General features: G+C 67.0%; 52 protein-coding genes (1 of these 52 only partly in view). 14 read left to right on the top strand and 38 right to left on the bottom strand.

Annotation, left to right across the window (positions count from 1 at the left end; all coding sequences use genetic code 11):
• The 6 genes from rpoC to rplK form a co-directional block, all read right to left on the bottom strand.
• On the bottom strand, nt 1-2928 hold the 5' portion of the coding sequence (rpoC, locus tag ACIDOCELLA78_RS000000105870; RefSeq protein WP_201728797.1) for a DNA-directed RNA polymerase subunit beta'. It extends 1224 nt beyond the left edge of the window; the window shows 2928 of its 4152 coding nt (coding positions 1-2928); its start codon is at nt 2926-2928; its stop codon lies off the left edge, out of view.
• Nucleotides 2929-2998: 70 nt separating this feature from the next.
• Nucleotides 2999-7201: a DNA-directed RNA polymerase subunit beta gene (gene rpoB / locus ACIDOCELLA78_RS000000105865; protein WP_201728796.1), complete on the bottom strand. Its 4203-nt coding sequence runs from the start codon at nt 7199-7201 to the stop codon at nt 2999-3001.
• A 221-nt stretch (nt 7202-7422) separates the two neighbouring features.
• Complete coding sequence (rplL, locus tag ACIDOCELLA78_RS000000105860; protein ID WP_201728795.1) at nt 7423-7806, bottom strand: 50S ribosomal protein L7/L12; 384 nt, start codon at nt 7804-7806, stop codon at nt 7423-7425.
• A gap of 72 nt (nt 7807-7878) precedes the next feature.
• Entirely contained in the window at nt 7879-8403 is a 525-nt protein-coding gene (gene rplJ / locus ACIDOCELLA78_RS000000105855) for a 50S ribosomal protein L10 (RefSeq protein ID WP_201728829.1), read from the bottom strand.
• 257 nt (nt 8404-8660) lie between these two features.
• Entirely contained in the window at nt 8661-9353 is a 693-nt protein-coding gene (rplA, locus tag ACIDOCELLA78_RS000000105850) for a 50S ribosomal protein L1 (RefSeq protein ID WP_201728794.1), read from the bottom strand.
• A 2-nt stretch (nt 9354-9355) separates the two neighbouring features.
• The gene (rplK, locus tag ACIDOCELLA78_RS000000105845; protein WP_201728793.1) at nt 9356-9790 is read right to left on the bottom strand and encodes a 50S ribosomal protein L11; all 435 of its coding nucleotides are present in this window, start codon (nt 9788-9790) and stop codon (nt 9356-9358) included.
• 253 nt (nt 9791-10043) lie between these two features.
• Here rplK and ACIDOCELLA78_RS000000105840 point away from each other — a divergent pair, with 253 nt between their 5' ends.
• Complete coding sequence (locus tag ACIDOCELLA78_RS000000105840) at nt 10044-11024, top strand: aldo/keto reductase (RefSeq protein ID WP_201728792.1); 981 nt, start codon at nt 10044-10046, stop codon at nt 11022-11024.
• Nucleotides 11025-11103: 79 nt separating this feature from the next.
• On the opposite strand, the gene gltX is transcribed toward ACIDOCELLA78_RS000000105840, so the two are convergent.
• The 5 genes from gltX to ACIDOCELLA78_RS000000105815 all read right to left on the bottom strand — a co-directional run bounded on the left by gltX (nt 11104) and on the right by ACIDOCELLA78_RS000000105815 (nt 15901).
• Nucleotides 11104-12504: a glutamate--tRNA ligase gene (gltX, locus tag ACIDOCELLA78_RS000000105835; RefSeq protein WP_201728791.1), complete on the bottom strand. Its 1401-nt coding sequence runs from the start codon at nt 12502-12504 to the stop codon at nt 11104-11106.
• 39 nt (nt 12505-12543) lie between these two features.
• The gene (locus ACIDOCELLA78_RS000000105830; protein ID WP_374223257.1) at nt 12544-13371 is read right to left on the bottom strand and encodes a TIGR01459 family HAD-type hydrolase; all 828 of its coding nucleotides are present in this window, start codon (nt 13369-13371) and stop codon (nt 12544-12546) included.
• Between the two features lie 11 nt (nt 13372-13382).
• The gene (locus ACIDOCELLA78_RS000000105825; RefSeq protein WP_201728789.1) at nt 13383-14447 is read right to left on the bottom strand and encodes a quinone-dependent dihydroorotate dehydrogenase; all 1065 of its coding nucleotides are present in this window, start codon (nt 14445-14447) and stop codon (nt 13383-13385) included.
• Nucleotides 14447-14890, bottom strand: coding sequence for a hypothetical protein (locus ACIDOCELLA78_RS000000105820; RefSeq protein WP_201728788.1), 444 nt, complete (start codon nt 14888-14890; stop codon nt 14447-14449). The genes ACIDOCELLA78_RS000000105825 and ACIDOCELLA78_RS000000105820 overlap by 1 nt, the downstream gene beginning before the upstream one ends.
• Nucleotides 14891-15055: 165 nt before the next feature.
• A complete protein-coding gene (locus tag ACIDOCELLA78_RS000000105815; protein WP_201728787.1) occupies nt 15056-15901 on the bottom strand; it encodes a fumarylacetoacetate hydrolase family protein in 846 nt (281 codons plus the stop codon).
• 195 nt (nt 15902-16096) lie between these two features.
• Between ACIDOCELLA78_RS000000105815 and ACIDOCELLA78_RS000000105810 the strand changes: the two genes are divergently transcribed.
• Together ACIDOCELLA78_RS000000105810 and ACIDOCELLA78_RS000000105805 are read left to right on the top strand one after the other, a co-directional pair.
• Nucleotides 16097-17422 (top strand): aspartate aminotransferase family protein, encoded by a 1326-nt coding sequence (locus ACIDOCELLA78_RS000000105810; protein ID WP_201728786.1) that lies wholly within the window; start codon nt 16097-16099, stop codon nt 17420-17422.
• A gap of 37 nt (nt 17423-17459) precedes the next feature.
• The gene (locus ACIDOCELLA78_RS000000105805) at nt 17460-18890 is read left to right on the top strand and encodes an NAD-dependent succinate-semialdehyde dehydrogenase (RefSeq protein WP_201728785.1); all 1431 of its coding nucleotides are present in this window, start codon (nt 17460-17462) and stop codon (nt 18888-18890) included.
• 46 nt (nt 18891-18936) lie between these two features.
• Here ACIDOCELLA78_RS000000105805 and ACIDOCELLA78_RS000000105800 read toward each other — a convergent pair whose 3' ends face one another.
• The 3 genes from ACIDOCELLA78_RS000000105800 to ACIDOCELLA78_RS000000105790 are packed head-to-tail and all read right to left on the bottom strand — an operon-like array spanning nt 18937 to nt 22465.
• Entirely contained in the window at nt 18937-19734 is a 798-nt protein-coding gene (locus tag ACIDOCELLA78_RS000000105800) for a S49 family peptidase (protein ID WP_201728784.1), read from the bottom strand.
• Nucleotides 19731-20156, bottom strand: coding sequence for a DUF1489 family protein (locus ACIDOCELLA78_RS000000105795; protein ID WP_201728783.1), 426 nt, complete (start codon nt 20154-20156; stop codon nt 19731-19733). The genes ACIDOCELLA78_RS000000105800 and ACIDOCELLA78_RS000000105795 overlap by 4 nt, the downstream gene beginning before the upstream one ends.
• Nucleotides 20153-22465 carry a xanthine dehydrogenase family protein molybdopterin-binding subunit gene (locus tag ACIDOCELLA78_RS000000105790; RefSeq protein ID WP_201728782.1) on the bottom strand — a complete coding sequence of 771 codons (2313 nt, stop codon included), beginning with the start codon at nt 22463-22465 and terminating at the stop codon, nt 20153-20155. The genes ACIDOCELLA78_RS000000105795 and ACIDOCELLA78_RS000000105790 overlap by 4 nt, the downstream gene beginning before the upstream one ends.
• A 187-nt stretch (nt 22466-22652) precedes the next feature.
• Between ACIDOCELLA78_RS000000105790 and ACIDOCELLA78_RS000000105785 the strand changes: the two genes are divergently transcribed.
• Both ACIDOCELLA78_RS000000105785 and ACIDOCELLA78_RS000000105780 read left to right on the top strand, forming a co-directional pair.
• Nucleotides 22653-23315, top strand: coding sequence for a cupin domain-containing protein (locus tag ACIDOCELLA78_RS000000105785; RefSeq protein ID WP_201728781.1), 663 nt, complete (start codon nt 22653-22655; stop codon nt 23313-23315).
• Between the two features lie 5 nt (nt 23316-23320).
• Nucleotides 23321-24418 carry an FAD-dependent oxidoreductase gene (locus ACIDOCELLA78_RS000000105780; protein WP_201728780.1) on the top strand — a complete coding sequence of 366 codons (1098 nt, stop codon included), beginning with the start codon at nt 23321-23323 and terminating at the stop codon, nt 24416-24418.
• Here the strand turns inward: ACIDOCELLA78_RS000000105780 and ACIDOCELLA78_RS000000105775 are convergent.
• The 5 genes from ACIDOCELLA78_RS000000105775 to ACIDOCELLA78_RS000000105755 all read right to left on the bottom strand — a co-directional run bounded on the left by ACIDOCELLA78_RS000000105775 (nt 24415) and on the right by ACIDOCELLA78_RS000000105755 (nt 29922).
• On the bottom strand, nt 24415-25623 hold the full coding sequence (locus ACIDOCELLA78_RS000000105775; RefSeq protein ID WP_201728779.1) for a sugar ABC transporter permease: 1209 nt from the start codon (nt 25621-25623) through the stop codon (nt 24415-24417). The two genes, ACIDOCELLA78_RS000000105780 and ACIDOCELLA78_RS000000105775, sit on opposite strands and share 4 nt — an antisense overlap.
• On the bottom strand, nt 25620-26429 hold the full coding sequence (locus ACIDOCELLA78_RS000000105770; RefSeq protein WP_201728778.1) for an ATP-binding cassette domain-containing protein: 810 nt from the start codon (nt 26427-26429) through the stop codon (nt 25620-25622). Before ACIDOCELLA78_RS000000105770 ends, ACIDOCELLA78_RS000000105775 begins: the two co-directional genes overlap by 4 nt.
• Before the next feature lie 64 nt (nt 26430-26493).
• Nucleotides 26494-27603: a sugar ABC transporter substrate-binding protein gene (locus ACIDOCELLA78_RS000000105765; RefSeq protein WP_201728777.1), complete on the bottom strand. Its 1110-nt coding sequence runs from the start codon at nt 27601-27603 to the stop codon at nt 26494-26496.
• 161 nt (nt 27604-27764) lie between these two features.
• Nucleotides 27765-28004, bottom strand: a complete 240-nt coding sequence (locus tag ACIDOCELLA78_RS000000105760) for a hypothetical protein (RefSeq protein WP_201728776.1) — start codon at nt 28002-28004, stop codon at nt 27765-27767.
• A gap of 46 nt (nt 28005-28050) precedes the next feature.
• On the bottom strand, nt 28051-29922 hold the full coding sequence (locus ACIDOCELLA78_RS000000105755; protein WP_201728775.1) for an ABC transporter ATP-binding protein/permease: 1872 nt from the start codon (nt 29920-29922) through the stop codon (nt 28051-28053).
• Nucleotides 29923-29956: 34 nt separating this feature from the next.
• Here ACIDOCELLA78_RS000000105755 and ACIDOCELLA78_RS000000105750 point away from each other — a divergent pair, with 34 nt between their 5' ends.
• Nucleotides 29957-30814 (top strand): NUDIX hydrolase family protein, encoded by an 858-nt coding sequence (locus ACIDOCELLA78_RS000000105750; RefSeq protein ID WP_201728774.1) that lies wholly within the window; start codon nt 29957-29959, stop codon nt 30812-30814.
• A gap of 20 nt (nt 30815-30834) precedes the next feature.
• On the opposite strand, the gene ACIDOCELLA78_RS000000105745 is transcribed toward ACIDOCELLA78_RS000000105750, so the two are convergent.
• Nucleotides 30835-31503 (bottom strand): glutathione S-transferase family protein, encoded by a 669-nt coding sequence (locus ACIDOCELLA78_RS000000105745; protein WP_201728773.1) that lies wholly within the window; start codon nt 31501-31503, stop codon nt 30835-30837.
• Nucleotides 31504-31628: 125 nt separating this feature from the next.
• Here ACIDOCELLA78_RS000000105745 and ACIDOCELLA78_RS000000105740 point away from each other — a divergent pair, with 125 nt between their 5' ends.
• Nucleotides 31629-32885 (top strand): molybdopterin-dependent oxidoreductase, encoded by a 1257-nt coding sequence (locus ACIDOCELLA78_RS000000105740; RefSeq protein WP_201728772.1) that lies wholly within the window; start codon nt 31629-31631, stop codon nt 32883-32885.
• A gap of 116 nt (nt 32886-33001) precedes the next feature.
• Nucleotides 33002-33349 (top strand): sulfite--cytochrome C oxidoreductase subunit B, encoded by a 348-nt coding sequence (locus ACIDOCELLA78_RS000000105735; RefSeq protein WP_201728771.1) that lies wholly within the window; start codon nt 33002-33004, stop codon nt 33347-33349.
• Between the two features lie 6 nt (nt 33350-33355).
• Here the strand turns inward: ACIDOCELLA78_RS000000105735 and ACIDOCELLA78_RS000000105730 are convergent, their stop codons facing one another.
• Nucleotides 33356-35167, bottom strand: a complete 1812-nt coding sequence (locus ACIDOCELLA78_RS000000105730) for a cation:proton antiporter (protein WP_201728770.1) — start codon at nt 35165-35167, stop codon at nt 33356-33358.
• Between the two features lie 181 nt (nt 35168-35348).
• On the opposite strand from ACIDOCELLA78_RS000000105730, the gene gorA reads away from it, so the two are divergent.
• From gorA to ACIDOCELLA78_RS000000105715, 3 genes are read left to right on the top strand one after another with little or no spacing between them, the layout of a single operon-like run.
• The gene (gorA, locus tag ACIDOCELLA78_RS000000105725; protein ID WP_201728769.1) at nt 35349-36734 is read left to right on the top strand and encodes a glutathione-disulfide reductase; all 1386 of its coding nucleotides are present in this window, start codon (nt 35349-35351) and stop codon (nt 36732-36734) included.
• A 50-nt stretch (nt 36735-36784) separates the two neighbouring features.
• On the top strand, nt 36785-38191 hold the full coding sequence (locus ACIDOCELLA78_RS000000105720) for a class II 3-deoxy-7-phosphoheptulonate synthase (RefSeq protein ID WP_201728768.1): 1407 nt from the start codon (nt 36785-36787) through the stop codon (nt 38189-38191).
• Nucleotides 38192-39343, top strand: a complete 1152-nt coding sequence (locus tag ACIDOCELLA78_RS000000105715) for a nicotinate phosphoribosyltransferase (RefSeq protein ID WP_201728767.1) — start codon at nt 38192-38194, stop codon at nt 39341-39343. It begins immediately after the preceding gene.
• A 9-nt stretch (nt 39344-39352) separates the two neighbouring features.
• Here the strand turns inward: ACIDOCELLA78_RS000000105715 and ACIDOCELLA78_RS000000105710 are convergent, their stop codons facing one another.
• The gene (locus tag ACIDOCELLA78_RS000000105710; RefSeq protein WP_374223256.1) at nt 39353-39748 is read right to left on the bottom strand and encodes a YidB family protein; all 396 of its coding nucleotides are present in this window, start codon (nt 39746-39748) and stop codon (nt 39353-39355) included.
• 53 nt (nt 39749-39801) lie between these two features.
• Entirely contained in the window at nt 39802-40119 is a 318-nt protein-coding gene (locus tag ACIDOCELLA78_RS000000105705) for a hypothetical protein (protein WP_201728765.1), read from the bottom strand.
• 190 nt (nt 40120-40309) lie between these two features.
• Between ACIDOCELLA78_RS000000105705 and ACIDOCELLA78_RS000000105700 the strand changes: the two genes are divergently transcribed.
• On the top strand, nt 40310-41974 hold the full coding sequence (locus ACIDOCELLA78_RS000000105700; protein ID WP_201728764.1) for an NAD+ synthase: 1665 nt from the start codon (nt 40310-40312) through the stop codon (nt 41972-41974).
• Here ACIDOCELLA78_RS000000105700 and ACIDOCELLA78_RS000000105695 read toward each other — a convergent pair whose 3' ends face one another.
• Nucleotides 41975-42301: a hypothetical protein gene (locus tag ACIDOCELLA78_RS000000105695; protein ID WP_249675880.1), complete on the bottom strand. Its 327-nt coding sequence runs from the start codon at nt 42299-42301 to the stop codon at nt 41975-41977.
• Nucleotides 42302-42315: 14 nt separating this feature from the next.
• On the bottom strand, nt 42316-43011 hold the full coding sequence (locus ACIDOCELLA78_RS000000105690; protein WP_249675878.1) for a Hint domain-containing protein: 696 nt from the start codon (nt 43009-43011) through the stop codon (nt 42316-42318).
• 141 nt (nt 43012-43152) lie between these two features.
• On the opposite strand from ACIDOCELLA78_RS000000105690, the gene ACIDOCELLA78_RS000000105685 reads away from it, so the two are divergent.
• Nucleotides 43153-43365, top strand: a complete 213-nt coding sequence (locus ACIDOCELLA78_RS000000105685; protein ID WP_249675875.1) for a hypothetical protein — start codon at nt 43153-43155, stop codon at nt 43363-43365.
• A 536-nt stretch (nt 43366-43901) separates the two neighbouring features.
• Here the strand turns inward: ACIDOCELLA78_RS000000105685 and ACIDOCELLA78_RS000000105680 are convergent.
• The 11 genes from ACIDOCELLA78_RS000000105680 to ACIDOCELLA78_RS000000105630 all read right to left on the bottom strand — a co-directional run bounded on the left by ACIDOCELLA78_RS000000105680 (nt 43902) and on the right by ACIDOCELLA78_RS000000105630 (nt 53849).
• Nucleotides 43902-44171, bottom strand: a complete 270-nt coding sequence (locus ACIDOCELLA78_RS000000105680) for an HU family DNA-binding protein (protein ID WP_174503198.1) — start codon at nt 44169-44171, stop codon at nt 43902-43904.
• Nucleotides 44172-44456: 285 nt separating this feature from the next.
• On the bottom strand, nt 44457-45284 hold the full coding sequence (locus ACIDOCELLA78_RS000000105675) for an IS5 family transposase (protein ID WP_201727504.1): 828 nt from the start codon (nt 45282-45284) through the stop codon (nt 44457-44459).
• 206 nt (nt 45285-45490) lie between these two features.
• On the bottom strand, nt 45491-45985 hold the full coding sequence (locus tag ACIDOCELLA78_RS000000105670; protein WP_249675859.1) for a DUF4337 family protein: 495 nt from the start codon (nt 45983-45985) through the stop codon (nt 45491-45493).
• A 197-nt stretch (nt 45986-46182) separates the two neighbouring features.
• Complete coding sequence (locus ACIDOCELLA78_RS000000105665; RefSeq protein WP_201728762.1) at nt 46183-46671, bottom strand: type II toxin-antitoxin system RatA family toxin; 489 nt, start codon at nt 46669-46671, stop codon at nt 46183-46185.
• Nucleotides 46672-46673: 2 nt separating this feature from the next.
• Nucleotides 46674-47636 carry a lipoyl synthase gene (lipA, locus tag ACIDOCELLA78_RS000000105660; protein ID WP_201728761.1) on the bottom strand — a complete coding sequence of 321 codons (963 nt, stop codon included), beginning with the start codon at nt 47634-47636 and terminating at the stop codon, nt 46674-46676.
• Nucleotides 47637-47642: 6 nt separating this feature from the next.
• A complete protein-coding gene (lpdA, locus tag ACIDOCELLA78_RS000000105655; RefSeq protein ID WP_201728760.1) occupies nt 47643-49040 on the bottom strand; it encodes a dihydrolipoyl dehydrogenase in 1398 nt (465 codons plus the stop codon).
• A gap of 10 nt (nt 49041-49050) precedes the next feature.
• Nucleotides 49051-49557 carry a GNAT family N-acetyltransferase gene (locus ACIDOCELLA78_RS000000105650; protein ID WP_201728759.1) on the bottom strand — a complete coding sequence of 169 codons (507 nt, stop codon included), beginning with the start codon at nt 49555-49557 and terminating at the stop codon, nt 49051-49053.
• Nucleotides 49554-50843: a pyruvate dehydrogenase complex dihydrolipoamide acetyltransferase gene (locus tag ACIDOCELLA78_RS000000105645; RefSeq protein ID WP_201728758.1), complete on the bottom strand. Its 1290-nt coding sequence runs from the start codon at nt 50841-50843 to the stop codon at nt 49554-49556. Before ACIDOCELLA78_RS000000105645 ends, ACIDOCELLA78_RS000000105650 begins: the two co-directional genes overlap by 4 nt.
• A 13-nt stretch (nt 50844-50856) precedes the next feature.
• On the bottom strand, nt 50857-52209 hold the full coding sequence (locus ACIDOCELLA78_RS000000105640; protein ID WP_201728757.1) for a pyruvate dehydrogenase complex E1 component subunit beta: 1353 nt from the start codon (nt 52207-52209) through the stop codon (nt 50857-50859).
• A gap of 2 nt (nt 52210-52211) precedes the next feature.
• Nucleotides 52212-53171, bottom strand: coding sequence for a pyruvate dehydrogenase (acetyl-transferring) E1 component subunit alpha (gene pdhA / locus ACIDOCELLA78_RS000000105635; RefSeq protein ID WP_201728756.1), 960 nt, complete (start codon nt 53169-53171; stop codon nt 52212-52214).
• Nucleotides 53172-53459: 288 nt separating this feature from the next.
• Complete coding sequence (locus ACIDOCELLA78_RS000000105630) at nt 53460-53849, bottom strand: septum formation initiator family protein (protein ID WP_201728755.1); 390 nt, start codon at nt 53847-53849, stop codon at nt 53460-53462.
• 202 nt (nt 53850-54051) lie between these two features.
• Here ACIDOCELLA78_RS000000105630 and ACIDOCELLA78_RS000000105625 point away from each other — a divergent pair, with 202 nt between their 5' ends.
• Nucleotides 54052-54384, top strand: coding sequence for a hypothetical protein (locus tag ACIDOCELLA78_RS000000105625; protein ID WP_249675855.1), 333 nt, complete (start codon nt 54052-54054; stop codon nt 54382-54384).
• On the opposite strand, the gene ACIDOCELLA78_RS000000105620 is transcribed toward ACIDOCELLA78_RS000000105625, so the two are convergent.
• Together ACIDOCELLA78_RS000000105620 and ribA are read right to left on the bottom strand one after the other, a co-directional pair.
• Nucleotides 54378-54890: a L,D-transpeptidase gene (locus ACIDOCELLA78_RS000000105620; RefSeq protein WP_201728754.1), complete on the bottom strand. Its 513-nt coding sequence runs from the start codon at nt 54888-54890 to the stop codon at nt 54378-54380. The genes ACIDOCELLA78_RS000000105625 and ACIDOCELLA78_RS000000105620 overlap by 7 nt on opposite strands.
• A gap of 6 nt (nt 54891-54896) precedes the next feature.
• The coding region (gene ribA / locus ACIDOCELLA78_RS000000105615) for a GTP cyclohydrolase II (protein WP_249675851.1) at nt 54897-55647 on the bottom strand (751 nt) is incomplete at its 5' end.

Raw genomic sequence — 55647 nt, 5'->3', positions numbered from 1 at the left:
GATCTCGCAGTTGCGGCTCATCACGATCGGGGCGCCGGCCGAGTTCGACACCACGTTGCGGTTACGGATCGTCACCGTGCCGTCGTGGCTGGCCTCGACGCTCGACTGCTCGGCGCCACGCTGCGCGGCGCCGCCAATGTGGAAGGTGCGCATGGTCAGCTGCGTACCCGGCTCGCCGATCGACTGGGCGGCAATCACGCCGACCGCCTCGCCGATATTCACCGGCGTGCCGCGCGCGAGGTCGCGCCCATAGCACTTGGCGCAAACGCCCACCTTGGCCTCGCAGGTCAGCACCGAGCGGATCTTCACGCTCTCGACGCCGAGCTTCTCGATATGCATCGAGTCGACTTCGCCGATCAGCTCGTTCGCCCGGACGATGACGGTCTCGTCGGTCGGGTCGAGCACGTCCTCCGCCGCGGTCCGGCCGAGTATCCGCTCCGAAATCGAGGAGACGACCTCGCCGCCGTCCATCACCGCCCGAACCGTCAGGCCACGCTCGGTGCCGCAATCGGTGCTGACGATGATGCAATCCTGCGCCACGTCGACCAGACGGCGGGTGAGGTAACCGGAGTTCGCCGTCTTCAGCGCGGTGTCCGCGAGACCCTTGCGGGCGCCGTGGGTCGAGTTGAAGTATTCGGCGACGGTCAGGCCTTCCTTGAAGTTCGACAGGATCGGCTGCTCGATGATCTCGCCCGACGGCTTGGCCATCAGGCCGCGCATGCCGGCGAGCTGGCGCATCTGCGTTGGCGACCCACGGGCGCCGGAATGGCTCATCATCCAGACCGAGTTGGTCGGCTTGCCGGGATCCTGGCGCGAAATCTCGCGCATCATCGCCGCGGCAACCTCGTCGTTACAGCGCGACCACGCGTCGATCACCTTGTTGTAGCGCTCGCCGGCGGTGATGAGACCGTCGTGATACTGCGCCTCGTATTCCTTGACCTCGGCCTGTGTCTTTTCCAGCAGGCCGTATTTCTCGGCCGGGATGACCATGTCGTCCTTGCCGAAGGAGATGCCGGCCTTGGCCGCCTGGCGGAACCCGAGCCCCATCAGACGGTCGCAGAAAATCACCGACTCCTTCTGCCCGCAATGGCGATAGACGGCGTCGATCACGTCCGACACCTTCTTCTTGGTCAGCAGCTGGTTGACCAGGGCGAAGGGAACGTCGTGATGCTTGGGCAGAAGCTGGCCGATCATCATGCGGCCCGGCGTGGTCGCGACCACCTCGGTCGTGCGCGTGCCGTCCGGATGCGTGCGAACGACGCGGGCGCGGATCTTGTCGTGCAGCTTCAGATGCCCGGAATCGAGCGCATGCTCGATCTCGCCCATCGTGCCGAACAACGGCGCCTCCTTGTCCTCGACCGCGCTGAAGGCCGGGGTTTCAAGCGAGAGATAATAGAGCCCGAGCACGATGTCCTGGCTCGGCACGATGATCGGCTTGCCGTTGGCCGGGTTAAGAATGTTGTTCGTGCTCATCATGAGCACACGCGCCTCGAGCTGCGCCTCAATCGAAAGCGGCACGTGAACCGCCATCTGGTCGCCGTCGAAGTCGGCGTTGAAGGCGGTGCAGACCAGCGGATGCAGCTGGATCGCCTTGCCCTCGATCAGGATCGGCTCGAACGCCTGAATGCCGAGGCGGTGCAGCGTCGGCGCGCGGTTGAGCAGCACCGGATGCTCGCGGATCACCTCCTCAAGGATGTCCCACACCTCGGGGCGTTCCTTCTCGACCATACGCTTCGCCGCCTTGATCGTGGTGGCGAGGCCGTATTTCTCGAGCTTGGCGTAGATGAAGGGCTTGAACAGCTCCAGCGCCATCTTCTTCGGCAGGCCGCACTGGTGCAGCTTCAGCTCCGGCCCGACGACGATGACCGAACGGCCGGAATAGTCGACGCGCTTGCCCAGCAGGTTCTGGCGGAAGCGGCCCTGCTTGCCCTTCAGCATGTCGGATAGCGATTTCAGCGGCCGCTTGTTGGTGCCGGTGATGGCGCGGCCGCGACGGCCGTTATCGAACAGCGCGTCGACCGATTCCTGGAGCATGCGCTTCTCGTTGCGCACGATGATGTCCGGCGCGCGCAGCTCGATCAGCCGCTTGAGGCGGTTGTTGCGGTTGATCACGCGGCGATAGAGATCGTTCAGGTCCGACGTGGCGAAACGGCCACCATCGAGCGGCACGAGCGGGCGCAGCTCGGGCGGAATGACCGGAACAACATCCATGATCATCCATTCCGGGCGGGTGCCTGATTCGATGAACGCCTCGACCAGCTTCAGCCGCTTGACCAGCTTCTTGCGCTTGGCCTCGGAGGTCGCCTCCTTGAGGTCGGCGCGCATGATCGCCCGTTCGGCCTCGAGATCGACTCCCGCAAGGATCGACTTCACCGCCTCGGCGCCGATGCCCGCCTTGAACCCGTCCTCGCCGAACTCGTCCTGCTTCGCGTACAGCTCATCCTCGGAAAGGAGCTGGTAGCGCTTGAGGTCGGTCGTGTAGGGATCGAGAACGATATAATTCTCGAAATAGAGAACCTTCTCCAGATCCTTCAGCGTCATCTCGACCATGGTCGCGATGCGACTCGGCAGCGACTTCAGGAACCAGATATGCGCGACCGGCGAGGCCAGCTCGATATGGCCCATGCGCTCGCGGCGCACCTTGGCCAGCGTCACCTCGACGCCGCATTTCTCGCAGATGATCCCGCGGAACTTCATCCGCTTGTACTTGCCGCACAGGCACTCATAGTCCTTGATCGGCCCGAAGATGCGGGCACAGAACAGGCCGTCGCGCTCCGGCTTGAAGGTGCGGTAGTTGATGGTCTCCGGCTTCTTGATCTCGCCATACGACCAGGAGCGGATCTGCTCCGGCGAGGCGATCTGGATACGGATCTGGTCGAACGTGGCGGCCTGACCGGTCTGGCCGAGAATCTTCATCAAATCGTTCATGCGATAGTCCCTTTCATCAGCGCGGAACGGGCTTGCCGCCCCGCGCCATGACAAATCCGAACGGTCCTGGTCAGTCCACGGACTGGTTGAGATCGACGTTGAGGCCGAGCGACTTCAGTTCCTTGGTCAGAACGTTGAAGCTCTCGGGCACGCCGGCCTCGAAATTGTCCTGCTCGCGCACGATCGCCTCATAGACCTTGGTGCGGCCCGAAACGTCGTCCGACTTCACGGTCAGCATCTCCTGCAGCGTGTAGGCCGCGCCATAGGCCTCGAGCGCCCAGACCTCCATCTCGCCGAAGCGCTGGCCGCCGAACTGCGCCTTGCCGCCCAGCGGCTGCTGGGTGACGAGGCTGTAGGGGCCGATCGAGCGGGCATGGATCTTGTCGTCAACCATGTGACCGAGCTTGAGCATGTACATGTAGCCCACCGTCACCTTGCGCTCGAACTGCTCGCCAGTCCGGCCGTCGAACACGGTCATCTGGCCGGAGACGTCGAGGCCGGCCTTGGCCAGCATGTCCTCGATATCGGTGATGCGCGCGCCATCGAACACGGGGGTGGCGATCGGCACGCCCTTGCGGATGTTGCCGCACAGCTCCTGCACCTCGGCTTCCGACATCGAGGCGATCTGCTCGTTGTAGATCGCCTCGCCATAGGCGCTCTTCAGCATCCCGTGCAGCCGCTCCCGCTCGGCAGCGTCGCGACGATACGCCTCGACCGCCTCGCCGATCTGCTTGCCAAGGTTGGCGCAGGCCCAGCCAAGATGCGTCTCGAGAATCTGCCCGACATTCATGCGCGAGGGCACGCCGAGCGGATTGAGCACGACATCGACGGCCGTACCGTCTTCCAGGAACGGCATGTCCTCGATCGGGACAACGCGGGAGACGACACCCTTGTTGCCGTGCCGGCCGGCCATCTTGTCGCCCGGCTGCAGCTTGCGCTTCACCGCGATGAACACCTTGACCATCTTCATCACGCCAGGCGGCATTTCATCGCCGCGCTGGAGCTTCTCGACCTTGCTCTCGAAACGCTGCTGCAGCTTGTGCACGGCGGCATCGAACTCGCGCTTCAGCGTCTCGATCTCCGCCATCACCCGGTCGTCCTGCACCGTCAGGTTGCGCCAGGCGCCACGCGGCACCTCGGCCAGCAACGCTGTGGTGATCTCGGTGCCCGACCGCACGCCCTTGTAGCCGGACCCGGCAACCTGGCCGAGCAGCTTCTCGCGCAGCCGGTTGAGGAAGGCGCGTTCCTGAATGGCGCGCTCGTCGTCCCGGTCCTTGGCAAGGCGTTCGATCTCGGCGCGCTCGATCGCCAGGGCGCGCTCATCCTTGTCGACGCCCCGGCGGTTGAACACCCGCACATCCACGACCGTGCCGTTCACCCCCGGCGGCAGCTTCAGCGAGGTGTCGCGCACATCCGACGCCTTTTCGCCGAAGATCGCGCGCAGCAGTTTTTCCTCCGGCGTCATCGGGCTCTCGCCCTTCGGCGTGACCTTGCCGACCAGGATGTCGCCCGGATTCACCTCTGCCCCGACATAGACGATGCCGGCCTCATCCAGGTTGCGCAGCGCTTCCTCGCCGACATTCGGAATGTCGCGGGTGATTTCCTCCTGCCCCAGCTTGGTATCGCGGGCCATCACCTCGAATTCCTCGATATGGATCGAGGTGAACATGTCCTCGCGGGCAACGCGCTCCGAGATGAGGATGGAGTCCTCGAAGTTATACCCGTTCCACGGCATGAACGCGCAAAGCACGTTGCGGCCAAGCGCGAGTTCGCCCAGCTCGGTCGACGGACCATCGGCGATGATGTCGCCGGCGCCGACGCGGTCGCCCACCCGCACCAGCGGACGCTGGTTGATGCAGGTTGACTGGTTCGAGCGCATGTATTTGCGCAGGCGATAGATATCCACGCCCTGGGTCGTGCCATCCTCGCCGGTGGCGCGCACCACGATGCGCGCGCCGTCGATCTGGTCGATCACGCCGGCGCGGCGGGCCACGATTGTCGCGCCCGAGTCGCGGGCAACCGGCGCTTCCATGCCGGTGCCGACCAGCGGCGCATCGGAACGGATCAGCGGCACCGCCTGGCGCTGCATGTTCGAGCCCATCAGCGCGCGGTTGGCGTCGTCGTTCTCAAGGAAGGGGATCAGCGCCGCGGCGACGGAGACGAGCTGGCGCGGCGAGACGTCGATCGCGGTAACCTCGTCGGGCTTGACCAGACGGAAATCACCATTGCGGCGCACCGAAACCAGATCCTCGGTCAGCGTGCCGTCGGCGAGCTTCGGCGCATCGGCCTGGGCAACGGTGAGGCGCTCCTCCTCCATCGCCGAGAGATACTTGTAGTCATCGAGCACCTTGCCATCCTTCACCAGGCGATAGGGCGTCTCGATGAAGCCATACTTGTTCACCTTGGCGAAGGTGGCCAGCGAGTTGATCAGGCCGATATTCGGGCCTTCCGGCGTTTCGATCGGGCAGATACGGCCGTAATGCGTCGGGTGCACGTCGCGAACCTCGAACCCGGCCCGCTCGCGGGTCAGACCACCCGGCCCAAGGGCCGAGAGACGGCGCTTGTGGGTGACTTCCGAAAGCGGATTGGTCTGGTCCATGAACTGCGAGAGCTGCGACGAACCGAAGAATTCCCGCACCGCCGCCGCCGCCGGCTTGGCGTTGATCAGGTCGTGCGGCATTACCCCGTCGATATCGACCGAGCCCATCCGCTCGCGAATGGCGCGCTCCATGCGGAGCAGGCCGACGCGATACTGGTTTTCCATCAGCTCGCCGACCGAGCGGACACGACGATTGCCGAGATTGTCGATGTCGTCGATCTGGCCGCGGCCGTCCTTCAGCTCGCACATGATCTGGATGGTGCGCAGGATGTCTTCCTTGCGCAGCACCCGCACCGTGTCCTCGCATTCAACGCCGAGCCGCATGTTCATCTTGACGCGGCCGACCGCCGAGAGGTCGTAGCGCTCGGAGTCGAAGAACAGGCCCCGGAACAGCGCCTCGGCGGTTTCCGAGGTCGGCGGCTCGCCAGGGCGGATCACCCGGTAGATGTCGATCAGCGCGTCCTCGCGGCTGGCATTCTTGTCGGTCGCGAGCGTGTTGCGGATCCACGGCCCCTTGGCCTGATCGATCGCAAGCGTCGGAATCTCGTCGAGCCCGGCATCCTCCAGCACCTTCAGCTTGGCGTCGGAGATTTCCTCGCCCGCGTCGGCGAAAATCTCACCGGTATTCGGATCGAACAGATCTTCCGCCACGAAACGGCCGACCAGGTCGGCGCGGCTGACGAGCACGGAGCGGGTCTTGGCCGCGATCTGCCGCGCGGTGCGCGCGGTGAGCTTGTCATCGGCCTTGGCGACAACCTCGCCGGTCTCGGCGTCCACCAGGTCCTCGACCAGCTTGGCGCCGCGGAAGGTTTCCGGCTCGAACGGACGCGCCCAGGCCCCCTCCCCTCCGGCGGTGCGGGTGCGGGTGAACGGCACCTTGCCATAGAAGAAACCAAGGATCTCCTCGGCATCCATGCCGCGAATCTCGCCGATCTCCAGCGTCTCGCCCTTGGCCTCGCGCGCGGCGCGCAGCGCCTCGGTCGCGCGCCCCTCAAGCGCGTAGAGCAGCGTCGTGACCGGCAGCTTCCGCTTGCGGTCGATGCGGACATAGATAAGGTCCTTGGCGTCGAATTCGAAATCGAGCCAGGAGCCGCGATAGGGAATGACGCGAGCGGCAAAGAGATACTTGCCGGAGCTGTGGGTCTTGCCCTTGTCATGGTCGAAGAACACGCCGGGGCTGCGGTGCATCTGGCTGACGATGACGCGCTCGGTGCCGTTCACGACGAAGGTGCCGTTGTCGGTCATCAGCGGCATGTCGCCCATGTACACGGGCTGCTCCTTGATGTCGCGGATCGAGCGAGCGCCGGTATCTTCATCGACATCCCAGACGATCAGACGCAGCACCACCTTGAGCGGCGCGGCATAGGTCATGCCGCGCTGGATGCATTCCTCGACGTCGTATTTCGGCTCCTCGAGCTCGTAATAGACGAATTCGAGACGGCCGCGGCCGGCAAAATCGTCGATCGGGAAGACCGACTTGAAGACTTCCTGCAGCCCGGAATTGGTGCGGGAGTCGGGTGAGACGTGCATCTGCAGGAACGCGTCATAGCTCGCGCGCTGCACGTCGATCAGATTCGGCATCGGCGTGGTTTCAGGGATACGCCCGAAGCTCTTGCGGATGCGCTTGCGATTGGTGAAGGAAACTTTGTTCAGGCCACCCGAAATCGCATTCATGCTCAGACCCCGATCTTCATTCCAGTGACCGCGCCGCGGCCCGGGGCTACCATCAGCCCGGGCGTCGCCGCGTCAGCGGCGGGAAACCCCGCCAGTCATCAACCGCCGCCACGCCCTCGCCCGAGGCACGCAACGGCAAACGGGCGGAGCGCCATGGGGCGCCCCGCCAGTTTCAGTCCTGTCGCGCCGACGGCCCGAAGGCCGCGCGGCGCGGGGTAACATCACTCGATGCCGACAGATGCGCCCTGCTCTTCCAGAACCTTCTTGATCTTCTCGGCCTCGTCCTTGTTCACGCCTTCCTTCACGGTCTTCGGCGCGCCCTCGACGAGATCCTTGGCCTCCTTGAGGCCGAGGCCGGTGATCGTGCGGATTTCCTTGATCACGTTGATCTTCTTGTCGCCAGCGACCTTGAGGATCACGTTGAATTCGGTCTTCTCCTCGGCCGGCGCGGCGGCAGCACCGCCACCGGCAGGCATCGCCGCCGCAACCGCGACCGGAGCCGCAGCCGAAACGCCCCACTTGTCCTCGAGCAGCTTGGAAAGCTCCGCCGCTTCGAGAACAGTCAGGCTCGAAAGCTGTTCAACCAGATTTGCCAGATCAGCCATTGTTCAATTCCTTAGAATAGTCGTTCAGTTGGTTCCATGCAAGCCGACCCTGCCGGCTCGCCTCATCTCGTCTCAGGCCGCGTCGGCCTCATCCGCCTTGGCATAGGCCGCAAAGACCCGCGCGAGCTGGCCGGCCGGAGCCTGCAGCACGCCCGCCACCTTCGTCGCCGGCGCCTGGATGAGACCCAGGAGCCTGGCGCGGAGCTGATCGAGCGACGGCAGTTCGGCGAGCGCCTTGACGCCGGATGCATCGAGCATCTGCGTCCCAAGCGCGCCGCCGACCAGCACGAACTTCTCGTTGGTCTTGGCGAACTCGACGGCCACCTTCGCCACCGCCACAGGGTCCTGCGACCACGCAATCGCGGTCGGCCCCTTCAGCATCGGCTTCAGCCCGTCGAATCGGGTCCCTTCCAAGGCGAGGTGAGCCAGACGGTTCTTCGCCACCTTGTACTGCGCGCCCGCTTCCCGCATCTTCACGCGCAGTGCCGTGACATCGGCCACGGTCAGACCATCATTGCGGCTGACCACGACCATCGACGTCTCGGCGAACACCGCGGCGAGCTGGTCCACGAATTCACGCTTCTGTGCGCGATCCACGTCGATCTCCACTCGTCAGGCGAAATACGTTTGGACCGTATCCCGCCGGGTTGCCCAGGCAGCCGGGACCATCCCGGCCGCCGTTCGCCTGTCCTCAGACCGGAACCATCGGAACAAAACGCCCCGATCCCCGTCTCCGGCGTGCGGGAGACTTCCCTTCAAGGCTTGCGCCACATGCCGTCTTGGACAGGTCCGGAACCGCCGGCGCGAACCGGCCGATCCCGTCATGGCCGGAGCCGAGGCTCCGGCGCATCTCATCAGGCAGAAAGACTGCCCACATCCACACGCACGCCCGGCCCCATGGTGGAGGAGAGCGCCGCCTTCTGCAGATAGGTGCCCTTGGCGCCCGCCGGCTTGGCCTTCTGGATCGCGTCGACCAGGGCCTTCGCGTTCTCCACCAGCTTCTCGACCTCGAAGCTCGCCTTGCCGATGCCGGCGTGAATGATCCCCGCCTTCTCGGCGCGGAACTCGATCTGGCCCGACTTGGCGGCGGTGATCGCGCCCTTGACGTCCATCGTCACGGTGCCGAGCTTCGGATTCGGCATCAGGCCACGCGGGCCGAGAATCTTGCCGAGACGGCCGACCAGGGCCATCATGTCCGGCGTCGCGATGCAGCGGTCGAATTCGATCGTGCCATTCTGGACCAGCTCGGCGAGGTCCTCGGCGCCGACCACATCCGCACCGGCCGCCTTCGCCTCCTCGGCCTTCGGGCCGCGCGCGAACACGCCGACGCGCAGCGTCTTGCCGGTGCCGTTCGGCAGGCTGAGCAGGCCGCGCACCATCTGGTCGGCATGGCGCGGATCGATGCCGAGGTTGAGCGACAGCTCGACCGTCTCGTCGAACTTTGCCGTGGCGTTGGATTTCACCAGCGCCATCGCCTCCACCACCGGATAGAGCTTCGCCTGATCGACGGTGGATTGCGCTTTCACCAGCCGCTTGTTCTTCGCCATGATCAGCCCTCCACCACCGAAAGGCCCATCGAGCGGGCCGAACCGATCAGCATGCGCACCGCGCCATCGACATCGTTCGCATTCATGTGAACCATCTTGGTCTGCGCGATTTCGCGCAGCTGGCTCATCGTCACCTTGCCGACCGTGGCACCCTTGCCGGTCGCGGTCGAGCCTTTCGGGATACCCGCGGCCTTCTTGAGGAAGTAGGTGTTCGGCGGCGTCTTGGTGATGAAGCTGAAAGTGCGGTCCGCATAGGCGGTGATCACCACCGGGACCGGCATGCCCACTTCCATTCCCTGGGTCGCCGCGTTGAAATCCTTGCAGAACTGCATGATGTTGAGACCGCGCTGACCGAGCGCGGGGCCGACGGGCGGCGACGGATTGGCCTTGCCCGCAGGAATCTGCAGCTTGATATAGCCGACTACTTTTTTCGCCATGAGGCGCGCTCCTGATCCGAAGGCGTGCAGGCGGGCGAACCCGAAACACGCCAATGGACCGCGGTTCCACCGGCCCGGCCACCCGTGGCCGAACCTCCCGCGTTCCGATTGAGCGATGGGCTATACAGCCCCGCGGCCCCGCTGTCGAGTCGCGCGAGACACATCCCGCCTGGACCCTGAGAATACGGCAACAGGGCTGCATCACCGCAACGAACGCCCCATATGGGCGGCGACCCAACAGATGGAGACACGCATGAAGACAAGGAAACTCGGCACGCTTACGGTTTCCGCCCTCGGCCTCGGCTGCATGGGCATGTCCGATTTCTATGCCGGACGCGACGAGGCGGAGGCGCGCGCGACGCTCGAACGCGCGCTGGAACGCGGCATCACCTTCTTCGACTCGGCCGACATGTACGGCTTCGGCGACAATGAGCGCCTGCTGTCCGATTTCGTGAAGGCGAACCGGAGCAGGATCGTCCTCGCCACCAAATTCGGCAACGAATTCAGCGAAGACCGCCAGCGCCTCGGCATCAACGGCCGGCCGGACTATGTGCGCCGCGCCTGCGACGCCTCGCTGCAGCGGCTCGGGATCGACACGATCGACCTTTATTACCAGCACCGCGTCGATCCGAACGTGCCGATCGAGGAGACCGTCGGCGCAATGGCGGAGCTGGTGAAGGCCGGCAAGGTGCGGCATCTCGGCCTGTCCGAGGCGGCGCCGGCCACCATCCGCCGGGCGCACAAGATCCATCCGATCACCGCGCTGCAAACCGAATATTCGCTCTGGTCGCGCGAGCCGGAGGGCGACATCCTCGCCACCGTGCGCGAACTCGGGATCGGCTTCGTGCCCTACTCACCGCTCGGCCGCGGCTTCCTGACCGGCGCGATCCGCACGCCGGACGATCTCGCCGCCGATGACTGGCGCCGCCACGCCCCGCGCTTCCAGGGCGAGAATTTCACGAAGAATCTCGAACTTGTCGGCAAGGTGAAGGCGCTCGCGGCGGAAAAGGGCTGCACGGCGGGCCAACTGGCACTGGCCTGGGTGCTCGCCCAGGGCGAGGATATCGTGCCAATCCCGGGCACCAAGCGCCGGACCTATCTCGACGAGAATATCGGCGCGCTCGACGTGACGCTGACGCCGGAAGACCTCGCCGCGATCGAGCGGATCATGCCTGCCGGCACCGTCGCCGGCACGCGCTATCCGGAAGCGGGGCTGAAGGCGGTCAATCGCTGATCGCCCGCGCCTCCTCCGCTGAAACGCGAATGGCGGGCGGCTTGCGGCGCCCGCCGTTTTTCAGCCGTGAACAGCGGCGCTATTCGCCGAGAACGGCGAAAATCCGCTTGCGGACCTCGATCGGGCCGAGGGCTTCCATCACCGCGTCGATCGGCGGGCTGACCGTGCTGCCGGTCAGCGCCGCGCGCAGCGGCTGGGCGATGGCGCCGAGCTTCTTCTCCTCGCGTTCGGCATAGGCCTTCATCGCCTCGTGCAGCGCCGCCTTCGAGAAATCGGTGTTGTCGAAGTCGAGTAGCAGCGCCGCGAGGTCGTCGCGCGCCGCCTCGGTGAGCAGGGCGGCGGCCTTTTCGGTCATCGGCAGCGGCGCCTCGCGAACGATGAACAGGGCGGATTCCGCCAGTTCGGCGAGGGTGCGGGCGCGCTCCTTCAGCCCCGGCATCAGCATCCCGATGCGGCCGGCCGCCTCGGTGCCCACCGTAAAGCCGTGGTCGCGCGCAAGCCGGGCAACAATATCGGCGGCAAGCCGCTCATCCTCGGCGGCGCGAAGGAAGACGGCGTTGACATGGACAAGCTTGGCATAGTCCATCCGGCTCGCGGCGCGGCCGACGCCATCGAGGTCGAACAGCGCGACCTGCTGGTCGCGGGGCAGGATCTCGGCATCGCCATGGCCCCAGCCGAGGCGGAGCAGGTAGTTGCAGAGCGCCTCGGGCAGATAGCCCTCGTCGCGAAACTGCAGCACCGAGACGGCGCCGTGGCGCTTCGACAGCTTTGCCCCATCGGCGCCGTGGATCAGCGGAATATGGGCGAAATTCGGCCGCGCCCAGCCCATCGCGTCATAGATCTGGGCCTGGCGGAACGTGTTGGTCAGATGGTCGTCGCCACGGATGACATGGGAGATGGCCATGTCGTGATCATCCACCACGACGGCGTGCAGATAGGTCGGCGTGCCGTCTGACCGGAGCAGGATCATGTCGTCGAGTTCGGCGTTCCTCACCCGCACCTCGCCCTGGACGAGGTCATGGATCACGGTCTCGCCCTCGCGCGGGGCGCGCAGGCGGATCACCGGATCGACGCCGGGCGGCGCCTCGGCCGGGTCGCGGTCGCGCCAGCGCCCGTCATAGCGGAACGGCTTCTTGCTCCGCTCGGCCTCGGCGCGCAATTCGGCAAGCTCCTCGCGGCTGCAATAGCAGCGATAGGCCGTGCCGGCCGCAAGCATCTGCTCGACCACCTCGCGATGGCGGGCGTAGCGGGTCGACTGATAGACCGGCGGTTCGTCCGATTTGAGGTCGAGCCAGTCCAGCGCGTCGAGGATCACCTGCGTCGCCTCGGGCGTGCTGCGCTCGCGGTCGGTATCCTCGATGCGGAGCAGGAACTGGCCGCCGTGATGGCGGGCGAAGAGATAGTTGAACAGTGCGGTGCGGGCGCCGCCGATATGGAGCATGCCGGTGGGCGACGGGGCGAAACGGACGCGTATTGTCATGCCGCCGGCGCTATCACGAAACGGCGCGGGGATGAACCCTTACCAGCGGAACCCGCCGATGATGGCGCGCGGGTCGAGCCCGGCGGCAGCGCAATCGGCCCAAGCCTCCTCGGGCGTCGCGACGTGGACGCCTGAGAGCACGAGCACCGAGGCGATGCCGGCGGCCTTCGCGCCGGCGATATCGGTTCGCAGCGAGTCGCCGAACGCGATCGTCCGCGCCGGTTCGGTGCCGAGCAGATCCAGGGTCGGACGATAGACGGCCGGATCGGGCTTGCCGCGCCAGATCACCCGCCCGCCCCAGGCGGCGTAGCGCTGGGCGAGCGCCCCTGCGCAAATGATACGGCGCCCGTCGCGGATCACCTCCAGGTCGGGATTGGCGCAGATCATCGGCAGCCCCGCGCCGAGCGCCTCGCGCAGCAGCGGATCGAAGGCGGCGGGATCGTCGGGCGGCGCGAGATCGTCGGGTCCGGTATTCAGCAGGAAATCCGCCGCATCCGGCCGGTCGGCCTCGGCGAGCCCGAGATCGTCGAACAGGTTGCGGTCACGCGGCGGACCGAGATGAAACAGCCGCTCGCCAAGCCCCGCGAAATCGGGCTCGCTGCGCGAAACCAGGGCGGTGCGCACGGCCTCGCCGCTGGTCATGATCCCGTCGTAAAGCTCGGGGCCGATGCCCATCGCGGCCAAAGCGGCCGCGACCGGCGCGGTGCGGCGCGGCGCGTTGGAGAGAAAAACGACGCGCTTGCCGGCCTCGCGCAGATGGCGCAGGCAGGCGGCAACGCCGGGATAGGGGCGCACCCCGTCATGCACCACGCCCCAGAGATCGACGATGAAGCCATCGCGATCGCGGGCAAGAGTTTCGACGCTCATCGGGGCTTCGCTCACGGCGCGATCTCCGCGAGCCGGTCGGCATCCCGGCCGACAAGTTCTGCCAGCGTCGCCGCGCCATACTGGTCGAGCAGGGCGGACAGTCCGGCGGCGATGCGCGGCAGCACCGACGGCCCCTGATAGACGAAAGCGGTATAGACCTGCACGAGGCTCGCACCGGCGCGGAATTTGGCGAGCGCCTGCTCCGGCGTCGCCACGCCGCCGACGCCGATCAGCAAAAGCCGGTCGCCGGCGAGCAGGCGAACCCGCGCCAGCATGCGCGTCGCCCGGTTGAACAGCGGCGCGCCGGACAGGCCGCCCGCCTCGCCGCGTGCCGCGCCGCGCAGGGCATCGGGCCGGGCGAGCGTGGTGTTGCTGACGATCAGCCCGGCGACACCGCGGCCAATCACCATCTCGACCAGTTCCGGCAGAACCCCTTCATCGAGGTCGGGGGCGAGCTTGACGAAAAGCGGCGGGGCGCCTGGCACGGCGGCACGGATCGCATCGAGGATCGCGGCCAGCCGGTCGGTCGCCTGCAGGTCGCGCAGGCCGGGCGTGTTGGGCGAGGAGACGTTGATGGCGATGTAGTCGGCATGCGGCGCGACCGCATGGACCAGGGCGGGGTAATCGGCCAGCGGGTCCGCCCCTTCCTTGTTGATGCCGAGATTGGCGCCAATGGCCGCCCGCGTGCGGTCGGCGCCGGCGAGGCGGGCGGCGAACCCCTCGATGCCGCCATTGTTGAACCCCATCCGGTTGATCAGCGCCCGATCCTGGGCCAGCCGGAACAGGCGCGGCTTCGGATTGCCCGGTTGCGGCCGCCTCGTCACCGTGCCGGCCTCGATGAATCCGAACCCAAGGCGGGACAGCCCGGCAAGGGCGGCGGCATCCTTGTCGAACCCCGCGGCAAGCCCGATCGGCAGGGTTATCGTTCGTCCGAAGGCGGACATCGCAAGGCGCGGATCGGCCGGAACCTCGCGCCGCCCCGCGAGCCCGAGACGCAACCCGGCCAATGCGATGTCGTGCGCCGTCTCGGGTTCCAGCAGGCGCAGCGCGGCCGCGGCGATATCCGCGACAGGCATTACTTCGCGAAGACCACGATCTCGGGGGTCGAAGAGGCGGGAATCCCGGCAAGCGGCGCGGCGGCGCCGAGCGAGACGTGTTCCGCCGCCACCCCATCGGCCACGATCGCATCCGCAACCTGCGCGGCGCGCGGCGCGAGGCGGGCCATCGCCCGTTCGGCCGCCGCCGGCCCACCCGCGGCCGGCGCGGTGACAACCACCCGGAATTCCGCCTTGGGATTGATTTTCAACGCCGCGTCCACGGCATATTTCACCGAGGGGGACCATGTTTCGACCGCCTCGGGAATCGTCACCAGCGGAAGCCGCCCGTTGAAAGCGGTAAGCGCCGCGACATCCACCAGCGACGGCGCGCCGGCATAGGGGCCCGGCACATGGCGGCCGGGCACCGCGCACCCGGCAAGGATGGCTGGAAGCACGAAAATCATGAGGATCGAGCGACGCATGAACGGCCTTTACTGGAGCTTGCCCGTGGCCTCAATGGCAGGGGAATTAACGAAAGTCTAGATTGCGCGGCGCGATCGCCGAATTGCCGGACCGATCGCCGGCGGGTGTTCTGAACCCGCCGGCGACGCCGGGCAATCCGGCCTTTTCGGGCATCCCTCCGGCGGTCAGCCGCCGGTGGTTTTCTGCGTCTGTTCGCCGAGACCGGCAATGCCGAGGCGCACGGTCTGACCCGGCCGCAGGAAAACCGGCTCCGGCTTGATCCCCATGCCGACGCCGGGCGGCGTGCCGGTGGCGATGATGTCGCCGGGTTCGAGACGGATGAACCGGCTGACATAGGATACCAGCGTCTTCACGCCGAAGATCATCGTCCGCGTGTTGCCGTTCTGCATCCGCTTGCCATCGACCTCGCACCACAGATCGAGCGCCTGCGGGTCCGGCACCTCGTCGCGGGTCACGAGGAACGGACCCGTCGGGCCAAAGCTCGGGCAGCCCTTGCCCTTGTCCCAGGTGCCGCCGCGGCGGATCTGGTATTCGCGCTCGCTGACATCATTGACGATGCAATAGCCGGCGACATGCTCAAGCGCCGCGTCCTCGGCGATGTGCGAGCCGCCCGTGCCGATGATCACGCCGAGTTCGACTTCCCAGTCGGTTTCCTTCGAGCCGGGCGGGATCACGATATCGTCGTTCGGGCCCGAATAGGCGCTGCCGGCCTTGAGGAAGATGATCGGCTCCTCCGGCACCTTGAGCCCGGACTCGGCCGCATGGTCGGCATAGTTGAGGCCGATGCAGATGAAATTCACCGGCCGGGGAACCGGCGCGCCGATCCGCGTGCCGGCGGGCACCAGCGGCAGCGTCGCGGCGTCGAGCGCGGCGAGGCGCGCAAGCCCGGCATCGCCAAGGACGGCGGCGTCGATTTCGGAAACAACACCGGAGAGATCGCGCAGCGCGCCGGATGCATCGACGATTCCTGGACGTTCGGCGCCGGCGGCGCCATGCCTGAACAGTTTCATATATTTAAACTCCCGTTATACTCGTGGTCTGCTTGTAGTCCGCGCGACGCCGCCGGCCAAGAGGATCGACGGGCGCCGCATCATGTTCAGGATAATCGACAGCCCCTGTTGAACTTGCGCTGTTTCCGCCCGACTTGCTCCTGCTGTGCTTAAAATAATAGTCTAGCGAGACCTGCTTCATTCAAGGACCGATCCATGACCCAGCCCGCGCCGCGCTCGAACGAGCCGCTGATCCATCACTGGATGCCGTTCACCGCCAACCGCCAGTTCCATGACGCGCCGCGAATCATCGCCCGCGCCGAGGGTGTGCATTACTGGAACACCGCGGGGGAAAAACTGCTCGATGCGGTCTCCGGCCTTTACACCACGCCGGCCGGGCATGGCCGGCGCGAAATCCGCGATGCGGTGGCGCGGCAGCTTGAAGAACTTGACTACGCGCCGGCCTTCCAGTTCGGCGTCCCCGGCTCGTTCCGTCTGGCCAACGAGCTGGCGCAGATGCTGCCCGCCGGGCTGAACCGGGTCTTCTTCGCCGGCTCGGGGTCGGAAGCGGTCGAATCCGCCCTCAAGGTCGCGATCCAGTATCATCGCGTGCGCGGCCAGGGGCAGCGTCAGCGCTTCGTCGGCCGGGCGCGCGGCTATCATGGGGTCAATTTCGCCGGCTGGTCGGTCGGCGGCATGGTCAAGAACCGCGAGGCATTCGGTCTCGGCCTCCCGGGTGTCGCCCACATGCGCCACACGCATATCCCCGAAAACCGCTTCCAGATGGGCCAGGGCGAGCATGGCGGCGTCGATCTGGCCGACGACCTGCAGCGCATGATCGACCTGCATGGCGCGGACACCATCGCCGCCTGCATCGTCGAGCCGATCGCGGGATCGACGGGCGTTCTGGTGCCGCCGAAGGGCTATCTGGAGCGGCTGCGCGAGATCTGCACCAGGCACGGCATCCTGCTGATCTTCGATGAGGTGATCTGCGGCTTCGGGCGCACCGGCGCGCCCTTCGCGGCGGATGCGTTCGGCGTGGTGCCGGACATGCTGACCATGGCCAAGGCGATCACCAACGGCAACATCCCGATGGCCGCCGTCGCCGTGCGGGAAGACGTCCAGCAGGCGATTCTCGACGCCGCCGGGCCGGACGCGGTGGAGTTCTTCCACGGTTACACCTATTCGGCGCATCCGGTGGCCTGCGCCGCCGCGCTGGCGACGCTGCGGATCTACCGCGAGGACGACCTGTTCGCCCGCGCCGCGGCACTGGCGCCGAAATTCCTCGAACGCATCGCCTCGCTCCGCGACCTGCCGATCGTCACCGACACCCGCGGTTTCGGCCTGCTCGGCGCGGTCGATCTCGCGCCCGAGGGCGGGCCGGGCAAGCGCGGCTTCGCCGTGCTGCGCCGCGCCTTCGAACAGGGTCTGGTGCTGCGGGTCGCCAGCGATACGGCGATCTTCGCCCCGCTCTTCATCACCACCGACGACCAGCTCGACGAGATGTTCGACAAGCTGCGCAAGGTGCTGGCCACGGTCTGACCCGGCGGCCAGCCAGGACACGGAGACAGGATCAGAGATGTACAAGGACGTTTTGCTGCATATCGGCGGGGAATGGACGAAATCCGCCTCGGGCCGCACGCTCGACGTGATCAACCCGGCCACCGAGGAGGTCATCGGCACCGCCGCCCATGCCGGGCGCGCGGATCTCGACGCCGCGATCGAGGCGGCCGAGACCGGCTACGCGACCTGGCGGGCGACGCCGGCATTCCAGCGCGCGGCACTGCTGCGCAAGGCCGCCGAGCTGATCCGCGCGCGGATCCCCGAAATCGCAACGATCATGACGATGGAACAGGGCAAGCCGCTCGCCGAGGCGAAGGGCGAGACCACCGTCGCCGCCGACGTGATCGACTGGTTCGCCGAAGAGGCGAAGCGCACCTATGGCCGGGTGATCCCGGCGCGCGCGGCGGGCGTCTACCAGCTCGTGGTCAAGGAGCCGGTCGGCATCGTCGCCGCCTTCACGCCGTGGAACTTCCCGATCAACCAGGCGGTGCGCAAGGTCTCCGCCGCGCTGGCCGCCGGCTGCGCGGTGATCCTGAAGGGGCCGGAGGAAACGCCGGGCGCCTGCGCCGAGCTGGTGCGCGCCTTCGCCGATGCCGGGCTGCCGCCGGGCGTGCTCAACCTCGTCTACGGCGTGCCGGCGGAGATTTCCGAATACCTGATCCCGCACCGCGCCGTCCGGAAGATCTCCTTCACCGGTTCGACCGCGGTGGGCAAGCACCTCGCCGCCCTTGCCGGGGCGCACATGAAGCGGGCGACGATGGAACTCGGCGGCCACGCGCCGGCGATCGTCTTCGAGGACGCCGATCTCGACGCGGCGGCGAAGATCCTCGCCGCCAACAAGTTCCGCAATGCCGGCCAGGTCTGCGTCGCGCCGACGCGCTTCCTCGTGCAGGAGAGCGTCTATGACGGGTTCATGGAGCGCTTCCTCGGCGCCGTCCGCAAGATCAAGGTCGGCAACGGGCTCGAGGAGGGCACGACGATGGGGCCGCTGGCCAACGAGCGCCGCATCCCGGCGATCGAGGGCTTCATCGCCGACGCCACGAAGCACGGCGCGAAGGTGGCCGAAGGCGGCGAGCGGATCGGCAACAAGGGGTATTTCTTCCAGCCCACCGTGCTGACCGACATTCCCACCACGGCGCGGGTGATGAACGAGGAACCGTTCGGCCCGCTCGCGCTGGTCAACCGGTTCTCGACCTTCGAGGACGCCGTGGCCGAAGCCAACCGGCTGGAATACGGCCTGGCCTCCTATGCCTATTCGCGATCGGCCAAAACGGTGACGGCGCTGGGCGACCGCATCGAGGCCGGGATGATCTCGATCAACCATCACGGCATCGCCCTGCCCGAAACCCCGTTCGGCGGCATGAAGGACAGCGGCTATGGCTGGGAAGGCGGCGCCGAGGCGATCGAGGCCTATCTCGCCACCAAGTTCGTGACCCAGGCGTCATAAGACGCCAGAACAACAGCGTCGTAAGACGCCGAACCCACCGGGGCGCTCAGCCGAGTTTCGGCGTGAGCGCCTCGGCCTCCATCGCGTTGGCGAGTTCGATCAGGCTGGACCGGCCGACCAGCCGCAGCAGCGAGAATTTCCGCTTCGGGCCGAGAAAGACCGGCTTCGCCCGCGCGCCGCAGCGCCCGGCGATCAGGCCGCGCACATCGCCGAATCCGTCAATCAGACCGCGTGCCTTCGCCGCGCTACCCAGCATGTAGGAGCCGTCGAACACCGTGTCGTCGCCTTTCAGGGCAGCGCCGCGGCGCTCGCGCACCCACGCCTTGAACGCCGCGTGAATGTCGTCGAGCAGCGCCTGGTTGAATGCGGCGTCTCCCGGCCGTTCGGGCGAGAACGGGTCGTTGCGCAGCTTGTTGGCGCCGGCGGTGACGATGCGGCGCTCGATGCCGAAGCGGCGGATCAGGTCATGCACGCCGAAGCCGCCGCCGACCACCCCGATCGAGCCGACGATGGACATCGGGTTGGCGAAAATCTCATCGCCCGCGCAGGCGATCCAGTAGCCACCCGAGGCGCCGACATCGCCGATCACGGCAAGCACGCGCACGCCGGTCTCCTCGGCCTTGCGGCGGATATGGCGGCCAAGCAGGTCGGATTGGACCGGCGAGCCGCCGGGGCTTTCGATCGCGAGGATCAGCAGGTTCGTGCCACCCTTGGCGAGGTCGAACCCGCGATCGATGGCCGGCGCGAAACGTTCGAGATTGACGGCCCCCTCGCGCGGCGAAATCAGCCCGGCGAGCCGGATCACCGGCACCCGCGGGCGCGACCACGGCAAGCGGAACGTCATGGCAGCAGAGCCAGGGCGCGCAACTCGCGCCGCAGCGCCGGCGGCAGCGCCTCGATGCCGGAAATGCGGACGCCCTCCGGCAGGTCGGCCGGTGCGTCGTCCGGCGCGAGATAGCGCCAGCCCTGGAAGGGCTTCATCGGCCGCGCCTCGACCCGGACGAGCGTGGGGTCGAGCACCAGGCCGGTACAGGTCGTGCCGTCATCCCAGACATCCTCGATGACGTCGAGCACGAGCTGGCGGACGAGAATGGCGCCGGTAATGACCCAGTAGATCGACCCGCCATCGGCGAGCTCCGCCGCGCGCTTGGGAAAGCTGCGGGTCTGGTGGCGCAGCGGCGGGTCGGCCGCGGCGCGGCGGCGCTGGATCTCGGCCAGATGGCCGGGATCCTTCACGCCGACCGCGAGCTTGACCAGATGGATCAAGCGGCCTGCCGCGCCGCGATCGCCTGCCAGACGCGCTCGGGCGTCGCCGGCATGTCGATCTCGCGGATGCCGTCCGCGGCGAGCGCGTCGATCACCGCGTTGATCAGCGCCGGCGGCGAACCGACCGCGCCGGCCTCGCCCGCGCCCTTCACGCCGAGCGGGTTGGAGGCGCAGGGCACCGAGACGAACTCCACCTCGATATCCGGCAGATCGTCGGCGCGGGGCAGCGCGTAGTCCATCAGGCTGCCGGCGACGAGCTGGCCCGACTCCGGATCATAGGCGGTGTTTTCCAGCAGCGCCTGCCCGAGCCCCTGGGCGACGCCGCCATGCACCTGCCCGCGCACGATCATCGGGTTCACGATGGTGCCGACATCGTCGCACACGAGATAGCGCAGCACCGAGGTAACGCCGGTTTCCGGATCGATCTCGACCTCGGCGATATGGCAGCCGTTCGGGAAGGTGTGCTTCTCGATCTTGGCGATCTCGGCCGTATCGAGCGCGTTGCCCTGCTCGCCGTGCAGATCCGCCGCCAGCGTGACGACATCGATCGCCCGGTCGGTGCCGACGATGCGGAACGCGCCGTCCTGGAACACGATGTCCGCCTCCGCCGCCTCCAGATGATCGGCCGCCGCCTTGCGACCCTTTTCAAGGATCGTCGCGGTGGTCAGCGCAATCGCCTGCCCCTCGGAATAGAGGCTGCGCGCGCCGCCGGTGCCGCCCCCCTGCGGGATCGTATCGGTATCGCCCTGGCGGACGCGGATCTTGTCCGGGTCGATGCCAAGCCGGTCGTTCACCAGCTGCACATAGGCGGTTTCATGACCCTGCCCGGTGGACTGGGTGCCGACATAGACATCGACATACCCATCCTTGGTGAAGCGGATCTCGGCGCGCTCCTCCGGCGCGCCGCCGGTCGCCTCGAGGTAGTAGGCCATGCCGATGCCGCGGCGCTTGCCGGCGGCGGCGGATTTCGCGCGGCGGGCGGGGAAGCCCTTCCAGTCGATCAGTCCGAGCGCATGGTCGAGCACCTTGTGGAAATCGCCCGAATCATAGGTTTGCGCCATCGCGGTGGTGAAGGGCATGGCGCTCGCCGGCACCATGTTGAGGCGGCGCAGCTCGGCGCTGTCGATCCCGAGTTCGCGGGCGGCGGCGTCGATCAGCCGCTCGACGAGATAGTTGCTCTCCGGGCGGCCGGCGCCGCGATAGGCGTCGACCGGCACGGTGTTGGTGAACACGCCGAACACCCGCGCATGGATCGCCTTCATGCCATAGACGCTGGCCAGCACCTTGGTGCCCGCGAGGGTCGGGATGAAAGGGCCGAAATTCGAGAGATAGGCGCCCATGTTCGCCGTGTCGGTCACCCGCATCGCGGTGATCCGGTGATCGGCGTCGAGCGCCAGCTCGCCGAACGTGATGTGATCGCGGCCATGCGTGTCCGACAGGAACGCTTCGCTGCGCTCGGAGGTCCATTTCACCGGGCGGCCCAGCTTGCGGGCGGCGTGGCAGACCATGACATGCTCGGGATAGACGAACAGCTTCATGCCGAACCCGCCGCCGACATCCGGGGTGATGACCCGGAACTTCGCCGGCTCGACCTTGAAGACGGCGCCGGCGAGGCAGTCCTTCAGCAGCCAGCCGCCCTGGGTGTTGGTGGTCAGCGTCCAGCGGCCGGAGGCCGCGTCGAATTCGGCGCGGGCGGCACGGGCCTCCAGCGAGTTGACGACGATGCGGTTGTTGACGATGCGCAGCTTCGTCACATGCGCGGCGGCGGCGAACAGCTCGTCCACCTTCGCGGCGTCGCCCACCGCCCAGTCGAACACGCGGTTGGCCGGCGCGTCGTCATGCACGCGCGGCGCGCTGTCCAACATCGCGCTGGCGAGATCGGTGATCGAGGCCTTCATGTCGTAGCGGACATCGACCAGCTCGGCGGCATCGCGCGCGGCCTGCGCGGTTTCGGCGACGATATAGGCCACCGGCTCGCCGACATGGCGCACCGCGCCCACAGCGAGGGCCGGGCGATCCGCCTGGGCGCGCGGCGTGCCGTCCTGGTTCTTGATCGGCACCATGCAGGGAATCGGCGCGATGCCCTCGGCGGCGAGGTCCGCGCCGGTGACGACGGCAAGAACGCCCGGCACCGCGCGGGCAGCCTCGGTGTCGATCCCGGTGATCGTCGCGGCGGCGTGCGGCGAGCGCAGAACGTGAAGGTGGAGCACCCCCTCGCCCGGAACGTCGTCGGTATATTGGCCATCTCCGCGCAGCAGCCGCGAATCCTCGACGCGCTTGACCGGCTGGGCAAGACCGAATTTCACCATGATCGATTCCTCATCTTCCAGTTGCTGACGGCGGCAGCAGCCCGCCTTCCCTGCGCTCAGGATATGGGGCGGTCGGGAAAATACAATACACCGGCACGGCAAGAGCGGTTTGCCGTCGGCGCGAAACCGACCATATGCAGGCGAGATAGTGAGTTCGGAGACCGGCCTCGGGCCGAAAGGAGCAGACATGCAGATCAACGCCGATCTTCGCCAGCCGGCACTCGTCGCATCGGAGGCGCTCGACTGGATCGCCTCGCCGATGGCCGGCGTCGAGCGCCGGATGCTGGAGCGCGACGGCGGCGAAGTGGCGCGGGCGACCTCGCTGGTGCGCTACGCGCCGGGTTCGGCCTTCAGTCCGCACAGGCATGACGAGGGCGAGGAATTCCTGGTGCTGGACGGCGTGTTCTCGGACGAGACCGGAGACTTCCCGCGCGGCCATTACGTGCGCAATCCGCCTGGCTCGCGGCACACGCCCTCCAGCGCGCCGGGCGCGACCATCCTGGTGAAGCTGCGGCAGATGCCGCCGGAAGAGGCTGCCCCGGTGCGGATTGACACCACCGATCCCGGGCTCTGGCGCGAGCGCGCGGCCGGGTGGTCGGAGGCGCTGCTGTTCTCCGCCCCCTGGGAGCAGGTGGACATGATCCGCCTCGCCGCCGGCATCGAAACGGTGGAACAGGCCTATCCGCGCGGCGTCGAGATTTTCGTGGTCGAGGGGACGATCGCGCGGAATGGCGCCACGCTTGGCGCCGGCACCTGGCTGCGGCTGCCCGCCGGCAGCCGGCTCGCGCTGTCCAGCGCCGACGGGGCGCTGCTCTACCGCAAGAGCGGCCATCTGCCGGCGGCAGCCTGACGCCGATGCACGACCTGATCGTGGTCGGGGCGGGCCTCGCCGGGCTCGCCCTCGCGGCGCGGGCGCAGCAAGAGGGCCAGGAAGTCGCGGTGATCGAGGCGCGTTCGCGAATCGGCGGGCGCAGCCTCGCGCATCGCACCGAATCAGGCTGCTACGATCTCGGCCCGGCCTGGATCTGGCCTTCCATGCAGCCGCGCGTCGCACGGGCCGCCGCCGCCTTCGGTCTGCGGCTGCATCGTCAGGCGGATGACGGCGGTTTCGTGTTTCAGGACACCGACGGCGCGGTCCAGCGCCTGCCCCACGGCTTCGCGCAGGAGCCGCCGAGCATGCGGATCGAGGGCGGAACCACCGCCCTCGCCGAAGGTTTCGCCGCCCGCCTCGCCCCCGGCACGATCCGGCTCGGCACCCGGGTCGAGCATCTGGTGCTGGCAGCGGACGCGGTCAGCGTCGCGGCCGGGGAAACACGGTTGCGGGCGCGGCGCGTGGCGCTGGCGCTGCCGCCGCGGCTGGCGGCGGCGATCGGGTTTGAACCCGCCCTGCCGGCTTCGGCGCTGCGGCAGCTTGAAGCGGTGCCAACCTGGATGGCCGGGCACGCCAAGGCGCTGGCGATCTATGACACGCCGGTCTGGCGCGCTTCCGGCCTGTCCGGCGGGGCCTTCAGCCGCTGCGGACCGCTGGGCGAGATACACGACGCCAGCCTGCCCGGCGCGGCGAGCGAGGCGGCGCTGTTCGGCTTCTTCGCCTGGCCGGCCGCGATGCGGGCAGCGCGCCGGGCGACACTGGAGGATGCCGTGCGCGCCCAGCTCGCGGCGCTGTTCGGTCCGGCGGCAGGGTCGCCGCGCGCGCTGCTGATCCAGGACTGGTCGGCCGATGACCTGACCGCGACACCCGCCGACGCCCCGCCGCTGGCCGGGCACCCGCCCTATGCGCCGCTCGCCATGCCCGCGCCCTGGCACGGCCGCGTCCTGCTCTCAGGGTCGGAGAGCGCGCCGGAATTCGGCGGCTATCTCGAAGGCGCGCTCGCCGCCGCCGAGGCAGCCGCCGCCATGAATGCGCAACATGGCGGCGGCCTTCCCGCGGCGGGCGCGGCGGTCGGGCGTTAGGCCCGGCCGCTGCGCATCCGCCGGAGGCGGAGGATGGTGTCGATGGTGATCGCGGCCAGCAGGATCAGCCCCTCGACGATGAAGCGCACGGACGAGGCAGCACCAAGCAGGTTCATCCCGTTGCTCACACTCGCGATCACCAGCGCGCCGAACAGCGCGCCATAGACGCTGCCGCGCCCGCCGAACAGCGAGGTGCCGCCGATCACCGCCGCGGCGACGGCGTTCAGCATGATGTCGCCATTGCCGACCGAGGCGGAGGCGACGCCGAGGCGGGCGGCATCGAGATAGCCGGCGAGGCCGACGAGGAAGCCGGCGATGATGAAGACCGCGAGCTGGATTCCCTTCACCGAGATGCCCGCGCGCCGCGCCGCCTCGGCATTGCCGCCGACCGCGTAGAGATGCCGGCCGAAGCGGGTGGACTTGGTGACGAAGGCCGAGGCGAACAGCGCGATCAGGAACAGCATCAGCAGGAACGGCACGCCGCGATAGGCGTTCAGCATGAACACCGCGCCGAACAGCATGATGGCGACGCCGACCAGCCGCATCGTCGCGGCGAACCCGCCCTCATGGCCGCTGGCGGCGCGCTTGCGGATGCCGCCGAGCGTGACCGCCGCATACCCGCCGAACAGCAGCAGGCTCAGCACCCACGACCACAGCGGATCGAGATTGAGCGTGCCGATCGCGGTGGTGAAATCATCCGCCAACGGCACCGATCCGCCATGCGGCGTCAGGATCGCGAGCGTCAGCCCCTCGGCGATCATCCCCCCGCCAAGGGTGACGACGAAGCTCGGTACGCCGATCCGCGACACCACCATGCCCTGGAGAAAGCCGATCCCGGTCGCCAGCGCGATCCCGAGCACGATGCCGACGCCGACCGGCAGGTGAAAGAACACCGTCGCCAGCGAGAACACCGAGGCGGCGAGCACCGAGTTCCAGCCGATCGACAGGTCGATCATGCCGAGCAGGATGATATAGATTTCGGCCAGCGCCAGCGTGCCGGTGACGACGATCTGCGCCGCGAGATTGGAAAGGTTGCGCGGGGTGAGGAAGTTGGCGTTCAGCGTCTCGAACACGATCCAGATGACGATCAGCGCCGCGATCACCGGCAGCATGCCGAGATCAGTCGATTGCGCGACTCCGGTCAGCCAGCGCCTGAACGGGGATTTCTGCTCGGATTTCTGCTCCGGATGCTGCACGCTGCTCATGCCATGGCTCCTGCCGTGCCGGTTCCGGGGATTGCGAGAGTGCCGGTGATGGCGCCGACCACCTGCTCCGGCGTCACGTCGCTCTTGCGGGCCTGCATCACCGTGGCGCCGAGGCGCAGCACGGCGATGTTGTCCGCCACCTGGAAGACGTTCTGCATGTTGTGGGTGATGAGAATGACGCCATAGCCCTGCTCGGCGAGGTCGCGCACGAGGCGAAGCACCTCCGCCGTCTGGGCGACGCCGAGGGCCGCGGTCGGTTCGTCCATGATGACGAGCTTGGAATCCCACAGCACCGCGCGGGCGATGGCGACCGCCTGGCGCTGGCCGCCGGAGAGCGAGGCCACCGGCGTATCCAGCGCGGGCAGGTTGATCCGCAGCGTCTTCAGCACCCGCCGCGCTTCAAGCTCCATGTCGACATCGCGCAGGACATGCGGGCCGAGCGCGGTCGGCGAACTGACGAGCTCGCGGCCGAGATAGAGATTGGCGCAGATGCCGAGATTGTCGCAGAGGGCGAGGTCCTGATACACGGTCTGGATGCCCAGCGCCGTTGCCTCGGACGGATGGCGGATCGAGACCGGCCGCCCCTCCAGCAGGATGTCCCCCTCGTCGATCGGCGCGACACCGGCGATCGCCTTGATGGTCGTGGATTTGCCCGCGCCGTTGTCGCCGAGCAGGGCGGTGACCTCGCCGCGGCGAACGGTGAAATTCACGTCGCGCAGGGCGACCACGGCGCCGTAGCGCTTTTGCAGGCCGCGCACCTCCAGCAGGGGTGCTGCGACGGGTTCAGCCGCGATTGCCGCACTCATCTCTCATCCTCCCAGGCAAACGGCGGACGCGCGGGGCGTCCGCCGCGCAGTCAATGATCGCGGATCAGGCGCCGTGGGCCTTGCAGATCTTGCCCTGGGCCGCGGGGCCCACGCAGATCGCCTTCCAGGTCGTATAGCCCGACTTGATCACCGAGCCCGCGATATTCGCCTTGGTAACCACCAGCGGCTTGAGCAGCACCGACGGGACGTCGATCATCTTGTTGTTGACCTTGCCGTTGACGAGGCCGGCCGGCGGCTTCGCGCCGGTCGCCACCGCAACCGCGAGATCGGCCGCCGCCGCCGCTTCTTCGGGGACGTATTTGAACACCGTCATCGACTGCAGACCCTCGAGGATGAAGGTCAGGCCGCCATTGGTCGCATCCTGGCCGGTCACCGGCACCTTGCCGGCAAGGCCAACCGCCTGCAGCGCGCGGATCACGCCCGAGGCCGTGCCGTCATTGGCGGCGAGAACGGCATTGACCTTGTTGTGCAGCCGGGTCAGCGCCTGCTGGCTTTCCTCGAACGCGTTCTGCGGGCTCCAGTCCGGCGTCATCACCGAATAGGCGAGATGCAGCTTGCCCGACTTGAACAGCGGACCGAGCACGTTCATCGCGCCCTTGCGGAAGTCGAACGCGTTCGGATCGGTCGGCGCGCCGTTGATCATCATCACGCTGCCGCCGGCCTTGGTGTGCTTGGCGATATATTCGCCCTGCAACTCGCCGACCTTCGTGTTGTCGAAGGAGACGTAGTAATCGGGCTTCGAATCCTGGATCAGGCGGTCATAGGAAATGACCTTCACATGGTTGCGCGCGGCGTAATTCACCACCGCGGCGCCGGCCTTGCCGTCCACAGGATCGACGACGAGCACGTCCGCCCCGTTCGAAATCGCGGACTCGGCCTGGTTGAGCTGGGTGTCCGGGCTCGAATTGGCGTTGCTGACGATTAGCTTGGCGTTCGGATCGGCCGCATGCGCCATCTTGATGAACCAGGGACGATCGACCTGCTCGTAGCGCGGCGAGGAATTCTCCGGCAGCAGGAAGGCGATCGTGGTCTTCTTGCTGCTGATCTGGTGCACGGACGGCTGGGTAACCGACTGGGCGTGCGCGGCCGTCAGGCCGAAGGCGGCAACCGCCAGCGCGGACGCGGCAATGATCGTCGGGAACGCGATTTTCATGGTGTTTCCTCTTCCAAGATATGATGGATCGAATTCTGGCCCCGGCATGCCGCGAGGTTCCAATTAATTTGACCCTTGTAGTAAATCGGTTGCTATCGTGAAGCCCGAACCATTGTCAAGCGGGAAATGCAGACCTGCCGTGACTGCGGAGCCGGCGAGGCCTATTGCCTCGGTTCGTCAAGCTCGCGCAGGGCGCCCGAGCGCACGCTCTGCATGGCATTGTCGAGGATTCTCAGGATCGCGTCGTCGGGAAGCTCCGCTCCCAGCAGGTTGAGCGCGCCGCCAAGCAGGGCCGAGGCGATGGCGATGGTCGGGATCTCCTTCTCGACCATGTGATGGACGAGCTGGTCGATGATCTGCCCGGCTTCGAGAATCTGCGCCTCGGTGGCTTGTTGGTGCATCGGCTTGTTCCCTTGCGTCATGAAATCGTGATGTCGTCCGGCCGCATCAGGCCGGGGTTGCCGCGGAGCCGAGCGGCAGCTCGCGGGTGCGCGGGCCGGTCGCGAGCCCCTGCTCGGCCGAGGCCGCCTCGATCTGTTCGGACTGCGCCGCCCACATCGCGGCATAGATGCCACCCGCGGCGAGCAGCGAGGCATGGGTACCGCGCTCGACGATGTTGCCGTCGCGCAGCACGAGGATTTCGTCTGCGTCGATCACGGTGGACAGGCGATGGGCGATCACCAGCGTGGTGCGGTCGCGCGCCACCTGCCGCAGCGCCGCCCCGATATCCTGCTCGGTCGCGGTATCGAGGGCGCTGGTCGCCTCGTCGAGGATGAGCAGGCGCGGGTCCTTGAGAATGGTGCGGGCGATGGCGACGCGCTGCTTCTCGCCGCCCGAAAGCTTGAGCCCGCGCTCGCCGACGGTGGTCGCATAGCCCTGCGGCAACGACATGATGAAATCGTGAATCTGCGCGAGGCGGGCCGCCCGCTCGACCTCGGCGTCCGACGCGCCGGGGCGGCCATAGGCGATGTTGTAGCGGATGCTGTCGTTGAACAGCACGGTGTCTTGCGGCACGACGCCGATCGCCCCGCGCAGGCTCGCCTGCGTCAGGTCGCGCACGTCGATCCCATCGACCAGCACGGCGCCCTCGCTCACGTCGTAGAAGCGGAACAGCAGCCGCGAAATGGTCGACTTGCCCGACCCGGTCGGCCCGACCAGGGCGATCTTGCGGCCCGGCTCGGCGCGGAAGGAGATGCCGTGCAGGATTTCGCGATCCTGGCTGTAGCCGAAGCGGACATCGACGAACTCGACCGGCACAGGCGCTCCTCGCGCTTGCAGGGTCTTCGCGTCCGCCCGGTCGGTGATTTCCTGGGGCGTGCGGAGCAGCGAAAACATCTGCTCCATGTCGACCAGCCCCTGTTTCAGCTCGCGATAGACGAACCCGACGAAGTTGAGCGGCTGGTAGAGCTGGATCAGGTAGGTGTTCACCAGCACGAACTGGCCGACATTCAGCCGCCCGGTGACGACGCCGTTCGCCGCCATCAGCATCAGCACGGCGAGGCCGGTGGCGATGATCGCGGCCTGGCCGAGATTGAGCGCGTTGAGCGTCACCTGCGAGCGGACCGCCGCCGTCTCGTAGGCGGCGAGGCTCGCGTCGAACCGCACGCTCTCATGCGCCTCGTTGCCGAAATACTTCACCGTCTCGAAATTCAGCAGGCTGTCGATCGCCTTGGTCTGGGCGGCGTTGTCGGTCTCGTTCATCTGCCGGCGGAACTTGATGCGCCACGAGGTGAAGCCGAAGGTGAAGCCGAGATAGCCGCCGACCGCGAGCAGGGTGATCGCGGCGTATTTCCAGTTGAACATGTGCCAGAGAATGCCGACCGTCAGCAGCAGTTCGATCAGCGTCGGCACCACGTTGAACACGGCGAGCCGCAGCACCGTCTGGATGCCGGTGGTGCCGCGCAGGATGACGCGGGAAAGCCCGCCGGTCTGCCGGTCAAGATGAAAGCGCATCGAGAGGTTGTGCAGATGCTCGAAGGTCTCGCGGCTGATCACCCGCGCCGCGCGCTGCTGCACGGCGGCGAACAGCGCATCGCGCAACTCGCCGAACCCCGACGAGGCGATACGCACCAGCGCATAGGCGACGATCAGCGCCGCCGGAACGGCGAGCGGCCCCGCCTTGGCCGACAGCACGTCCACCGCCCGCGCATACAGGATCGGAATGACGACGGTCGCAACCTTGGCGAGCACGAGGCAGAGCGACGCCAGCACGACGCGGAGACGCAGGCCGGGCTCGCGCCGCGGCCAGAGATAGGGCAGCAGCGAGCGCACCGTCGCGAGGCTGCTTTCACTCTTGGCAATATCTAATGTTCGGGCCATCTCCGGCAAATGGCATTTGATACGCGGATTGCAAATGGCGGGTAGTGCTGAGCAGGTATCGGCGGGATTGCTGGCGCGCATCGCGCAATGCCGCACGGCGGTTCTGCCAGGCCGGCGGATACCGCTGCTGATCGGCGACGCGCCGGTGGGCTATGTCGGGGGCGAACTTGCCGCCGATCTCGCGGGATACGCGCGGGCGCATCCCGCCGGGCTCAGCATTCCCGCGCCCGATGCGGCGCGGCTGAACGCGGTGGCGACCCCGCTCGGCCCGGCGCACGGCTTCCGCACCCGCGGCGAATTGTTCGACGTGCGCAGCCGGATCGACGGCCCGGTGCTCGCGACGCTCGACCGCGGGGCGCTGCCCGCCTTCGGCGTCATCGGCGTCGGCGTCCATCTCAACGGCTATGTCGGCCGGGCGGACGGGCCGCATCTGTGGATCGGCCGGCGGAGCGCGACCAAGAAACTCGATCCCGGCAAGCTCGACAATCTCGTCGGCGGCGGCGTGTCCGCCGGCATGGGCGCCTTCGACACGCTGGCCAAGGAAGCCGCCGAGGAAGCCAGCATCCCCGCCGATGTCATCGCCACGGCGCGCCCCGTCGCCCGGATCGCCTATGACATGGAACGGCCCGAAGGGCTGCGGCGCGACCTGCTGGTCTGCTACGATCTTGAACTTCCCCCCTCGTTCCGCCCCGAGGCGGCGGATGGCGAGGTCGAGTCGTTCATGCTCGTCCCGGCGCGCGAGATGGTGGACATCATCGCCGAAACCGACGAGGTGAAGTTCAACGTCAATCTTGTGCTGATCGATTTCCTGCTCCGCCACGGCGTGCTCGACGATCCGGGCGGACGGCTGCGATCGGCGCTCGCCGCCCATCCCGCGGCCGCCGGAGACTGACGCCCGCCAGCGGGCGGGGATCAGAAATCGAGATCGGCGTAATGCGGCGGCGGCGTGAAGCCGGAAACCCGGTCGTTCAGCAGCGGCCGGAACGCCGGGCGGGATTTGATCCGCGCATACCATTCCCGCGCGGCCGGGTTCACCGACCAGTCGATATCGCCGATGAAATCGAGGGCCGAGAGCTGCGCCGCGGCGGCGAAATCGGCGAGCGAGAGATTGGCGCCGGCCAAATATTTCCGCCGCTCGGCGAGAAAACCGATATGACCGAGATGGGCGCGCAGCGCCGCATAGCCGTCGCGGATTCGCGAGGGGTCGGGCGCGCCGCGCTTGGCCGCCGGCTTCATCACCTTCTCGTACAGCAGGTTGCGCGACACTTCGGTGGCGAAACGCTCGTCGAACCAGGCGGTGACGGCGCGAATCTCGGCGCGTTCGGCAAGGGTGCGCCCGATCAGCGAAATATCCGGATAGGCCTCGTCGAGATATTCGCAGATGGCATTCGAGTGCGGCACCACCAGCCCGTTTTCCTCGACCAGGGTGGGCACCGTGCCGGCCGGGTTCATCGCCAGATATTCCGGCCGGCGTTCCCAGGTCTTTTCCAGCTTGAGTTCGAAGGGCAGCCGCTTCTCGGCCAGAACGAGCCGGACCTTGCGGGCATAGGGCGAAAGCGGGAGGTGATGGAGAATGCGCATGCAGGCCGGTTATCGCAGGACCGCCACGCCGTGCAAGGCCGCTGCCGCGCCGGGGCGAAAATTACAATTCCGTCGCGCAACGGATACAAACATGGCCCAAGCTCGCTGCATCGGGGAGATTGATGATGAGCGAGACAAACACGGGCGCACCTGCGCCCCGGCCTATCCATCCATCGCGCCGGGCGGCGCTTGCCGGCGGGGCTGCCATTGCCGGGCTAGCCGCCCTGCCCCGCACTACGCGGGCCGCGACCGTCACCCTGCCTTTCGACAATGGCGAACGGCCGCTGGTGCCGGCCGGAACCTTTCCGCAGAAGGGCGAGATGATCCTCCAGCGCACGCGCCCGCCGCTGCTGGAAACGCCGTTCGCCGTGTTCGGCGACCATCTCTACACGCCGAACGACCTCGCTTTCGTGCGCTGGCATCTGGGCGATGTACCGACCTCGGTCGATCCCGCCACCTACCGGCTGCGGATCGGCGGCGCGGTGAGGCGGCCCTACGAGCTCACGCTCGAGGAGCTGGTGCGCGGCTTCCCCCATCGCCGCCTCGCCGCGGTGAACCAGTGCGCCGGCAACAGCCGCGGGCTCATCGAGCCGCGGGTGCCCGGCGCCCAGTGGGGCAACGGCGCGATGTTCAACGCGATCTGGACCGGCGTGCCCCTGCGCGCGCTGCTCGCCCGCGCCGGGCTCAGCCCGAAAGCGACGCATGTCGCGTTCCGCAGCCTGGAGTCGGGCGGCATCTTCCCGCCCGATGCGCAGTTCGAAAAGGCGCTGCCACTCCGCCGGGCGAATGACGGCGTCACCATGGTCGCCTTCCGCATGAACGGCGCCTACCTGCCGCTGCTCAACGGCTATCCGCTGCGCCTCGTCGTGCCCGGCTGGTTCTCGACCTACTGGATGAAGATGCTCACCGAGATCGAGGTGCTCGAACATCCCTCGACCGATTTCTGGATGGCCAAGGCCTATCGCATCCCCGACCGGCAGGATGGCGGGATGCGCCCGGGCGAGACCGGCGTGAAGATGGTCCCGATCGGGCCGATGCGCCCGCGCAGCTTCTTCACCGGCATCGCCAACGGCGCCCGCGTGCCGACGACGGCGGCACTCACGCTGCGCGGCTTCGGCTTCGGCGGCGATGCCGCGCTCCGCGCGATCGACATCTCGACCGATGCCGGCGCGAGCTGGCGCCCGGCAACACTCGGGCCGGATCATGGCCCCTATGGCTTCCGCGAATGGCACGCCGTCACCCGGTTTCCCAAAGCCGGGGACTACCGGCTGATGGTGCGGGCGCGCAACGCCGCCAGCCGGATGCAGCCGATGCGCGCGGTGTGGAACCCCGGCGGCTATCTCTACAACCCTGTCGAACATGTCGACGTCGTGGCCGGTTAGAGCGTCATCCGAGCGGATGGAGGCATCTGATCGGATAAATGTTCTTTATTTATCAATATTTTAGAGCACGATATCCGATCCGGATGGATCGGCAACTGCTCTAAAGGAGACCGCTGATGATCCGTCCGCTCCCCCTCCTGCTCGGCGCCGCGATCGGCCTTGTCGCCTGTGCCGCCGCCGCGCGCGCCGCCGCACCGGCGGACACCGCCGCCGGTTTCGCCACACGCACGGTCGACCTGCCCTCGCCCGGCGCGATGTTCTCGGGCTCGGGGGCCGAAACCCTGAACCGCGACTGCACGATGTGCCACTCCGCCGGGTTCATCGACCGTCAGCCGCCACTTCCGGCCGCAACCTGGAGGGCGGAGGTGACGAAAATGAAGGCGATCTTCGGCGCGCCCTATGCCGAGGCCGACATTCCGGCAATCGTCGATGCCCTGGTGGCGCGGCAGCAGGCCGCGAAATAGCCCGGCTCAGCCGCTGCGGTCCGCCTCGAAGAGGGACTGCAACTCGGCGACACTCTGCTCGATGCTGGCGACCACGCGCGACGGGTCGCCGGCAAAGCCCAGCGTTTCGGTGAGCAGCGCCTCGTCCCGCGCCCGGAACGTGCCGATGGTGCGCACCACCTCCTCGGCCGGAATCCCGAGTTCGCGCAGCGCGCGCTCACCGAGTTCAAGGCTCGATGCGAAGGTTTCGCGCACGATGTGCTCGACGCCGCGATCCATCAGCAGCTGCGCGTGGCGGCGGTTGCGCGCCCGGGCCAGGATGGTCAGATGCGGCAGGTGGCGGCGCGCGAGATCGGCGACCCGCAGCGCCGCCTCAGGATCGTCGAGTGCGATGACGAGCAGCTTCGCATTGCCCGCCCCGGCGGCGCGCAGCACGGTCAGCCGCGCCGGATCGCCGAAATAGGCGCGCGCGCCGAAGCGGCGGACGAAGGCGACATGATCGGCATTCTGGTCGAGGGCGACGAAGGGAATCCGCCGCACCGAGAGCAGCCGGCCGACGATCTGGCCGACCCGGCCGAAACCGCAGATCAGCACCGGCACCGCCACCCCCTCCTCGATCGGGGTGGAGGGCGGCGCCTGGCGGCGGGCGATGCGCGGCATGATCCAGCGCTCGATGCCGGCGAAGCCGAGCGGAACCACGAGCATCGAGAGCGCGACCGTGAGCGTCGCAAGGCCAGACTGCGCCGGGCTCAGCACCCCGGCGCCGACGGCGGCGGCGAACACCACGAAGCTGAACTCGCTGCCCTCCGGCAGCGCCACGGCGAAACGCAGCGCGGTGGCCACGTTGCGGCGCTTGATGAACGCAACGGCGAAGCCCACCGCCGTCTTCACCGCCAGCAGCACGGCCACGGAAGCGATGATCCGCAAAGGTTCCACGTGAAACAATGACACATCGACCGACATGCCGACCGAGATGAAGAAGAAGCCGAGCAGCAGACCCTCGAACGGCTCGATATCGGCCTGGATGGCGTGGCGGAATTCCGAGTCGGAGAGCAGCGCGCCGGCCATGAAGGCGCCGAGCGAGGCGGACAGCCCGGCCCAGTGGGCGAGCGCCGCGGTGCCGACGACGATCAGCAGCGTCATCGCCGTGAACACCTCCGGGGTGCGAGCGCCGCCGATCAGGCGGAAAATCCGGTCGGCGAGCACCATCCCGCCGAACAGGATCGCCGCCACCGCCAGCGTCGCCCGCCCCACCGCGAGCCAGGGCACATGATCGGCGAAACGCGCCGCGACATCCGCCGGCGCCGCCCCCGCGGCGATGTGACCCGCCAGCGTGTTGCCGACGAGCAGCGGTACCAGCGCGACGAGGGGGATGAACGCCATGTCCTGGAACAGCAAGACCGCGAAAGCATCGCGGCCGGACGCGGCGCCGAGCAGGTTCCGCTCGTTCAGCATCGGCAGCACGATCGCGGTGGAGGAGAGCGACAGGCCGAGCCCGATCACGGTCGCCGCCGGCCAGCCGAGCCCGGCGAGATGGGCCAGCGCCGCGAGGATCGCCGCACTCGGGATCATGTGGCCAAGGCCGAGACCGAGAATGGTCTTGCGCAGGATCCAGAGCCGGTGAGGGCGGATTTCCAGCCCGATCAGGAAGAGCAGCATGGTCACGCCGAACTCGGATACGCTGCGGATCTGCGACACGCCGGTGACGAGGCGCAGCCCGGCCGGGCCGATGACGAGCCCGGCGAACAGATACCCCACGATGCTGCCCACCCCGAGGCGGCGCGCCAGCGGAACCATGACGACCGTGGCCGCGAGCAGGGCGACGAGGGTGATGATCATTGTGCCAGAGTCCCCGAAACAGGCATGGGCGCGGCGCACGGGCCGAACCGGCGCAACCCTGCCACCGGCGGGCGCGCCCGCCAACTGGCGCGATCGATGCCGGATCGGCTTTCCGTTTCCTTCCCCTGCCAATCATGCGACAACCCCCCGGACTGGAAGTCGGCAAGACGGGGTTGTCCGGATGAATCACGATTTTGATCTCTTTGTCATTGGCGGCGGCTCGGCGGGCGTGCGGCTCGCGCGGATCGCGGCGGGGCACGGCGCGCGCGTCGGCATCGCCGAGGACCGGCACTGGGGCGGCACCTGCGTCAATATCGGCTGCGTGCCGAAAAAGCTGATGGTGATGGCAGCGGAATACGGGCTCGGCGCCGCCGATGCCCGCGGCTTCGGCTGGGACATGCGCGCCGTCGCGCATGACTGGCCCGGCTTCATCGCCGCCAAGGACCGCGAGATCGGCCGGCTGAACGGCGCCTATACCGGGCTGCTGGAGCGCGCGGGCGCGAAAATCTTCAATGCGCGGGCGCGGTTTCTCGGCCCGCACACGCTGATGGTGGGCGAGCATCACGTCACCGCCGACCGGATCGCGATCGCGACCGGCGGCCAGCCGGTCCGTCTCGACATTCCCGGCGCGGAACTCGCGATCGTCTCGGACGACGCCTTCCACCTGCCGGCGCGGCCGGAGCACGTGGTGATGGTGGGCGGCGGTTATATCGCGGTCGAGTTCGCAGGAATCTTTGCCGGTCTGGGCTCGAAGGTGGACATCGCCTACCGCCAGCCGCTGCCGCTGCGCGGGTTCGACCCCGACCTGCGGGCGGGGCTGGCCGAGGCGCTGGCAGCGAACGGCATCGGCGTGCATCACGGCGTGGCCCCGGTGCGGATCGAGGCGGCCGGCGCGCGCAGGCGGCTGCATTTGTCGAACGGGCATGTGATCGAGGCGGATTGCGTGTTTCTCGCCACCGGACGAGCGCCGAACGTGGCCGGACTCGGCCTCGACAAGGCCGGGGTGACGGCCGGGCCCGGCGGCGCCATCCCGATCGACGACGCCTATCGCACGAACGTGCCGCATATTTTCGCGCTCGGCGACGTGACCGACCGGCTCAACCTCACCCCGGTCGCCACCGCCGAGGGCCATGCGTTGGCCGACACGCTGTTCGGCAACCGGCCGCGCCGCATTTCCCTGGCCAACGTGCCGAGCGCGGTCTTCTCGATCCCGCCGCTGGCCAGCGTCGGCGTGACCGAGGACGAGGCGCCGGAGGGAGCGAAAGTGTTCGTCGCCCGGTTCACCCCCATGCGCCATACGCTGAGCAGCCGCGCGCGCAAGACGATGATGAAACTGATCGTCGATGCAGAATCCGACCGCGTGCTCGGCGCCCACATGCTCGGCGAGGATGCGGCGGAGATCATGCAGGGGCTCGCCGTGGCGATCACCGCCGGAGCGACCAAGGCGGATTTCGACGGCACGATCGGCATCCATCCGACAGCGGCGGAGGAATTCGTCACCCTGCGGAGCGCGACGCGGCGTGTCGATCGCGGCGGCGAATCGGCGAAGACGCGGGCAGCGGAGTAGCGCGCGGCCCCGGTTTTGGCCTATGAGGTCGCTTCTCCAAGGAGATCGCCATGAACGACGCTGATACGACGATGCATGATCCGGCGGGCTGGAGCCCGGAATCCTGGCGGGCGAAACCGATCAGGCAGGTGCCGACCTATCCCGACACGGACAGGCTCGCCGCGACGGAAGCCCGGCTGCACGGCTATCCGCCGCTCGTCTTCGCCGGCGAGGCGCGCCGCCTCAAGGCCTCGCTCGCGCTGGCGGCCGAGGGCAAGGCGTTCATCCTGCAGGGCGGCGACTGCGCCGAGAGCTTCGGCGACTTCACCGCCAACGTGATCCGCGACACGTTCCGCGTGCTGCTGCAAATGGCGGTGGTGCTCACCTTCGGCGGATCGGTGCCGGTGGTGAAGCTCGGCCGCATGGCTGGCCAGTTCGCCAAGCCGCGCAGCTCGGACAGCGAGACGATCGACGGCGTCACCCTGCCCTCCTATCGTGGCGACATCATCAACGGGCCGGACTTCACCGCCGAAGCCCGCATTCCCGACCCGGCGCGGATGGAGTTCGGCTACTTCCAGTCAGCCGGCACGCTCAACCTGCTGCGCGCCTTCGCCTCGGGCGGCTATGCCGACCTGCACCAGGTGCATCGCTGGAACCTCGATTTCGTCCGCCGCTCGCCGCTCGCCGAGCGCTATCGCGACCTCGCGGCGCGGATCGACGAGACGCTGCAATTCATGGCGGCCTGCGGCATGACCAGCCAGTCCACCCCGCAGATCCACGAAACCGAGTTCTACACCAGCCACGAGGCGCTGCTGCTGCCCTACGAGCAGGCGCTGACCCGCGTCGATTCCACGACCGGCGATCACTACGCCTGTTCGGCGCATTTCCTCTGGATCGGCGACCGCACCCGCCAGCTCGACGGCGCGCATGTCGAGTTCATGCGCGGCGTGAAGAACCCGATCGGCATGAAGGTCGGCCCGAGCATGGACGAAGACGACATGCTGCGGCTCATCGAGCGGCTCGATCCGGCGAACGAGGCCGGGCGGTTGACGCTGATCGCGCGGATGGGGTCCGAACAGGTCGCGGCGAAGCTGCCGCGGCTGGTCCGGGCGACGAAGCGCGAGGGCCGCAAGGTGGCCTGGCAGTGCGACCCGATGCACGGCAACACGATCACCACCTCGGGCAAGGTGAAAACCCGCCGCTTCGATGCGATCCTGTCGGAAGTGCGCGGCTTTTTCGACATCCACGAGGCCGAGGGAACGACGCCGGCCGGCGTTCACGTCGAGATGACCGGGCGGGACGTGACCGAATGCGTCGGCGGCGCGCGGCAGCTTTCCGAGGCCGATCTCGGCGCGCGGTACGAAACGTTCTGCGACCCGCGGCTGAATGCCGAGCAGTCGCTCGAACTCGCCTTCCTCATCGCGGCGGAACTCAAGACCCGCCGCGCCCCCCGCGGCGCCTCGATCGCCGCCGAGTAAATGACCCGCGCCGCACGCCGGGCGTTGCCGCGCCCCGATCTCGACGCCGGGATTGCGGCGCAGACCGACGCCTATTTCAACCGGACCCGGGCGATCGTCGCCCGGTTCGGCGATGCGCGGGTCACATACGCGCTGTTCATGCGCCGCCCCGTCGTCTCCGCGCCGATGCTGATGCTGCGCTGGCTCGACGAGGTGATGGAAGCCCGCGGCGAGCGGATCGAGGTCGAACTCGCCCGGCCCGAGGGATCATGGGTCGGCGCCGGCGAGCCGATCGTCTATATCACCGGCAGTTTCGTCGCGCTGGTCGATCTCGAGACGATCCTGCTGCAGAAGCTCGGCCCGGCCTGTGTCGCCGCGCATAACGCCTATCAGATGTGCGCCGCCCTGCCGAAGGCGGCGTTTCTGGCCATGGAGGCGCGCCATTGCGCGGGCGCCGAAATGGAAGAGATGATGGCCTATGCGGCCGCGGTCGGCTCCCGCGCCGCGCGGGCCGAAGGAGCGCGGGGCTTCATCGGCAACGCGACCGACGCCACCGCGCATTATTTCGGCGCGCCCCATGGCTACGGCACCATGCCCCATGCCCTGATCGGCTATGCCGGCGGCACCGTGCGGGCGGCCGAGATGTTCCATGAAACCTTTCCGGACTCGGATCTCACGGTGCTGACCGATTATTTCGGCCGCGAGGTGACCGACGCGCTCGCCGTCTGCCGGCGATTTTCCGAACTCGCCGATGCCGGCCGGCTGTCGATCCGGCTCGACACCCATGGCGGTCGCTTCCTCGAAGGGCTCGACCCGCAGGAGAGCTACGCGGTGATGGAGCGCCACGCGCCGGGCGCGATTCGCCGCTACCGCAGCCATAACGAGCTGCGCTACCTGATCGGCACAGGCGTTTCCGCCGCCGCGATCTGGCGGCTGCGCGAAGTTCTGGACGATGCCGGCTTCGTCCGCGTGAAGATCGTCGCCTCGTCAGGCTTCGGCGTCGAGAAATGCAGCGTGATGGCGGATGCGCACGTGCCGGTCGACATCGTCGGCACGGGCAGCTTCATTCCCGAGACCTGGAGCGAAACCTACGCAACGGCGGATGTCGTCGCCTATGACGGCGAGCCGCGGGTCAAGATCGGTCGCGAGTTCCTGCTCCGCGAACGGGGCTGAACGGGCGGTTCAGCCCGCGGAACCGTCGTCGGCCGTATCGTCGGCGGATGGTGTCTGGCTTACCGCGGCGGGCAGATGATCGGCGACGAGCTGGGCCGCGGCCGCGGTGTCGATCCCGAAATGCGCCGCGATCTTTTCCACCAGCGGATTGCCGAGCGCCTGCTGCACCTCGGCCGCGCTGACCGGCATGTTGTCACTGGTTCCGAGCCATGAGGCGAGATGGGCGCCGAGTCCTCCCTGTTCGAGGCTTTGCGTGATGTCTGACAGGTTGATGCCGCTCCCCTCGAGCGCGCCCATCAGCCCGTTGCCCGACCCGCCACCGGCAAGACTGCCGACCAGACCGGAAATCCCGTCGAAAAGCCCCATTGCATGCCCTCCCGATGAAATGCAGCCGGAGCGTGGCATACGTTCCGGCTGCGGATCAAGCTCTCCCGATCCGAAGGATCAGGATCGGATCGTCACTTCTTCGCGGCGTGAAGGTGATGCTCGACGGCAACCGTCTCGCAGACATAGGCGCCGTGCTTGGTCTTGCCGAAATATTTCGACTTGTCGGTGTGGAAAACCTTGCTGCCGCGCGCGTGCCAGACCACCGCGCCGTGGCAGGCCGCCTTGGCTTCGCTGAGCGTCTTGTAGCCCGGCATGGCGGCGACATGGTGCTTCATCGCCATCGCTTCATGGGCCTTCTTGGTGGAGGCCTGGGCGGTACCCGCTGCGGTCATGGTGAAGGCGAGCGCGAGCGCGGGAATGGTGGCGCGCAGGATCGTGCCGATGGTCATGGGAGAACTCTCCGATACAAGGTTGTTTGTTGACAAGAGGTTGCCGCTTGTCGCGCCGAAGCGATCTGTGCCGCTTCCGCGTGACAGGTGAATTAACTTCGAGTTGGGGCCAAATCATGGCAATTTGGAAACAATTCGTCACAAAGAGTCATGCGATGACGGAGACGGAAAAACCGCCTATTTTGCGGGAATGACCGATACACTGTCTCTTGCCATCGCCCAGCTCAACCCGCATGTCGGCGCGATCGACCGCAATCTCGCCGCCATCCGCGCCGCGCGGGCCGAGGCCGCGGCGCGCGGCGCCGACCTGCTGGTGACCCCCGAACTCGGCCTCGCCGGCTATCCGCCGGAAGACCTCGTCCTGAAGCCGGCCTTCGTCGCCGCCTGCGAGGCGGCGGTGAACGAGCTCGCGCGCGATACCGAGGATGGCGGGCCGGGCATCATCGTCGGGCTGCCGTGGCAAACGGCGGAGGGGCTGCACAACGCCGCCTTCGTGCTGGATGGCGGGCGCATCGTCGCCCGGCGCGCCAAGCACGAACTGCCGAATTACGGCGTGTTCGACGAGAAGCGGATTTTCACCCCCGGCCCCGCGCCGGGCCCGGTGGCCTTTCGCGGGTTTCGCCTCGGCGTGATGATCTGCGAGGATTGGTGGCTCCCGGCGGTCCCGGAAACATTGGCGGAAACCGGCGCCGAGCTGCTTGTCTCGATCAATGGCTCGCCCTTCGAGGATGGCAAGCTCGGCGTGCGGCTGCAACTCGGGTTGCGGCGGGTGGTGGAAACCGGCCTGCCCTTCGTTTTCGCCGCGATGACCGGCGGGCAGGATGAAATCGTCTTCGATGGCGCGTCCTTCGCGCTGAATGCCGATCGCTCGCTGGCGCTGCGGATGCCGCATTTTCAGGAGGCCATCGAAACGCTGGTCTGGCGACGCACCGGCCAGGGCCTCGTCGCCGAACCGCGGCCGCTGCCGCCCGAGCCGGAAAGACTCGATCTCGTCTACCGGGCGATGGTGCGGGGCCTCGCCGATTATGTGAACAAGAACGGATTTCCCGGCGTCATTCTCGGCCTCTCCGGGGGGATCGACAGCGCGCTTTCGGCGGCCGTGGCGGTTGACGCGCTGGGGCCGGAGCGGGTGCGCGCGGTGATGATGCCCAGCCAGTATACCAGCGCGCACAGCCTGGAGGACGCGGACCAATGTGCGAGGCTGCTCAACATACGCTGCGACACGGTGCCCATCGGCGGCGCGACGGCGGCCTTCGCCACCGTGCTGGAGCCGCTTTACGACGGGCGGCCGCCCGATATCACGGAGGAAAACATCCAGTCCCGCGCCCGCGGGCTGATCCTCATGGCGCTGTCCAACAAGCTGGGCCATATGGTGCTGACGACGGGCAACAAGTCCGAAATGTCGGTGGGCTATGCCACGCTCTATGGCGACATGTGCGGCGGGTATTCGGTGCTGAAGGATGTCTACAAGAGTACCGTCTTCGCGCTGTCGCACTGGCGCAACGCCAACCACCCGGCGGGCGGCCTCGGCCCCGCCGGGCCCGTGATGCCCGAGCGGGTGATCACCAAGCCCCCCTCGGCCGAATTGCGCGAGAACCAGACCGATCAGGACAGCCTGCCGCCCTACGACGTGCTCGATGCGGTGCTGGAGGGGCTGGTTGAAGGCGAAAAATCGATCGACCAGCTGGTGGACGCCGGTCACGATCGGGCCACCGTCGCCCGGGTCTGGAAACTGCTGGACAGGGCGGAATACAAACGCCGGCAGGCTCCGCCCGGGGTCAAGATCACCGCGCGCGCCTTTGGCCGCGACCGGCGCTATCCGATCACCAACGGCTTCACCCGGCTGATCGGCTGATCAGCCATACGCTCCGGGGCGCACATCTTGCGCCAGGGGATAGACCGTCTTTCCGGCAAGGCGCACCAGCAGCGTGGTGGCGCCGGCGGTGAGCGTTGCCGGAACCAGCGCGCTGCCATTCGTCCACCGGCACGCGGTTTCGAGAGCATGCCAGCCCGCGGCCAGAAGCGGACTATCGAGCGGCACGGCTTCAGCCTTGCCCTGGCTGACCGTAAAGAGCTGCGCCACGCCAAGGCCGAGGATTCGCCGATCTTCCGCATCGGGGTGGAGTTCGGCCGGCACCACGACGTTGGAGACGAGCAGGATATCGGCCGGTTCCGCGGGCAATTCGACCGCGTAGGTCAGGCTGTCCAGGAGCGAAACGGGGAGGGCCTGGCCATTGGCCAGCGCGCGCACCCCGGATCACTGGTGACGCCGCGGGTGGGAAGCCGGGAATCGATTCTCGCACGGATCGCCGCGAGAATGGGGCCGGTCTGGACGAGCGGCGCGCAACCGCGGGCCTCGCGCGGCGACCCGCCGGCTTCGCCCGCGCGCTCGCCATCGCCGTCCGCACTCTCGAACAGCCGCCGATTGCCAGTGTCGAGATACGACTCGGCGGCCAGACCTTCGGCGAGCAGAATGTCATGCGTTTCAAGCTCGATATGATAATAGGTCAAATGACGCCGGCGTTCCTGCGCGATCGATCGGCCATTGACCAGCGCCTTCGCCGGAACCAGGCAACCGTCGAGATATACGGCGTGATCGGGCGAGAGATAGAGGTTCCGCTCGGGCAGGCCATCGGCAAAAGCGCCACGGTCGATCCGCACCGGCCAGACGGCGTGCGGTTGCGCGTGATCCTCCGCGTCGAGATTGCGCCTGCCAACCCAGCGCACCGCCCGCATCGCGCCGGATCGGGTGATGAGCCGGTCGCCGCGGTTCATGGTTTCAACCGGAATGTCGCCATGCAGGCCCAGAATCCGCGTCCCCTCCAGAAAGCCCAGCGTTCCGTCAACGCCCGCGGCCGGTTCGCGAGGAGGATCGGGCAGATCATCAGGCACCGAAACCGCGGCAACAGGCATAAAATCCGCCACGTTGACAGGGCCAGAGCCCGGCCCGGCCGAAGCCGCCTCGCCCTGCGTTCCGGCCGGCGGCGGCGGGAGTGCGGGCGCGATGGGGCCGCGCTGTTGCGGGCGACCCGCTTGGCCTTCGCCCGGGTCCTTGTCATCGACAAACGACCCGGTCGCGACCGGGCAATGGGGTTCAAGCACCGACATCAGAAGTTCGTCGGCATATTCAAGTGCTGCTGGCATGCCGAGATCGGTGTCGATTGCGCCGACAATCCTGATGGGGTCCACCTCGGCGGAACGGAGATCGAGAATCTCGATTCCGCAACGCTCCGCGCTGCGGAATGAATACCTTGTGCCCGCCGGGGGCTCCGGCGGATTCGTGCCCAATCTCTCTGACCCAGCCATGCTCTTCTCCCGCCGGCATTCAGACTCGTAGCAGCACGAGATGAAGGCCGGGTTAATCTCAAAAACTGATACAATTTTTTAATTTTCTCATTTTTGTAATTGTTAATTATTATATTATTTTTTTCAAAGCTTTGCAAATTTACTTTTTTTTGTTTATAAATTTTTGAATATTCTGGATTTATCAGAAAAACATGAAATCAATTCTTATTTGATTAAATGTGCGTAAAGTTATGGTTCATGTAAAGAATCAATTTCAAAAAAGAAAAAGCGGCCCAGTTTCATGGACCGCCTTGCTGAGAAAAAAATATTATTTTTATTGGTATTTTGTCGCCATGGCCGAACCGACCGGTCAGACGATGATATTAGACCGGGCTCGCATCCACCGGGATCGGGTCTCGTGGTCTATCATCTTGATAATCAGAGAGCATTTGTCCGACCGGATCACACCACCCGACCGGATGATGCACGCGGGAACGTCAGACCAGTTTCTTCAAGGTCGGAGACGCCTTGAAACGGACGGTCTTCCCGGCCTTCACCTTGATCTCCTCGCCCGTGCGCGGGTTCACGCCCTTGCGGGCCTTGGTCTTGCGGACCGTGAACGTCCCGAAGCTCGGCAGGGTAAATTTGCCGTTTTTCTTGAGTTCCTTGACGATGGCTTCAATCAGGTCCGTGGCAGCGCGGTTGGCTGCAACGCCGGTGATCTCGGCTGAACCCTGAATAACCTCGGCGATAAACGCTTTCGACATGGTCGAAGCCTCTTTCCTGTCTAAGATCGGCTTTCGAGCCGATGCCGGCCTTTCCGGCGGTTGGACAATCTGTCGGTACGGCCAACAACGAATCGGCCGGGCGCGATTTTTGTAGCGATTCGGTGCATTTTTCAACACTCGAAAACGCATTTGGGCGATTTTTGGCTTCTGGCGCCGCTTTTAAACAAAGATGAGCGCTCGGAAATCAATAAACCATGTTATTTAAGAATATAATCGCCGATATATACGGAAATTCTTAGAGCCCGAATCTGAATGGTAGTGCGACTATCGGTGACGGGCGATTTTTCGTGTGAGCAGGCGGATATGGGCGAGGAAGAGCCATGCGGTGGCGCTGGTAACGGTGGCCTCGAAATCCCTTGCGAGACGTCGGCATCTGCCGAGCCAGGCGAAGGTTCTTTCTACCACCCAGCGCCGCGGCAGGAGTTCAAACCCGCTCGCGGCGTCGGAGCGCTTTACGATCTGTATGGTCCATTTGCCGATTTTGGCGAGGCGTCCATTGAGTTTAGGACCGGCATAACCGCCGTCAGCGAATATGTGCCGCAACCAGGGATACAGGGATTTGACGGATTTGAGCACGTCGGGCGCCCCGTCGCGGTCCTGAATACCGGCATGATGAACGACGGCACCGACGAGGTGGCCGATTGTATCTGTGATGATGTGGCGCTTGCGGCCCTTGATCTTCTTTCCGGCATCGAACCCGCGCGGCCCGCCGGCTTCGGTGGTCTTGACCGACTGACTGTCGATCACACCGGCTGTGGGCGAAGCCTCGCGTCCGGCCATTTCCCGCGCCTGCATGACTAGGACGTGATTGATGCGATCGAACGTGCCGTCACGACAGAAGCGGTAGAAATACCCCTGCACGGTGGTGAACGGAGCGAATTCCTTCGGGATCTGGCGCCACTGACAGCCGGTTGCCAGCATGTAGAAGATGGCCTCCACAATCCTTCGAAGCGCCACCCTTCGGGGTCGGCCTCGATGCTGCGGAGCGGGCATGAACGGCTCGATCATGGCCCATTCAGCGTCGGTGAGGTCGCTTGCGTAGCGCAATCCGGCCCGGCAATATCGTCGCCGAGCGATTTCAGTCCAGGTCATCGTGTCTCCGTCCGTCTTCGCAAACGAACTGAATCACAACTTACTGAAATCGCTCAACTATCTTTTTCGGTCCGGCTCTTAGACAAAATCGTCCACCATCCGCAGCCCGTGCACCATCCGATCCATCGGGATCGAACCGTGCTCTCGGCCAACCCCTCAAAATCCCGGGCCGATCACCCGCGCATGCCGCCGCGACAGGCGCCGGCTTAGATGAAAGCCATGACGACGACACCGCCGAGGAAGGATATTCCGCCCAAAAGGGCGGCAACGAGCCCAAACGCGGTCACCTCCGTCACCACGGAAACCGATGCCAGCACGATCGCAATCTGCAAGAGACCGACCACGACTTCCAGCTGATGATAGCGTTCGAGCTGATGGTCGCGCACCTCGGCCTGGCGTTCCGCCTGCGCCCGCAGCTGCGCCTTGCCCTCTCCACCATCGGGGTCGGATGCCTCGTGCTCGGCCCGCGCCTCTGCGGCCCGGGCGGCTTGCGTCACACCAGGGTCGGGGGATCGCAACGAAAGCGCTTTCAGAACCTGGGCCTGGGCGGTCGCGATATCGGCCTTGATCGCCTTGGCCTGGTAGAAAGACCATGTGTCGTTCACCGCGATCTGCTTGGCGATATAGTCATTCTGCGCCGATTTTTCCCCCATCTCGCAAATCGCGAGCCCCGCCGCGAGAATGCCGATGAGCAGCGCCATGCGCCGCGCATGAAGGTTTTCGGGATGTTCGCGCAGGTGCTTGTGCCGCTCGAGGCTATCGGTCGCCGTTTCAATACCGTCCATGCTTCCACCATTGTCTCCGGCCGGGCACCAGCACCCGCGGCCGCATCAGAGCACCTTCCGGTCCATCCGATCGGATGATGCTCTATCCTAAAGCATCGCTCACGAAAACGGGATCAGCTCTTGGCGGGAAGGATCAGCCCGGACCCGGCGTCTGAGGCGGGCGCGGGCACAGGCGTTCCATAAACGTCGCGCGCCCGCTTGAGGAAAGCGGCGACCATCCGGCGCACCGCCTCGGCGAACACCGCGCCGATGGCCTTTTGCAGAATGAGGCTGCGGAACTCGAAATCCACATAGAAATCGATCATCGTGCCGCGCTCGTCCGGCAGGAATCGCCACTCGTTGCGCAAATATCGGAAAGGCCCGTTCTCGTAGCGGACATGGATATGCTCGGGCGCGTTCAGCATCACGCGGGAGGTGAAACTCTCGCGGAACGGACCGAAGCCAATGGTGAGATCGGCCAGCATTTCATCGCCGCGCTGCGAGCGGACGCGCGCACCGATGCACCAGGGCAGGAATTGCGGATATTTCCCCACATCAGCCACCAGATCGAACATCTGGCCGGGCTGGTAGAGAACCAGTTTCCGCTCCGTGTAGCGCGGCATGCTCAGGCCGCGCGCCGGGCGGCCCGGGCTTCGCGCAGGGCGGCGAAATCGGCATCCGCGTGATAGGAGGAGCGGGTCAGCGGCGTCGCCGAAACCATCAGGAACCCCTTGGCGCGGGCCATGGCGGCAAGTTCGGCGAACTCGTCCGGCGTGACGAACCGGTCGACCGCGGCGTGCTTGACCGTCGGCTGGAGATACTGGCCGATGGTGAGGAAATCCACATCGGCGACGCGCAGATCGTCCATCACCTGGCCGATCTCGCTGCGGTCCTCGCCCAGCCCGGCCATCAGACCGGATTTGGTGAAGATGCCGGGGTCGAGCTGCTTCACCCGGTCGAGCAGGCGGAGCGACTGGTAATAGCGCGCCCCAGGGCGGATCATGGGGTAAAGCCGCGGCACGGTTTCGAGATTGTGGTTGAACACGTCCGGCCGGGCGGCGACCACCACCTCCAGCGCGCCGGGCTTGCGCAGGAAATCCGGGGTGAGAATCTCGATCGTGGTGGCGGGCGCCGCGGCGCGGATCGCGCCGATCACCGCCGCGAAATGCGCCGCGCCGCCATCATCGAGATCGTCGCGGTCGACCGAGGTGATCACGACATGCTGCAAGCCCAGCCGGGCCACGGCATCGGCCACGCGCGCCGGCTCATCGGCGGCGAGCGGCGCCGGCTGGCCGGTGGTGACGTTGCAGAAGGCGCAGGCGCGGGTGCAGATCTCGCCCATGATCATCATGGTCGCGTGACGCTGCGACCAGCATTCGCCGATATTCGGGCAGGCCGCCTCCTCGCACACCGTCACCAGCTTGGCCTCGCGCATCAGCGCGCGGGTCTCGTGATAGACGGGGTGATTGGGCGCCTTCACCCTGATCCAGGCGGGTTTCCGCTGGATCGGATTATCCGGCCGGTGCTGCTTTTCCGGGTGGCGGGGCTTGCCGCCCCCGGCATTCCGGTGATCGATCTCGACGCGCATGATGGATCAGAAGTGGATGACCTGCCCATAGGCGTCAAGCACCGATTCATGCATCGCTTCACTGATCGTGGGGTGGGGGAAGACGGTGTGCATCAGTTCAGCCTCGGTGGTTTCGAGCTGCCGGGCGACGACATAGCCCTGGATCATCTCGGTCACCTCGGCGCCGGCCATGTGCGCACCCAGCAACTCGCCGGTCTCGGCGTCGAACACGGTCTTGATCATGCCCTCGGGTTCGCCCATGGCGATCGCCTTGCCGTTGCCGATGAAGGGGAACCGGCCGACCTTGACCTTGCGGCCGGCTTCCTTCGCCTTCGCCTCCGTCATGCCGACCGAGGCGACCTGCGGGCGGCAATAGGTGCAGCCGGGGATGTTCCAGGTCTCGAACGGATGCGGCTTCAGCCCCGCGATATGCTCGATGCAGACCACACCCTCGTGGCTGGCCTTGTGGGCGAGCCAGGGCGGGCCGGTGAGATCGCCGATCGCGTAGATGCCCTCGACGCCGGTGCGGCCGAAACCATCGACCACCACATGCGTGCGCTCGACCTTCACGCCGGCCTGCTCAAGGCCGAGATTTTCGACATTGCCGACGATGCCGACCGCGGAGATCACCCGCTCGGCGGTGATTTTCTGCGCCTTTCCGCCGGCCTCGACGGTGACGGTCACGCTGTCCTTGCCCTTCTCGACACCCTTCACGCTCGCGCCAACGAGCAGCTTCATGCCCTGTTTCTCGAACTGCTTGTGCATGAAGGCCGAGATTTCCTCATCCTCCACCGGCAGGATGCGCGGCAGCGCCTCGATCACCGTCACCTCCGCCCCCATGTTGCGGTAGAAGCTTGCGAACTCGATGCCGATCGCGCCGGAGCCGATCACCACCAAGGATTTCGGCATGATGTCGGGCACCATCGCCTCGCGATACGACCAGATGAACTTGCCGTCCGGCTCGATGCCGGGCAGGGCGCGGGCGCGGGCACCGGTGGCGAGGATGATGTGCTTCGCCTTCAGGGTGGCGACCGGCTTGCCGTCCTTCTCGACCGCGAGCGTCCCCTTGCCGGCGAGCCTGCCGGTGCCGTCGAACACCGTCACCTTGTTCTTCCTGAGCAGATGGCTGACGCCGGAGGACAGCTGCTTCGCCACCCCGCGCGAACGCTTCACCACCTTGTCGAGATCGAACTTCACGTTCTCGGCGGAGAAGCCGTATTCGGGCAGGGTGTGAAGCAGATGATTGATCTCGGAGGAGCGAAGCAGCGCCTTGGTCGGAATGCAGCCCCAGTTCAGGCAAATCCCGCCAAGGTTCTCGCGCTCGACCAGGGCCACCTTCAGCTTGAGCTGCGCGCCGCGGATCGCGGTCACATAGCCGCCGGGGCCGCCGCCCACCACCACCACGTCGAAACTCTGATCGGTCATTGTTCTGCTCCTATGCGGCAAGGGCGGCGAGGGCCTCGCCCTTCAGACGGTAGCGCGTCCACTGGTCGATCGGGACGGCGCCGAGGGATTGATAGAAATCGATGGCGGGGCGGTTCCAGTCGAGCACCGACCATTCGAGCCGGGCGCAGCCGAGCCGGACCGCCTCGCGCGCGAGATGGCGCAGCAGGGCGCGACCGATGCCCCGCCCCCGCGCCGCGGGCAGGACGAACAGGTCTTCGAGATAGAGCCCGGCCCGGCCGGTCCAGGTCGAGAAGCTGGTGAAGAACAGCGCGAAGCCGGCGACCGCGCCATCGGCCTCGGCCAGCACGGCGCGGGCGAGAGGCTGCGCGCCGAACAGCGCCTCGTGCAGCATCGGCGCCGTCATCTCGACCTCGTGCGGCGCCTTTTCATAGTCGGCGAGCGCATGAACAAGATCGAGCAGCACGGCAATGTCGGCCGGTGAAGCGGGGCGAAGCGTTACCGCCGCCGCCGCGACTCCGGCCGAATGGTCGCTCAAAGCATCAGCCCCAGCGGCTGTTCGACGATGGCCTTGAACGCCGCGAGGAATTCGGCGCCCACCGCGCCATCCACCACGCGGTGATCGCAGGAGAGCGTGACGGTCATCATTGTGGCGATGGCGATCTGCTCGCCCTTCACCACCGGCCGCTTCTCGCCGGCGCCGATGGCGAGAATGCCGCCCTGCGGCGGGTTGATGATCGCCGAGAACGAGCTGATCCCATACATGCCGAGATTGGAGATCGAGAACGAACCGCCCTGGAACTCGTCCGGCTTCAGCTTGCCGGCCTTGGCGCGGGCGGCGAGATCCTTCATCTCGTTGCTGATCGCGGCCAGCCCCTTCTGGTCCGCCTTGCGGATGATCGGTGTGATCAACCCGTCCGGGATCGCGACGGCAACCGAAATGTCCACGTCGTGATAGCGGATCATCGCCTCCTCGGTGAACGAGGCGTTGGCCGCCGGAACGCGGCGCAGCGCCACGGCGACCGCCTTGATGATCAGGTCGTTGACCGAGAGCTTGAACGCGCCCGGCCCGTCTTTCGGCGATTGCGCGTTGAGGTCGGCGCGCAGCTTGAGCAGCGCGTCGAGGTCCACATCCATCGACAGATAGAAATGCGGAATGGTCTGCTTCGCGGTCTGCAGCCGCTTCGCGATCACCTTGCGCATCGAGGAATGCGGGATGGCATCGTGCGGCGCGGTGATCGGCGCGGCCGGCGCGGCGGCGGCGGGCGCCGGCGCGGCGGCCTTCGGTGCCGGTGCCGGCGCCGGTGCCGCGGTCGCCGGGGCCTTGCCGCGGGCGGCGTCGATATCCGCCTTGACGATCCGCCCATTCGGGCCGCTGCCTTGCAACGAGGCGAGGTCGATTCCCGCCTGCTGCGCCATGCGGCGGGCGAGCGGCGAGGCGAAGACGCGCTCGCCGTGGCCGGTTCTCCCTTCCACCGGCGCGGCCACGGGCGCGGCAGCCGGGGCGGACGTTGCCGGCGCTTCAGGTGCTGCGGCGGCTTTCGGCGCGGGGGCGGCGGGCGCATTGTCGGGCACATTCTCGCCAGGCTCGACGAGAATGGCGATCGGCGCGTTCACCGCGACATTCTCGGTCCCGGCCGCGACGAGGATCTTGCCGAGAACGCCCTCGTCCACGGCCTCGACCTCCATCGTCGCCTTGTCGGTCTCGATCTCGGCGATGACGTCGCCGGCCTTGATCGTCTCGCCTTCCTTCTTGAGCCAGCGCGCCAGCGTGCCTTCCGTCATGGTGGGCGAGAGCGCCGGCATCAGGATGTTCGTGGCCATGTTCGCGCCTCCCTCAGAACAGTTTCTTGACGGCGCCGACGACCCAGTCCGGCTGGGGCAGCGCGAGCTTTTCGAGATTGGCGGCGTAGGGCATCGGCACGTCGAGCCCGGCGACGCGGGTCGGCGGCGCGTCCAGCCAGTCGAACGCGTGCTCGGTGATCTGCATCGCGATCTCGGCGCCGATGCCGGCGAAGGGCCAGCCTTCCTCGACCGAGACGACGCGGTTGGTCTTCTTCACCGAGGCCACGATGGTCTCGATGTCGAGCGGACGGATCGTGCGCAGGTTGATCACCTCGGCCGAAATGCCATGCTGGTCCAGCGCCTCGGCCGCCTTGAGCGCGACATCGACCATCAGCGAGAAGGCGACGATGGTGACATCCTCACCCACGCGCTCGACCTTGGCTTTGCCGATCGGCAGGATGAAGTCATCATCGGTCGGGCACTGGTGCTTGTGGCCGTAGAGAATCTCGTTTTCGAGGAAGATGACCGGGTTCGGATCGCGGATCGCGGCGCGGAGCAGGCCCTTGGCATCCGCCGCCGACCACGGTGCGACGACCTTCAGGCCCGGGCAATGCGCATACCACGAGGCGTAGCACTGGCTGTGCTGCGCGGCGACGCGGGCGGCAGCACCATTTGGCCCGCGAAAGACGATGGGACAGCCCATCTGCCCGCCGGACATGTAGAGCGTCTTCGCCGCCGAGTTGATGATCTGGTCGATCGCCTGCATGGCGAAGTTGAAGGTCATGAACTCGACGATCGGCTTGAGGCCGGACATCGCCGCCCCCACCGCCATGCCGGTGAAGCCGTGCTCGGTGATTGGCGTGTCGATCACGCGTTTCGCGCCGAACTCGTCGAGCAACCCCTGGCTGATCTTGTAGGCGCCCTGATACTGGGCAACCTCCTCACCCATCAGGAACACGTCGGCATCGCGCCGCATCTCGGCCGCCATCGCATCGCGCAACGCCTCGCGGACGGTGATCTCCTGCGTCGGGCCCCAATCCGTCTCGGCGGCCGGCGCAATCTCGGCGGGCGGCGCCTTCGGCGCGGCGGCGGGCTGGTGCGCGGGCGCCGCCTGCGGCGCCGGGGCGGGGACCGGAGCGGCGGCCGGGGCGCCGGCTTTCTCGCCATGCGCGCCGAGCACGGCGATCGGCGTGTTCACGGCGACGTTTTCCGTCCCCTCATCGACGAGAATCCCGAGCAGTTCGCCCTCGTCCACCGCCTCGACCTCCATCGTCGCCTTGTCGGTCTCGATCTCGGCCAGAACGTCGCCGGCCTTGACCTGGTCGCCGACCTTCTTCAGCCATCTGGCGAGCTTGCCCTCGGTCATCGTCGGCGACAGCGCGGGCATCAGAACGTCCGTGGTCATGCTCAGCCCTCCACCATCACATCGGTCCAGAGTTCGGATTCATCGGGTTCGGGGCTCTGCTGCGCGAAATCGGCGGCATCCTGCACCCGCTTCTTGATGTCGTCGTCGATCGATTTGAACATTTCGTCGGTCACCCCCAGCGCCTCGAGCGCCTTGCGGGCGAGATCGATGCAATCGTGCTCGGTCCGCATCTTCTGCACCTCCTCGCGGGTGCGGTATTTCGCGGGGTCGGACATCGAGTGGCCGCGATAGCGATAGGTCTTCATCTCCAGCAGGAACGGGCCATTGCCGGCCCGGCAATGCGCGACCGCCTGCTCGCCGGCCTCCTTGACGGCCTGAACGTCCATGCCATCGACCTGCAGGCCCGGAATGCTCCAGGGCGAACCGTTCTGGCTGAGATCGCGCGAGGCCGACGCGCGCTCGACGCTGGTACCCATGCCGTAGCGGTTGTTCTCGATGATGAAGATCACCGGCAGCTTCATCAGCGCCGCGAGGTTGAAGCTCTCGAACACCTGCCCCTGGTTCGAGGCGCCCTCGCCGAAATAGGTCAGGCAGACCCGGTCATTGCCGCGATAGTGATTGGCGAAGGCGAGGCCGGCGCCAAGCGAAACCTGCGCGCCGACGATGCCGTGCCCGCCGAAGAAGCCCTTCTCCTTCGAGAACATGTGCATCGAGCCGCCCTTGCCCCTGGAATAGCCGCCGGCGCGGCCGGTCAGCTCGGCCATAACGCCTTTCGGGTCCATGTCGCAGGCGATCATGTGGCCGTGATCGCGATATGAGGTGATGACCTGATCCCCCGGCTCGATCGCCATCTGCATGCCGGTCACCACCGCTTCCTGCCCGATATAGAGATGGCAGAACCCGCCGATCAGCCCCATGCCGTAGAGCTGCCCGGCCTTTTCCTCGAACCGGCGGATCAGCAGCATCTTCCCGTAGGCGGCGAGCAACTCGTCCCGGTCCATCGCCGGCTGTCTCTGGCTGGTCCGCCTGCGGGCGGCTGGCTGGGCTTTTGCGCCTGTCGGTCTGGTACGGCTGGCCACGATCATTCCCCTCCGTCGGTTGATGGTTTCTCCATGCGTCGGATCGGCCGATCAAAGCAAGCGGGAATTGAAAATTCAATGATGTTGCAACGCAATATTCAAGTTAACCAGAAAGCAGTTAATGTCTTGCCTCCGCAAGGCGCAATGGCGCGGCGGGCGCCATTCACGCCCTTGACGCAAGGCAGCACGACCCTGCGCGCGCGGTAACGTTTACGGATGCTTTCCCTGCCGGGCGGCGGGCTGCGCGGCGCCGGCCGGGCCGGACGCGGCCGGAACCGCGGCGCCCGCCGCGCCATTGGCCGCTTGCTTGCCGAGCGGCACCGCGAGATCGCCGGGATCGGCCAGGTTGAGAACCGCCCTCGCCTGCTCGTTGAGCATGTCCGGCGCGATGGCATGGTGACGCAGCGCGTTCACCCGCGCCTGCCAGCGGTCGCGCCGGATCGCGACATCGTGCAGCGCCTGCCGGTCCTGCGCCAGTACCGCCTGGTCTCGGCGCTGGGCGACGATGCCGCGCGAGCCGTTGATGGCGTTGAAGACAAAATACGCCGTCACGGCGAGAAACAGGAACGGCAACACAAGCCCGCGCAGGCGCCGCTTCATCGCGGTCTCCGGACAGGGCGGAACATCGGCTGCAACATGCTCACGCCCCCTGCATGCCCGCGCGCCGGGGGGTTTCGCAAGAGGCTTTGCCGGCATGGGCCGGGTATGAAAATTTTGTAAGCCATAATTCGCCCTGAAATCAGCCGTCTCGGCGCCATCATACAATGGTGTCTGGCGGATCGAGACGACAGGAGATTCTGACATGAACGCTCGAAGCACAGGATCGGCGAAATGGCTGGGCCGGATGATCGCGGCAGCCATGGTGGCCGGACTCGGCCTCGCGGCAACCGGTGCGACGGCCTATGCCGACCCGCCCTGGCACCACGACGGCGGCGACCGCGGCGGCTGGCATCACCGCGACTGGCATCACCAAGACTGGCATCATGAGGACGACGATGGCTGGCGCGGCGGATATGCCTATGCGCCGCCGCCGGCCTATTACCCGCCGCCGCCGGTCTATTACGCGCCGCCGCCGCCGGTTTATGTCGGCCCGCCGAGCGTGTCCTTCGGCGTGAACATCCCCCTCGGTCACTGAACCATGATCGCCCGCAAACCGGCCTTCAGCATCGCCTGAAGGTCGGGCAAGGCGAGGGCGATGCACCCCTCGGTCGGCGACCAGTCCGCCCGCGCGACATGCAGGAAAATCGCCGATCCCGCGCCGCGCACCACCGGATCGTCGTTCCATCCGAGCACGCCGACGACATCATACACCCCGTCCTCCCGCCAGAGCGCCTCGTGGCGCGCCGGGTGCGGCCGGCGGATCAGGCGGTTGTAGTCGGGATGCGCGGGATCGTCGCACCAGCCATCATCGGGCGCCAGCGGTTCGCGCGGCACCGCGCAGGCGGGCGATGCCAGCCGGTCGGCCCGGTAGAGCACCCGGCGGAGCGGCAGCAGGCCGCGCGGTGTCGCGCCATCGCCCTCGCGCTTGAGCGCGGCGATGCCACCGCAGCCAAGGGCGGCACGGCAGCGCAGCCCCGCGGCCGGGAGGAGAATCGTCCCGTCCGCCAGCACAATCGCAGTTGTCTCGTCGGGCCCGGCCATCGCCGCCTAGTCCAGCAAGTGGCCGAAGCGACGCGCCTTTGTCTGCAGATAGGCGTCGTTCACCCCGTTCGGCGCGATGACATGCGGCGTCCGCTCGACGACATCGACGCCACACGCGGCAAGCCCCGCCACCTTGTCCGGGTTGTTGGTCAGCAGGCGGATATGGTCGAGGTCGAGTTCCGCGAGCATCGCGGCCGCGATATGGAAATTCCGCTCATCCGCCTGCCAGCCAAGCGCACGGTTGGCATCGAGCGTGTCGAGGCCGCGATCCTGCAGCGTATAGGCCCGCAGCTTGTTGATCAGCCCGATCCCCCGCCCCTCCTGCGCGAGATACAGCACGACGCCGCCCCCCTCCTCCGCCATCCGCCGGATCGCGCCCCTGAGCTGCGGCCCGCAGTCGCACCGCAGCGAACCCAGCAGGTCGCCGGTAAAGCACTCGGAATGGACCCGCACGAGCGGCGCGGCCTGGGCGCGCGGATCGCCGATCAGGATCGCCATATGCTCGATCCCCTGATCGAGCGCGCGGAAGGCGACGAGCCGCGCATCGGGCGCATCGTCGAGCGGCACCGCGACCTCGGCGACACGATGCAGCGTCGCGGCCACATTGGTGTTGTAGCCGAGCAGGTCCGCCGCCGGAACGGCGAGCAGGCCGCCGCCAAGCGGCAGCGACGCCCAGCCCGGCCGCACCGGTGCCGCGATCATCGCCGGCAGCAGGCGGGCGAGCTTGCCAAGGGCGAGGGCGGCATCGGCCAGAGGC

It is taken from the genome of Acidocella sp. C78 (assembly GCF_907164655.1).
The sequence above is the reverse complement of the archived record's forward strand: the minus strand, read 5'-3'. Positions and strand labels throughout refer to the sequence as shown.

Excerpts from the sequence above, each read along its gene's own strand:
- rpoB (WP_201728796.1), bottom strand. The coding sequence starts at position 7,201 with ATGAATGCGATTTCGGGTGGCCTGAACAAAGTTTCCTTCACCAATCGC.
- rplL (WP_201728795.1), bottom strand. The coding sequence starts at position 7,806 with ATGGCTGATCTGGCAAATCTGGTTGAACAGCTTTCGAGCCTGACTGTT.
- rplA (WP_201728794.1), bottom strand. The coding sequence starts at position 9,353 with ATGGCGAAGAACAAGCGGCTGGTGAAAGCGCAATCCACCGTCGATCAG.
- rplK (WP_201728793.1), bottom strand. The coding sequence starts at position 9,790 with ATGGCGAAAAAAGTAGTCGGCTATATCAAGCTGCAGATTCCTGCGGGC.
- ACIDOCELLA78_RS000000105840 (WP_201728792.1), top strand. The coding sequence starts at position 10,044 with ATGAAGACAAGGAAACTCGGCACGCTTACGGTTTCCGCCCTCGGCCTC.
- gltX (WP_201728791.1), bottom strand. The coding sequence starts at position 12,504 with ATGACAATACGCGTCCGTTTCGCCCCGTCGCCCACCGGCATGCTCCAT.
- ACIDOCELLA78_RS000000105830 (WP_374223257.1), bottom strand. The coding sequence starts at position 13,371 with ATGAGCGTCGAAACTCTTGCCCGCGATCGCGATGGCTTCATCGTCGAT.
- ACIDOCELLA78_RS000000105825 (WP_201728789.1), bottom strand. The coding sequence starts at position 14,447 with ATGCCTGTCGCGGATATCGCCGCGGCCGCGCTGCGCCTGCTGGAACCC.
- ACIDOCELLA78_RS000000105820 (WP_201728788.1), bottom strand. The coding sequence starts at position 14,890 with ATGCGTCGCTCGATCCTCATGATTTTCGTGCTTCCAGCCATCCTTGCC.
- ACIDOCELLA78_RS000000105815 (WP_201728787.1), bottom strand. The coding sequence starts at position 15,901 with ATGAAACTGTTCAGGCATGGCGCCGCCGGCGCCGAACGTCCAGGAATC.
- ACIDOCELLA78_RS000000105810 (WP_201728786.1), top strand. The coding sequence starts at position 16,097 with ATGACCCAGCCCGCGCCGCGCTCGAACGAGCCGCTGATCCATCACTGG.
- ACIDOCELLA78_RS000000105805 (WP_201728785.1), top strand. The coding sequence starts at position 17,460 with ATGTACAAGGACGTTTTGCTGCATATCGGCGGGGAATGGACGAAATCC.
- ACIDOCELLA78_RS000000105800 (WP_201728784.1), bottom strand. The coding sequence starts at position 19,734 with ATGACGTTCCGCTTGCCGTGGTCGCGCCCGCGGGTGCCGGTGATCCGG.
- ACIDOCELLA78_RS000000105790 (WP_201728782.1), bottom strand. The coding sequence starts at position 22,465 with ATGGTGAAATTCGGTCTTGCCCAGCCGGTCAAGCGCGTCGAGGATTCG.
- ACIDOCELLA78_RS000000105785 (WP_201728781.1), top strand. The coding sequence starts at position 22,653 with ATGCAGATCAACGCCGATCTTCGCCAGCCGGCACTCGTCGCATCGGAG.
- ACIDOCELLA78_RS000000105780 (WP_201728780.1), top strand. The coding sequence starts at position 23,321 with ATGCACGACCTGATCGTGGTCGGGGCGGGCCTCGCCGGGCTCGCCCTC.
- ACIDOCELLA78_RS000000105775 (WP_201728779.1), bottom strand. The coding sequence starts at position 25,623 with ATGAGCAGCGTGCAGCATCCGGAGCAGAAATCCGAGCAGAAATCCCCG.
- ACIDOCELLA78_RS000000105770 (WP_201728778.1), bottom strand. The coding sequence starts at position 26,429 with ATGAGTGCGGCAATCGCGGCTGAACCCGTCGCAGCACCCCTGCTGGAG.
- ACIDOCELLA78_RS000000105765 (WP_201728777.1), bottom strand. The coding sequence starts at position 27,603 with ATGAAAATCGCGTTCCCGACGATCATTGCCGCGTCCGCGCTGGCGGTT.
- ACIDOCELLA78_RS000000105760 (WP_201728776.1), bottom strand. The coding sequence starts at position 28,004 with ATGCACCAACAAGCCACCGAGGCGCAGATTCTCGAAGCCGGGCAGATC.
- ACIDOCELLA78_RS000000105755 (WP_201728775.1), bottom strand. The coding sequence starts at position 29,922 with ATGGCCCGAACATTAGATATTGCCAAGAGTGAAAGCAGCCTCGCGACG.
- ACIDOCELLA78_RS000000105750 (WP_201728774.1), top strand. The coding sequence starts at position 29,957 with ATGGCGGGTAGTGCTGAGCAGGTATCGGCGGGATTGCTGGCGCGCATC.
- ACIDOCELLA78_RS000000105745 (WP_201728773.1), bottom strand. The coding sequence starts at position 31,503 with ATGCGCATTCTCCATCACCTCCCGCTTTCGCCCTATGCCCGCAAGGTC.
- ACIDOCELLA78_RS000000105740 (WP_201728772.1), top strand. The coding sequence starts at position 31,629 with ATGAGCGAGACAAACACGGGCGCACCTGCGCCCCGGCCTATCCATCCA.
- ACIDOCELLA78_RS000000105735 (WP_201728771.1), top strand. The coding sequence starts at position 33,002 with ATGATCCGTCCGCTCCCCCTCCTGCTCGGCGCCGCGATCGGCCTTGTC.
- ACIDOCELLA78_RS000000105730 (WP_201728770.1), bottom strand. The coding sequence starts at position 35,167 with ATGATCATCACCCTCGTCGCCCTGCTCGCGGCCACGGTCGTCATGGTT.
- gorA (WP_201728769.1), top strand. The coding sequence starts at position 35,349 with ATGAATCACGATTTTGATCTCTTTGTCATTGGCGGCGGCTCGGCGGGC.
- ACIDOCELLA78_RS000000105720 (WP_201728768.1), top strand. The coding sequence starts at position 36,785 with ATGAACGACGCTGATACGACGATGCATGATCCGGCGGGCTGGAGCCCG.
- ACIDOCELLA78_RS000000105715 (WP_201728767.1), top strand. The coding sequence starts at position 38,192 with ATGACCCGCGCCGCACGCCGGGCGTTGCCGCGCCCCGATCTCGACGCC.
- ACIDOCELLA78_RS000000105710 (WP_374223256.1), bottom strand. The coding sequence starts at position 39,748 with ATGCCACGCTCCGGCTGCATTTCATCGGGAGGGCATGCAATGGGGCTT.
- ACIDOCELLA78_RS000000105705 (WP_201728765.1), bottom strand. The coding sequence starts at position 40,119 with ATGACCATCGGCACGATCCTGCGCGCCACCATTCCCGCGCTCGCGCTC.
- ACIDOCELLA78_RS000000105700 (WP_201728764.1), top strand. The coding sequence starts at position 40,310 with ATGACCGATACACTGTCTCTTGCCATCGCCCAGCTCAACCCGCATGTC.
- ACIDOCELLA78_RS000000105680 (WP_174503198.1), bottom strand. The coding sequence starts at position 44,171 with ATGTCGAAAGCGTTTATCGCCGAGGTTATTCAGGGTTCAGCCGAGATC.
- ACIDOCELLA78_RS000000105675 (WP_201727504.1), bottom strand. The coding sequence starts at position 45,284 with ATGACCTGGACTGAAATCGCTCGGCGACGATATTGCCGGGCCGGATTG.
- ACIDOCELLA78_RS000000105670 (WP_249675859.1), bottom strand. The coding sequence starts at position 45,985 with ATGGCGCTGCTCATCGGCATTCTCGCGGCGGGGCTCGCGATTTGCGAG.
- ACIDOCELLA78_RS000000105665 (WP_201728762.1), bottom strand. The coding sequence starts at position 46,671 with ATGCCGCGCTACACGGAGCGGAAACTGGTTCTCTACCAGCCCGGCCAG.
- lipA (WP_201728761.1), bottom strand. The coding sequence starts at position 47,636 with ATGCGCGTCGAGATCGATCACCGGAATGCCGGGGGCGGCAAGCCCCGC.
- lpdA (WP_201728760.1), bottom strand. The coding sequence starts at position 49,040 with ATGACCGATCAGAGTTTCGACGTGGTGGTGGTGGGCGGCGGCCCCGGC.
- ACIDOCELLA78_RS000000105645 (WP_201728758.1), bottom strand. The coding sequence starts at position 50,843 with ATGGCCACGAACATCCTGATGCCGGCGCTCTCGCCCACCATGACGGAA.
- ACIDOCELLA78_RS000000105640 (WP_201728757.1), bottom strand. The coding sequence starts at position 52,209 with ATGACCACGGACGTTCTGATGCCCGCGCTGTCGCCGACGATGACCGAG.
- pdhA (WP_201728756.1), bottom strand. The coding sequence starts at position 53,171 with ATGGACCGGGACGAGTTGCTCGCCGCCTACGGGAAGATGCTGCTGATC.
- ACIDOCELLA78_RS000000105630 (WP_201728755.1), bottom strand. The coding sequence starts at position 53,849 with ATGAAGCGGCGCCTGCGCGGGCTTGTGTTGCCGTTCCTGTTTCTCGCC.
- ACIDOCELLA78_RS000000105625 (WP_249675855.1), top strand. The coding sequence starts at position 54,052 with ATGAACGCTCGAAGCACAGGATCGGCGAAATGGCTGGGCCGGATGATC.
- ACIDOCELLA78_RS000000105620 (WP_201728754.1), bottom strand. The coding sequence starts at position 54,890 with ATGGCCGGGCCCGACGAGACAACTGCGATTGTGCTGGCGGACGGGACG.